This is a genomic window from Nitrosomonas sp. JL21, assembly GCF_009833095.1.
Taxonomy (GTDB): Bacteria; Pseudomonadota; Gammaproteobacteria; order Burkholderiales; family Nitrosomonadaceae; genus Nitrosomonas.
Genome location: NZ_QRCB01000022.1, coordinates 1 through 57,671 on the forward strand (window position 1 = coordinate 1; position 57,671 = coordinate 57,671).

Consider the following 57,671-nt stretch of genomic DNA (forward strand, 5'->3'; position numbering starts at 1 on the left):
TGACAGACGTGATCTGGAATAATCAAAGCACGGAAATCCTCAACAATAGAATTGTTCCTTAATTTTAGTCGTCATAATCAGCACTTATCATCCTGCTATTGATTTCTCGATAGCAGGATAATTTTTGCAAGTTCACAATTTTTGTTATGCGCGCTTCTGTTAATTACAGGCTCAGGTGATGCTTCACTAGGCGGTTTTATGGAAAATATCTCGGGAACACTTCAGCATTGGGTTTCGGTTGATGTGCTGGTCGGCTTGACGATAGCATCCATCATCGGTTTTATTGGATCCTTGATTGCAATACCGTGGATCCTGGTTCGATTACCAAGCGATTACTTTGATTTGCGCGTGCCCCGTCATTGGATGAAAGATCATCATCCCGTGTTGCGTATGCTGGGCCTGATCATTAAAAATGCCGTGGGCGCGCTATTTGTGGCGGTAGGATTCCTGATGCTTTTTCTGCCGGGACAGGGACTGTTGACGATGCTGATTGGAATCTCCCTTCTGGATTTTCCTTATAAGCGAAGACTTGAAGCCAGGATTATCGGACAGCCCGCGATACTCAACGTGGTCAATTCGATGCGTTACAAATTTCATAAGCCGCCCCTTACGCTGTCATCAGAGTTCCATGGATAAATAAAGAACTCCGATTTTTTGTCATGTTGCATTGAAATGATGGCTCAACCGCGCGATGATCTCTGCTGTAAATTACATTGTTTACTTGATTTAACGTTTTCAGCCTCTGATTCGTTGTTTTAAGCGCTTTGCGCACAAGCTCAGTATCCTTCTTCTTTCTGATCCTCGATAGCTACACTGTCGTGCTGGTTAAATAATAGTTTTATTGAATGGCGTAATGTCTTGCGCTGCGACAATTTGTCACATTTTATTTATTCAGTTTTACAGGCAGAATTTGCCGTCAGTCAATACGTCAGTCAGTACATTAAATATATCTTAACTATAGTCACCAATGGGCCAATCATTTCAGTTCAACGTTCTTTTTGAATCTTGCTATCGCGAGCATCATAGCTGGCTGTATGCATGGCTCAGGAAAAATGGTCTGTCAGCGTTGTGCCGCCGATCTTTCGCAGGGTACTTTTGTGCGGTCGTTGTCTTTTTGATCAGCAGCAACGCTAGCAGGCAGGTTTCTTGGAAATTGGCGAGCAGGCCAGAATGCTTCGTTTCACAGGTGTTCTGCCGACTGATGATCCGGAAACTACGCTGCCCATTCGTGCCAAATACTCCAGTAAATGGTTCGTTTGGTTCGACATAGAAAAATGATGGTATTCATGGTTCATATATAACCTGTAACGAGTACTGTCAACGCAAAATAAAATCACTTTCTTCCCTCCGCTCACATCCATCGCGTTGCTGCCATACTTCGTGATGGATGTTTTTTTTATGAAGGGGCATTCAGAACTGCTGCGCTTGATCATGCTGTGTTGAGCTCAGGCTCCTTTTGCTGATGTACTCCATTGAGACTGCGCTCTTGGCTGGATTCTCAGTCTGGATTTTAAACGTGTTTCCATTGAGATTGCCTGGGTTTTCGATTGATGTGGTATAGAAAGTATTAGCGATCTACATTTGCGAGAGCTAACTGATTATAATGAATTACCTGGCAATAATGGGTTTTGGTGTAGGCTTGTCGTTTGTGTGGGCAAATTCAGCCTGGTTTTTGATGAATGAGTTATATGTCACTTTCTGTATTGCCTTTGGCACTTCCAGATGCGCGCGTTATTTCGGAGCTGGCCGAGACGATTTGGCGGCATCATTACGCTGATATCCTTTCGAAAGAGCAAATAGATTACATGCTGACGCAACGTTATTGTCCGGAGTTGATCACAGAGCAACTAGCAATGCCGGATATCTGGTGGAGAAAGTTGGTGCTTGATGACGAAATCATTGGGTTTTCCTGTTGCATGAGTATGAGGGCTTTGAATGAACTTAAAATTGACAAACTGTACATTCATTGCAATCATCATCGTAAAGGCTACGGTACCTTATTAATAGCCGATGCTATTGATATAATGCACAAAAATGAACTGGAATCGGCTATCTTGACCGTGAATAAACACAATGACACGGCGATTTCAGCATATCGGCATTATGGTTTTGAAATCACCAGGGATAGCGTTGTCGACATAGGAAATGGTTTTGTGATGGATGATTACTTGATGACGTTGATTGACGTCAGCCGTTGGGAAAAGCACTGATGAAATTGAAATTTACCAAAATGCAGGGGTTGGGTAATGATTTTGTCGTTCTGGACGGAATCAATCAATCCGTAGCGTTGAATCAGCAGCAAATTCGGAGGCTTGCAGACCGGCATTTCGGAATCGGTTGTGATCAGATATTGCTGGTCGAAAAAGCTGTTGGGCAAGCTGATTTCCGTTATCGGATTTTCAATGCCGATGGCGGTGAAGTGGAACAGTGTGGAAATGGCGCCCGCTGTTTTGTCCGCTATGTGCATGACCATGGCTTGACGGGGAAACGCGAGATTCGTATCGAAACGCTCAGCGGTGTCATCTCGCCCAAACTCGAAATGGATGGAAGCATCACGGTGAATATGGGAAAGCCCATCTTCGAGCCCGATAAAATTCCATTCATGGTGGAGAAACAGGCATTGACATATCAACTTGAATTACCGGCAGGGCCGGTGACGCTTTCGGCCTTGTCCATGGGTAATCCCCATGCCGTTCGGGTTGTGCCCGATATTGAAAGCGCTCCGGTCGAAACGGAAGGCCCGCTGATAGAAGCTCATTCCCGTTTCCCGAAGCATGTCAACGTCGGCTATGTGCAGGTGATTGATCGGAAACACATTAAATTGCGAGTCTATGAGCGGGGTGCAGGTGAGACCCTGGCGTGCGGAACCGGAGCCTGTGCCGCGGTGGTGGCGGGCATCAGTCTGGGATTATTGGATGATCGAACAGTGGTGAGTACGAAAGGAGGGGAGTTAAGCATCGGCTGGGGCGGAAATGATGAACCGGTCTGGATGACGGGGCCGGCAGCGACGGTATTTGAGGGCGAAATCAATTTGTAACCAACCAAGGAAAAATGATGAAACCGGAAGATGTTGCAAAATTTTTACATGAACACCCGCGGTTTTTTGATGAATATGCTGATTTGCTTGCGGACATTCAGCTTTCCCATCCTCAGGATGATAAAGTGATTTCTCTGAATGAACGCCAAGTCATCTCATTACGGGACAGGAACCGTGTGCTACAGGATAAATTGCTCGAACTGATCAGCTTCGGTGAAGAAAATGATGCCATCAGTGAAAAAATGCATCGGCTTGCCATTGCTCTTCTTTCCGTTTCCAATCTGGATGAATTGTTCAATGCATTGTATTTCAGCCTCAAAGAGGATTTTGCTGTGCCTTTGGTTGCCGTGAGGCTATGGAATATTTCTTATGACCAGAGCTCGCCGCATGAGGAATTTACCGCCACCAGCGAAGATGTGCATGTGATCGCAGAAAGTTTGTCACAGCCCTATTGTGGCAACCATGTTGCTGATGAAATCAAACATTGGTTCGGTGAGAGGGCTGAATATCTTCATTCGTTTGCGATGATTCCGCTCAACTCGACCAGGACGATCGGTTTGTTGGTGCTGGGAAGCCCGGATGCCGAGCGATTCTATCCTGAAATGGGAACCTTGCATCTGAAGCGGTTGGGAGAATTGGTGTGTACTACCATTACTCGCTATGACGTGGTTGAGGCCATCAACAATGACAAATTTGACGATCAGGCCTCCAATGAGCAGCAAACCTGAGTTATTGGCTAATGCATTTATCGATCATCTCACCTACGAGCGGCGATTGTCGCCGCTGACCTGCGCCAGTTATGCGCGTGATATTCGGATTTTGCTCAACTATCTCAGCAACGGTGATTTGGAACAGGTTCAGGTGGCGAACATTCGTCAGATGATCGCTCAGTCGCATGGAAAAGGGCTGTCGCCGAAAAGCCTGACCAGAATGTTATCGGCGTGGCGTGGTTTCTATCATTATCTGATTCGAGATCATCACTTTCGGCTTAATCCCTGTACTGGTGTGCGGGTGCCGAAATCGGCGCAGAAATTGCCTCACGTGCTTTCGCCGGATGAAACTGCTCAATTGCTCAATTTTGCACCGAATGATGCTCTCGCAGCACGCGATAGCGCGATGTTCGAATTGTTTTACTCGTCGGGGTTGCGATTGGCTGAGCTTACACAGCTTAAGCCGGTTGATGTCAATTTCGAAGAAGGAACGGTCAGGGTGCTGGGAAAAGGAGGAAAAACGCGTATTGTTCCAGTGGGTGAGCAAGCACTTCAAGCTCTGAAATTATGGCTTGAACAGCGAACCTATCTGCTTCAACCCGGGGTAACGGCGCTCTTTCTATCGCATCGAGGCGTAGCGATCAGTGGCAGAACCATTGCTTATCGCTTGAAACAGCGGGGGAAGTTGCAGGGGCTGCATCAGAATGTTCATCCGCACATTTTGCGTCATTCATTTGCTTCCCACGTATTGCAATCCAGTGGTGATTTGCGCGCTGTTCAGGAAATGCTGGGGCATGCGCAAATTACATCTACCCAAGTTTATACCCATCTGGATTTTCAGCATCTTGCCAAGGTTTACGATTCTGCACATCCACGAGCTAAACGAAAAGCTGAATCTTAGAGAAACGCTGAGTCATTGATTGCACGAATGAATTGCTTGTTGTGCGGTACTTATTTCTTCGCTTAACGTGCTGAGTTGTCTCAGTTGCTGCGTTCCGTGCCGTGCGCCTATTACTTCAGCTCTTTCGCCGAGCTGATCAGCGTTTCATAGGAGGAAAGGCCTCAGACTGACTGCACTTGTTCATTCATCCTCCGTAATTTGCATTTTTCATACCATTTTGCTTGCCGGTCAGTCACTCATGGCTTTTTCAGAGCTTCTGTAAATTTTGCGACACAGCCAGTTGTGTTTTATACGTTATAATGCCATTTTGCAACACATTCAGAAAATGTAATGACAACAATTGTTTCAGTGAGACGCGGCCGGCAGGTTGCATTGGGTGGTGATGGTCAAGTAACACTGGGAGCGGTTGTCGCCAAATCCAGTGCACGTAAAGTTCGACGTCTATATCATGGCAAAATTTTAGCCGGGTTTGCAGGAGGTACGGCGGATGCTTTCACGCTGTTTGAGCGATTTGAAGCTAAGCTGGAAGCGCATCAAGGGCACATCATGCGGGCTGCCGTCGAATTGGCTAAGGATTGGCGCACCGATCGGATTTTACGCAGACTGGAAGCGATGTTAGTGGTAGCCAATGAAGATGCGACATTGATCATCACGGGGGCGGGCGATGTGATAGAACCGGAGCTGGGTCTTGCAGCGATAGGAAGCGGCGGTTCATATGCTTTGGCAGCAGCGAGAGCGTTATTGGAGAACACTGAGTTGTCTCCACAGGATATTGTCACAAAAGCACTCACGATCGCTGGCGATATCTGTATTTATACAAACCAGGATCATGTGATTGAAACGATCGGTTAGAATTTTCTGCACGATTCAACGATTCACTTATCTTCCTTGTCTTTATCAATCAGTTAATTGATGCGCTTGATAATTTGACACTTTTTCAGATCTCATAGAATTTTATATATGTCTCAAATGACCCCCCAGGAAATTGTCCACGAATTGGATAAACATATTATCGGTCAGAATTCAGCCAAGAGAGCTGTCGCTATTGCCTTGAGAAACCGCTGGCGCAGACAGCAGATTGCTGAGCCGTTGCGTCAGGAAATCACTCCGAAGAATATTTTGATGATCGGTCCGACGGGGGTAGGTAAGACTGAGATTGCGCGGCGTCTGGCAAAATTGGCAAATGCGCCGTTCATTAAAATTGAAGCGACCAAATTTACCGAAGTGGGCTATGTCGGCCGAGATGTCGACTCGATTATCAGAGATCTCATTGAAACCGCAATCAAAGAGCTGCGCGAAAGAGAAACGCGTAAAAAGCAGCCGCTTGCTGAAGATCGTGCGGAAGATCGTATTCTGGATGCTTTACTGCCGACTGCGAGGGATTTTGACTCGCAACCGACTGCAGAAGAGCGAGAAAACTCAACACGGCAGAAGTTTCGCAAGAAATTGCGTGAAGGCGAACTCGACGACAAGGAAATAGACATCGATATAGCCGCTCCTCGAGCCAATATGGAGATCTTTGCCCCGCCCGGCATGGAAGATTTAACGTCACAGATACAAGGCATGTTCCAGAACATGACGGGAGACAAAAAGAAAACCCGCAAATTGACGATACGTGAAGCAAAAAAGATTCTTCTCGAAGAAGAAGCCGCAAAAATGGTGAATGATGAAGAGCTGAAACTCACCGCAATCCAGAGTGTTGAGCAGAATGGCATCGTGTTTCTGGATGAAATCGATAAAATCGCCAGTCGTAGCGGAAATACCGGTGGCGATGTGTCACGCCAGGGTGTTCAGCGGGATTTACTGCCGTTGGTGGAAGGCACGACGGTTTCCACCAAATATGGAATGATCAAAACCGATCATATTCTATTCATTGCCAGCGGTGCTTTTCATATGTCCAAACCCTCCGATCTGATTCCGGAATTACAGGGCCGTTTTCCTATCCGGGTCGAATTGGCGAGTTTGAGTGTCAGTGATTTTGAGCAAATTCTGATCAATACCGACGCCTGTCTTACGCGTCAGTATGAAGCATTACTTGCAACGGAAGGGATACAACTGCAGTTTGGTGGCGATGCCATCAAGCGATTGGCTGAAATTGCGTTTTCAGTGAATAGTAAAACGGAGAATATCGGGGCACGACGCTTACACACCGTAATGGAAAAACTACTCGAAGAAATTTCCTATAATGCGCCCAAGCGTAGCGGGGAATCGATCATGATCGATGCTGCCTACGTTGATGAGCGTCTCAAGAATCTTTCTCAGAGCGAAGATCTGGCTCGCTATGTTCTATAGAGCATTAGTTTGAAAGATGCTGACAACGGCTCGTCAATAATCTCTGCGTACCTACGCTGTAATCATGCTTTGAACAAGCGGATGCTGATTAAATGATGAGTCTATTGGCTTGAATGCAGATAGAGAAGTTACTCTTGAAGGGGTATGTACTTAGCCAAGCTGATGGTAGGTGCACCTTTATTGTTCTCTGAACAAAATAGAAATTCCATTCAGCTTGGCCAGATACAGATTAGTTTGCTTCTTGCTCTTGCTCGTTTTTTAATTTTATTAACTTAACAATGCAATAGATTGTTTTATTAATAAGATGATCCTGCTGCTGGTCCACCCGTTCTTGGGTTTTTGATTTTAGCTGGACAGGTTACCATTTCGCCATCTGTGCGATCTCTGATTTTTTCACCAGCTTTTTTTCCTTCACAGGCGATTTTATTGAGTAAGTCTTGAGCAGATACGGGTGGTAATGCAGATTCTTTATTTCCACTTGCAAAAGTAGCGGTTGAGCCGAGTAAAAAGACTGAAGCGATTGCACCCATAAGAATTTTGTTCATTTGAACTCTCCTATATTAAATTTACAAACAAGCCAATGTTAATGCACCTGACTTTCTTTCCAAACATGAATTTATCACAATCATAAATACCATGGCCATTTCTTTTTGAAATCTTGCGATTTGAGCCGCTGAACTATAGCATAATTCAGGGTTAGTAATGAAGTTTTAAGCAATGCTTGTAGAGTGGGTTTTTCTTGAATTGGCGCTGTCATCGTCATTGTTTGCTGCCTTTTCAGCATTGCTTCGAAGTGAGGTTCAAGGTAGATAGCACGAACATCAGATAAATAAGGCGGCTGCTACTCGACGGCCTTCCTCTACCAGAATGTTATAGGTTCGACAGCACGCTCGAGTATCCATGATTTCAATGGCAATCCTCGATTGAGCTAATTGATGCAGCAAAGCTTGTGCGGGAAATCGATGTTTATCCCCCGTCCCCAGAATAATGATTTCCGGGGCATGCACCAGAACTTTTTCAAGGTGTTGAAATTCAAGTTGCGACACAGATGCTACCGCCCAATCCTCGATGAGAAGTTCGGGTAACACAATGAGGTTTTTTTCATAGCGTATCTGGTTAATCAATACATACCCGTCACCATATCCGGTGAAAATATTTTGATGATTAAAATTTGCCAAATGTAATTTCATGGCGAGCTCTCAATGGTAATGATTTGATGCTAATGATGATGCATCATGTTCGTCAAAATACAATTTGATGATCCGAGCTCCTATCATCGAACCAGATTTTCGTGAGCATGCAATCATAGGCTGGTCTTAAGGGCTACTTTCTTATCGATGAAGTTAATTAGCGTACCCAGTGTCTGGAAAGTTTGAGCACTGATTTCATCATCATGGATGGTAATTGAGAAATTTTTTTCCAATGCAACAATGATGGCAACCACGGCTACTGAATCAAGTTCGGGAATATTTCCGAGTAAAACGGTATCTTTAGACATTGAGTCGATTTGTGCATTCAACCCTAATACATCAGACAAGATTTTTTTTGTTTGGGTGGTGTTATCCATTCTTATGATTATTTTTAAAGGCGTAGCATTTTTATAAAAATCGTTGGCAGAATTTATTGGAAATAGGCGGCATGTTAATTGTTTTGTCTGTTAATGTTGGATTTCAACAATTGAATTGATGCGCGCGATTCCACTGATGATGCGACCAGACTTATTCCGTACTTGCACGACTTGTCCCTCCGCAGCATCCGTCAGGGCTTGTCCTTCTGAACTCACACTGAACCCTTTCCCCTGAACGACGAGATTGACTTTCTGACCGCGTAAGATGGCATATGGCGCACGTAGCATCTGCGAGCGCAGAGGTTGACCGGCAGAGATGTTAGTGGTCGCAACTTTACCAATGACTTTTGCGGTATCGGTGGTTATTCCATCCGGCATTTGAGTCACATTCATATTCTGAGGGGTAATGTCTTCATAGGTGAGTGTCTGTCCGGTGGAAATTGGCCGCGTGGCATGAAGAACATTGACCATGATGTTGACTTCAGCCTGAACATAGATAGTCCAGCTTGCGGATGGATTATTACAGCGAACACCGACCGAAGTTCTTCCCCACAAACGTCCTCCTGCTGGCATGAAAGGCTCCAGCTCCGGGCACTTGGCCAGATTAAGATGCCGATCGATATTGTCGACGTTCACGGTGATTTGTCCGGGCAATGTTGCGGTTTGGCTGTAAATAAAATTCTCAACCGCATTTTTTATCAATGAGGTTTCTTGGTATTGCGCAGCAGGTTTTTGTTCATCTGCCAGTGAACAGGGCGAAAAAAACGCCAGCACACTGAATATCCATAGTAAGTGTCGAGTCATGATTAATGGATCGATTGATAGTTTGCCGCTGCCGGCAATTATTGCCGTGAGCTTCGTGTTTTAACGAGAGATTTGCACTTTTATATTGAAAACAGAACTCATATTATGCTTTTATTGTTTATTAATCAGTATGTTAAATAATTATAAATACCTGGCATGCTAAATGCTTATAGTCGGTTAAGAAAAATTTTGATCAGGGTTAATACAATGATTAATAAATTGGATAAAGAACTCAATTTTCATCATCAGGCATTAAGCTTAAGAGTTGCGCGACAAGAATTGCTGTCAAGTAATGTCGCCAATGCCGATACTCCTAATTTTAAAGCGAAAGACATTGATTTCGCTAGTATGCTTCGTGAAAAGCTGGCTACTACTCCAGCTCAAGCCACCGTCAATCTCAATTCGACTTCCCCCATGCATTTTAATTCCGCCGCAGAAGGAATTTTCGGAGACAGCTTACTCTATCGCGTACCTTTGCAACCGAGTGCAGATGGTAACACAGTCGACATGGATCATGAGCGCACTCAATTCGCTGATAATTCAATCAAGTATGATGCCAGTATTTCTTTTATCAATAATGAGTTTAGAAACCTCATGTTAGCTATGCAGGAGAGATAATCATGTCCTTGTTCAATGTGTTCAATATTGCCAGCTCAGCGATGTCCGCCCAATCACAGCGGTTGAATGTGGTGGCCAGTAATCTTTCAAATGCAGACAGTGTGACCAGTTCAACTGGAGAACCCTACCGGGGGCGCCAAGTTGTGTTCAGCACATTGCAGGCCGCCGCAAATGGCGCAAGTGGCGTAAAAGTTGCCGGGGTCGTTCACGATCCTTCGCCAATGCGGCAAGTATTTGAACCCAAACATCCATTGGCTGATAAGAATGGCTATGTGACGATGCCGAATGTGAATGTGGTCGATGAAATGGTCAATATGATGTCGGCTTCGCGTTCCTACCAGAATAGCGTCGATATGATGAATACCACCAAATCACTGTTACAAAAAACATTGACCATTGGTCAATAAAGGAAATCATGATGAGTACTATCCAGCAAACCAATTCCGCAATCAACTCAGCAGTTACGACGGGAGTTTCCAGCAAGAAAACTGTTGAAAACCCACAGGATCGTTTTCTGAAGCTGTTGGTGACTCAGATGAAAAACCAGGATCCGCTCAAGCCAATGGACAATGCCGAAGTGACCAGTCAGATCGCTCAAATTAGTACGGTATCGGGCATCGATAAATTGAACACGACATTACAGGCATTGACCGATGATGTAGGTGAAAGCCTGTCGATGGAGGCCACCGGCATGATCGGGCATAGCGCATTCGTTGCCGGCAATTCAGTCGAATTGAACGGAGGCTCGGCAAAAATGGGTATTGAATTGGAGCAGCCGGTCGATCAAGTTCAAGTAACGATCAAGGACAGTGCGGGTATCACTATTCGTACGATGACTCTGGAGGCGTTCCCAACGGGTGTAAATACCATTTCGTGGGATGGCAAAACCGACAATAACACAACGGCCGCGGATGGAAGCTATACATTCGAAGTGAAAGCAACTCGAGGAGGAGAGGAAGTTAAGGCCACTCAACTCGCTCTGGGCGCTGTAAAGAGTGTTTCCCCTGCTGACGATGGCGCATTGCTGGATATGGGTAAATTAGGAATTGTCGGCCTGACCGACATCAAACAAGTATTTTAATGAGGAGAGCACCATGAGTTTTCAACAGGGTTTAAGCGGTCTGAGCGCTGCATCAACAAATTTGGATGTGATCGGAAATAATATCGCCAACGTGAACACGGCCGGATTTAAACAATCCAGAGCTCAGTTCACCGATATTCTGTCCAATTCAATTAACGGTGCCGGCGTATCTCAAGTTGGTATTGGCGCCAAAGTAGCCACCATCGGGCAATCCTTCAATCAAGGCAACATTTCGATGACCAACAATCCACTGGATATCGCAATTGATGGACAAGGGTTCTTCCGCATGAGCGACAACGGCGCCATAAGCTATAGCAGGAATGGTCAATTTCAGCTCGATGAGCAAGGATTCCTGACCGACGCAAAGGGATTGAATTTGACAGGTTACATGGCTGATGCAGAAGGGAATGTTGATTCCAGCAAAACAGTTAATCTGAAACTGAATACCGCAGATCTGCCGCCTAAAGTGACCTCGAAATTTGACTGGGCTTTTAATTTGGATTCAACAGAACCTCCAGCATCTGTGACTACCTTTGATGCGACCAATCTGGACAGCTTCAATTTCACGAAATCCGGAACCATCTATGACAGCTTGGGTAATTCGCATCAGTTGGCGATTTATTTCCAGAAAACGGCAACTCCAAATACCTGGAATACGTATGTCACTGTTGACGGCAAAGTGGATGATACAACGGGTGCTCCTGTAGGAATAAATCCTTCTTCTTCATCGCTCACTTTTGATGGGGCTGGAGTTTTAACTGGGATAGATGGCGCAGCCGCCGCACCCATTAGCGTATCGGTTAATTTGACTACGCTTGATGCGACGCTTGGAGCCATTTCACCGCTGGTTTTTGATCTGGATCTGACCGAAACCACGCAATTCGGATCAGCTTCGAGTGTCAAATCTAATTTCCAGGATGGTTATTCAGCCAGCCGTTTGGCGGGATTTTCAACCTCTCCGGAAGGGATCATACAAGGAAATTACAGCAATGGTGAAAGCCGACCCATTGCGCAAGTCGCGCTAGCCAACTTTATCAATCCGCAAGGATTGGCTGCCGTCGGTAATGGGCAGTGGATCGAGACACCAAGTTCCGGCCAGCCTCTGGTTGGAGCGCCGAAAACAGGCACGCTCGGTGTATTGCAAGCTTCCGCGATTGAAGATGCCAATGTCGATTTGACAACAGAGCTGGTAAAAATGATCACCGCGCAACGCATGTATCAAGCAAATGCCAAGTCGATAGAAACCCAGGACGCGGTATTGCAGACACTGGTTAATCTCTAATTATTTATTAACTTAGGTGCGATCTTATGGACCGACTTATTTACACCTCGATGACCGGCGCAAATCATACGCTGAATCAGCAGGCAACGGTTGCGCATAATCTGGCGAATGCATCAACCACGGGTTTTCGTGCCGAGAATAATGCATTCCGTGCGGTGCCGGTATTTGGCGATGGATTGCCCACGCGTGCTTTTGTTGTTGATTCAACCACGGCAGCGGATTTCTCGACGGGGCACTTAGAGACGACGGGACGGGATCTGGATGTGGCCGTCAAAGGTTCCGGCTGGATTACCGTGCAGCTCGATAATGGTGAAGAGGCCTATACCCGTAATGGAAGTCTGCAGGTGAGCCCGAATGGCGTATTGCTGACCCAGAATGGACTCAAAGTGAAAGGTGAGACAGGCATCATCGCAGTTCCGCCTGAGACTCGCATCACGATTGGGGTCGATGGAACGGTGTCCTCGGTTCCGATCAATCCGCAGCCCAATACCGTCGCTGCAGTAGGCCGCATCAAACTGGTCAATCCGCCCGAAGACAGCTTGGTTAAAGGCCCCGATGGCTTGTTTCGGTTAAAGGATGGCAAGACTGCGCCGGTGGACGGCAGAGTGCGGCTCATCGACGGTACATTGGAAGGCAGCAACGTGAATGTCGTGCATGAGATGGTCAGCATGATCGCACTGGCTCGTCAATTCGATATGCAAATGAAGATGTTGGATAGTGCTCAGCGAAATGCCGAGCAAGCGAGCGAAATAATGGTTCTAAGAGCCTAATTAAACGAAGAGGTTAACTGAAATGATACGTTCACTATGGATTTCCAAAACAGGTCTTGATGCGCAGCAAACCAAGATGGATGTCATCGCCAACAACTTGGCAAACACTAGCACGAATGGATTCAAGCGCGCACGCGCAGTATTTGAAGATTTGCTGTATCAGACACTGCGTCAACCGGGTGCGCAATCCTCTCAACAAACGCAATTACCATCCGGACTGCAACTCGGCACAGGCGTCAAGCCCGTTGCGACCGAAAGTATTTTTACTCAGGGCGGGCTTCAGCAGACTGACAACCAGAAAGATGTGGCGATTCGCGGTGTGGGTTTTTTCCAAGTGCTCTTGCCTGATGGCACGACTGCCTATACTCGGGACGGAGCATTTCAATCGGATATCAATGGTCAGGTAGTGACTTCCAGCGGTTATCCCGTTCAGCCAGCGATCACGGTACCGCCCAACGCTACCGCGATTACGGTTGCGCGGGATGGGACAGTATCGGCCACGGTACCTGGCTCTACCGCACCGCTTCAAGTTGGGAATATTCAATTGGCCAGCTTTATCAATCCGGCTGGCTTGCAAAAAATGGGCGAGAATTTGTATATGGAAACCGCATCCAGCGGAACACCCAATCAAAATGCGCCCGGAACCAATGGCTTGGGATTGCTCGAACAGAATTTCGTGGAAACTTCCAATGTCAATGTCGTGGAAGAATTGGTCAACATGATTCAAACCCAGCGTGCGTACGAAATGAATTCCAAGTCGATCGAAACTTCCGATCAAATGTTGCAACGGTTATCTCAATTGTAATCAAAATCGCCATGTGGAGTGATGTGATGTTTGAACTCAGCCAGCTAAAGAAAAGCCAGTGTCGCCATATTCTTGGCCTGGGTGTGATATTGCTCTCGGGTTGCGCCATGACACCTTCAACGACGACGCATCAACCCAATACTCAACGGCCTTTCCAGGCGGGTACGGTAGCCGTTCAGCCTACCGGAGCGATTTTCCAGAATGTCAACAGCGCAGTTAACGCTGTTCGATATACCCCATTGTTCGAAGATCGGCGGGCACGAAGCGTGGGTGACACCATTATCGTCGCTCTGAATGAAACGATGAATGCCAGTAAAAGCTCCGGCAGCAATGTCGATCGTTCCGGCGAGCTCGGATTCTCGGTGCCGAATTTTTTTGGCATTCCGTTGAGTTTGCTGCAAAAGAATGCAACGGCTGAAGCCAAGGCGACCAATAAGTTCGATGGCGGTGGCGAAAGTTCCAGTAAGAATAATTTCAAGGGAACAATCACGGTGACTGTGATCGAAGCGTTGCCGAATGGGAATCTGGTGGTGAGCGGAGAAAAGCAATTTGGCATAAATCAGGGTCAGGAATTCGTGCGCTTGTCGGGTGTGGTAAATCCTATCCATATCATCGGCAATACGATTTCTTCCACGCACGTGGCGGATGCGCGCATAGAGTACCGCGCCAATGGCTATCTGGACGAAGCGCAGACGATGGGATGGTTGTCGCGATTCTTCCTGACGATTTCTCCGTTTTAATGGCATGAATGTGAAGAAAGGCTGACAAGCGAGATGAAGATGACGATAAAAAACAAACGGGTTAAATATTACTTTCTTATTCTGTTCTTATGGGGTTTGCTGCCAGGCTTGAGTCATGCGGATCGTATCAAGGATCTCGCATCCATTCAGGGCGTGCGCAGCAATCAATTGATAGGCTATGGATTGGTGGTAGGTTTGGATGGCAGCGGTGACATGACGACTCAGACGCCGTTTACCGTCCAAAGTATCATCAGCATGTTAGGTCAATTGGGTATTAACTTGCCACCCGGCACCAATCTGCAATTACGCAATGTTGCCGCGGTCATGGTGACAGCTTCGCTGCCGGCATTTTCCAAGCCTGGTCAGCAGATCGATGTTACGGTCTCTTCGATGGGTAATGCTAAAAGTTTACGCGGAGGCACATTATTGATGACTCCTCTGAAAGGCGTCGATAATCAAGTGTATGCAATGGCGCAGGGCAATGTCCTGGTGGGAGGAATAGGCGCAGCGGCAGGCGGCAGCAGTGTGCAGATCAATCATCTCGGTGTCGGGCGTATTTCAGGAGGCGGTATTGTTGAGCGGGAGATTCCCACAACGGTTGGGCAGGGCGAGTATGTCAACCTGGAACTGAATACCACAGATTTTTCCACCGTTCATCGCATCGTCGACGCCATTAACGGAATTTATCCATCTGCTGCTACCGCCGTGGATGGCCGTGTAGTGCAGGTGAGAGCGCCTGCCGATAACAGCCAGCGGATCATGTTTATTTCTCGAATCGAGAGCTTGGATATCACGCCGGCCAGGGCACCTGCGAAAGTGATCGTTAATTCACGCACCGGTTCGGTGGTAATGAATCAGGCGGTCACCCTTGAAAGTAGTGCGGTAGCACACGGTAACTTATCGATCATCATCAATACCGAGCCTGTCATCAGTCAGCCTGGCCCTTTTGCACAGCGGGGTGAAACAGTGGTAACTCAACGGTCTCAGGTTGAAATTCGCACCGATGAGGGAAATTTAATGCTCCTACCCAACGGCGCCGATCTGGGTGCGGTCGTGAAAGCGCTGACAGCCATTGGTGCTACCACACAAGATCTGCTTGCCATACTGCAGGCCTTGAAAGCGGCGGGTTCTTTGCGTGCCGAGTTAGAAATCATTTAATCATACGGGTAGATTGCAACATGATCATTTCAGCAGATATTTCCAGTAAGCTCGCGGTTGATTCCAAAAGTATCGATGATTTGCATGCGATGGCTAGGCATAAGCCTGATGAGGCTCTGCAGAAGGTTGCTCAGCAATTTGAAGCATTATTCACGCATATGCTACTCAAGAGTATGCGTGAAGCTACGCCTAAAGATGGGCTATTCGATAGCCAGCAAACTCAGTTTTTTACGCAAATGTATGACCAGCAATTGGCTCAGCATATTTCGACCAAAGGAATCGGGATTGCTGATTTAATGGTACAGCAGTTGAGCCGAACCAATCAACGCAGCGAACCCCAGACTTCGATCAGCCAAACTGATGCTATCTTGTCTTCGATTCATGCAGCGTCAATGGCGAACAAGCAGGGGCATCCGAATGATCGAGCAGAACAGCTATGGTCAGCTGCTAATCGTGATGGTCATAAGGTTGTACCGGCAGAAAGAGCCAATTCCTCGGCGGAGCCATTTGCTCAACCAGTTCAATCAGAGTCATCGTTGAGAAAGCAGCCCAATTCTTCAGTAAATTTCTTCGATAAACTGTTACCTCATGCAAAAATCACCTCTGAGGCAACAGGAATTCCTCCTCATTTCATGCTGGCCCAGGCTGCGCTTGAAAGTGGTTGGGGCAAGCATGAGATTCGTCGAGCTGATAACAGCCCAAGCTACAATCTGTTTGGAATCAAGGCTGGTGCAAGTTGGAAGGGAGATACCGTTGAAAAGGTGACTACCGAATATATCAATGGTGCGCCTCAGAAAGTCGTGGAAAAATTCCGTGCTTATAAATCGTATGCTGAAGGATTCAACGACTACGCCAGATTACTTTCAGACAATCCCCGTTATGCAAAAGTCCTGAATTCAACCGATGCGACCTCATTCGCACATGGTTTGCAACGTGCTGGATACGCAACGGATCCGCAGTATGCCGAAAAATTGATACGAATACTGAAGAGCGAATCGTTGCAGAATCGGGGGGTAATTTAATGTTAAAAACTCATTAATTCTTTTGTAGATTTGCCGATATAAATTATAACCTTTTAATATTAATCATTTAATTTAATAATATGGGAAATAGTATTCTTGACATTGGAGTGACGGGTTTATTAACTGCACAAAGTCAGTTGCAGACAACCAGCCATAACATCAGTAATGCGAGCACACCAGGATATAACCGGCAGCGGGTGGTCGTCGAGTCAAATTTTGCTCAATCCACAACGGCTGGATTTATCGGGCGAGGCGTGCATACATCGACGGTGCAGCGTATTTATAGCCAATTTTTGGTGAGTCAGTCATTGCAGGTTCAAACGCAAAGCCAGTCGCTTGCGAGTAATTACACTGAAATAAAGCAGTTGGATAATATGTTTGCCGAGCCGACCTCCGGTCTTTCGCCAACATTGCAGAAATTTTTTAGCGCCGTCCAGGATGTCATCAGTAATCCCTCGGTGACGCCATCTCGTCAAGCGCTGCTGAGTGGTGCTGAAGCATTGGTATCACGGTTTCAAGATATGGATCAGCGTATCTCTCAAATCAGGGATGGCGTAGATTCACAAATTACCAGCAGCATTGATGAAATCAATTCGTTATCCAGCCAAATTGCTGAAGTCAATCAGCAGATTTTGATGGTGGAAGGGGCTGCTGGCGGGCAGCCGGCCAATGATATGCTGGATCAGCGCGATGAGTTGATTAGCCAATTGAGTCAATTGATCAATATAGACGTCGTACGGCAAAGTGATGGCAGACTGAATGTGTTTGCGGGAAGTAGCGTTGCCCTGGTCGTCGGATCGCAAGCCACGTCATTGCAAGCAATTCCAAACCCCGATGACCCAAGCATGCTGACGGTTGGGATTAAGAGCGGAGACCGTACGATTCGGTTACCAGAAAGCCATATTACAGGTGGAACATTGGGCGGTATTTTATCTTTCCGAAGCGTTACGCTGGATAGTGTCCAAAACGGACTGGGAAGAATTGCATTAACGCTGGCGCAAACATTCAATGAACAACACCAAGCAGGGATGGATTTGAATGGCGATATGGGGGAAGAGTTTTTCTCTGTTTCATCGCCGAAAGTGGTTTCTGCATTGAGCAACGATCCTGCATCCACTGTCACTGCTGAGATTACCGATGTCAAGGCATTGACCACGAGTAACTACCGTTTTTCATATGATGGTACAAATTACACGCTGACGAGGTTATCCGATAACAGTTCAGTGAGTACTGCAGCTACACCCACAAATGCTGCTCCATTGACGATGGATGGTGTCTCGATCACGGCTGCAACGATCAATGCTAACGAACGGTTTTTAATTCAACCCACGGCGAATGGCGCCAGAGATATCGAAGTCAATATCAAAGACACGACTAAAATTGCCGCGGCTGGGCCCAATCGCACGAGCGCTGCTGTGTCGAATACCGGAACCGGTACGATTAGCGCAGGAACTGTCGATTCTTTACCATTGGATCCTAATCTTCAACAACCGTTGACCATTACCTTTCATACACCTTACGACGGACAATTCGATGTCGCTGGAACGGGCGCCGGATTACCTGCTACTAATCAGGTATATACTGCCGGGGCTGATATTAGCTTCAATGGTTTTACTGTTCAAATCGACGGGAATCCAGCAGGGGGGGATGTTTTCACCATCAACCCGAATAACAGCGGTTCTTCCGATAACCGCAATATGCTGTTGCTGGGTGAACTGCAAACCACAAATGTCCTGGAGAATGATTCTGCATCGTTTCAGTCGGCGTATGCGCAAGTCGTTAGTCAAATCGGAAACAAGACTCGGGAACTGGAGGTGACAAGTAAAGCTCAGGCTAACCTACTTGCACAAACCAAAGAGTCGATACAGTCCATATCCGGCGTAAATTTGGATGAAGAAGCTGCAAACTTGTTGCGCTATCAACAAGCCTTTCAGGCCTCAAGCAAGATTATCGAAATAAGTAATACTTTGTTTGACTCAATTCTTCGAATTGGTTAGACGTAACGGGAGAATCTAACATGCGTCTCAGCTCGAATACAATTTATGAAGTAGGAACCAATTTGATGCTTCAGCAACAGGAAGCATTGATTAAAACTCAACAACAATTATCAACCGGGAAACGTATTGTAACACCCTCGGACGATCCGATTGCTGCGGCTCAGGCGTTGAATATTACACAGGCAGCCTCGTTGAATGAGCAATATGCTGTTAATCGGAAAAGCGCCGGTAGTTCTCTAATGCTAGAGGAAAACGTATTAAAAGAAATCACTTCGGTATTGCAGAATGTGCATCAAACCGTTGTGAGTGCAGGCAATGCCTCTTATTCTGACGCTGATAGGAAGGCTCGTGCCACGGAATTACGCAGTCAATTAGATTCTCTGGTGACCTTGGCTAATTCTACCGACGATAAAGGACAATTTCTGTTTTCTGGGTATCAAGCCAGCACTAAACCATTTGTCCAGACGGGATTGAATATTCAATATGCAGGTGACCAAGGACAGCGTCTGACGCAAGTGTCATCGTCTCGTCAACTAGCTATCAGTGACGCAGGAGCGGAGGTTTTTGAGCGGATTAAGAGCGGGAATGGTGTTTTCCAAACGGCTGCAGATCCTCTCAATACCGGAACCGGTATCATCGATATCGGATCGGTGATCGATCCGGTCAGTCTTACAGGCGATGAGTATGAAATAAATTTTACGGTAACCAATGGTGTAACCACGTTTGATGTTGTGAATACTACAACGGGAACCTCGGTTTCCGCAGGTAATTCCTATACGAATAACCACGCCATCAGTTTTGATGGTGTGCAACTGAATATCAAAGGAAACCCCGTGGATGGAGATAAGTTTACGGTATCTCCCAGTAATAATCAGAGTATTTTTGAGACGGTGTCGAAGGCCATTACCGCCTTAGAAACACCCTCGAGTGGTCAGCCAGGAAATACTCGGCTGACTAATGTTTTGGGAGCATCATTGCAAGATGTCGAAAACGACTTAGAACATGTACTTTCCAAGCAGACTGCCATAGGTGCCCGGTTGCAAGAAATTGATACGCTTGATAGCGTGGGAAGCGATCAGGATATTCAGTTTCAGCAATCACTAGCTGAATTGCAGGGAGTTGATTTTGCAAAAGCCATTTCTGATCTGCAACGTCAACAACTGTATCTGCAAGCCGCACAGCAATCCTATGTGAAAATTTCCGGCTTGACCTTATTCAACTTTATCTGATGATTTAAAAATCATCAGATAAGGTAACAGCGCAGTGAAGGACAATTATTTTTTTAAATGATTGATTGCTTGATACCCGATGTCCCGGCGGATGTGATAATCCTTAAAATGAATGTTCTCGATGAGCTTATAGGCATTTTGTTGAGCGATCTTGATGTTCTCACCCAACGCTGTTGCACATAATACCCGGCCTCCCGCAGTGACGAATTCTTTGTCTTCTAAACCGCCCATGCGGGTGCCGGAATGAAAAACATGAAAATCATGAGTATCTTTTTGCTGAGATATCAATTCAAATAATCCATGGATGGTGTCATCCTTCCTCGGATTATCAGGATAGCCACGAGCCGCCATCACCACACCCAAAGCGGTGCGTCGATCCCATTCGATATCAATAGAATCCAAAGCGCCATTCACAGCGTGATCGATTAATTCAAAGAGATCGCTCTTCAATCGCAGCATGATCGGTTGAGTTTCTGGATCTCCAAGCCGGCAATTGAATTCCAATACCTTTGCCTGATTATCGGGGGTGATCATTAATCCGGCATACAGGAAACCGGTGTAATTCATTCCATCCTGCTTCATTCCAGCTACCACAGGATAAATGATGTCTCGTAGGATTCTTGCATGTAAATCCGGGGAGACGAATGGTGCTGGCGAATAGGCGCCCATTCCGCCTGTGTTTGGTCCCAGATCTCCATCATTCAGACGCTTGTGATCCTGGCTGGTGGCTAAAGGCAAGATGCTACGGCCATCGGTCATGACAATGAAACTGACTTCAGTGCCCTGCAGAAATTCTTCGATGATGATCTCATTGCCGGCGGTACCGAGATGTCCTTCAACAAGGATGGCATTGACCGCTGTGTGAGCTTGCTCATGGGTTTGAGCAACCACCACGCCTTTTCCTGCCGCAAGACCATCTGCTTTGATGACCAGAGGAATAGCGCTGTGGTCTATATATTGGTGAGCAAGGACAGGATCGGTAAAACTGGCATAATCAGCAGTAGGGATCTGATGGCGGCGCATGAAGTCTTTGGCAAAAAGCTTGGACGTTTCAAGTTGCGCTGCTTGTTGAGTCGGACCGAAAATTCTTAGTCCAGCCGCATGAAAGGCGTCCACGATACCTTCTGCCAATGGAATTTCAGGGCCGACGATGGTGATTGTGACATGCTCTTTTTTGGCAAATTCGATTAAGTCAGGAATCGATGTAAGGGACACATTCTCGAGTCCAGGCTCATGTGCAGTTCCGGCATTACCTGGCGCGACAAATACTTTATGTACATGTGGCGATAGACTCAATTTCCATGCCAGCGCATGTTCTCTGCCACCGCTGCCTATTACCAGCAATTGTATATTGTTCGAAGCGATCATTTAGTGCCTGAAATGACGGATACCGGTAAAAACCATCGCAATGTTTTGTTCATTTGCCGCTTCGATCACTTCGTTATCCCGGATGCTGCCGCCGGGCTGGATCACGGCTGTGGCGCCTGCTTGAACGATCACATCCAATCCATCGCGAAATGGGAAAAATGCATCGGATGCCACAACCGAACCCGCAAGTGATAAGTTTGCTTGCTGCGCCTTGATGGCTGCGATGCGAGCGCTGTCGACACGACTCATCTGGCCGGCGCCGATACCCACGGTTTGACCATCACGGCAAAAGACGATGGCATTGGATTTGACGAATTTCGCAGCCCGCCATGCAAACAGCAGATCATCCATTTGTTGGCGAGTTGGTGCAATCTTGGTTACGACGCTGAGATCCGCTGCTGAAATATTGATGTTATCCGGTGTCTGAACAAGCAGGCCTCCACCGATGCGTTTCAGATCATAGCTGTGATGTTCGTTTTGCAGTGGCACCGTTAACACGCGAATATTGATTTTTTGAGAAAAAATATGCTGTGCCTCGGATGTGATTTCGGGGGCGATAACGACTTCAACGAATTGTTTGAGAATGGCCTCGGCAATCTCTTTATCAACCGTTCGGTTGAAGGCAATGATGCCGCCAAAAGCTGAAGCCGGGTCAGTGGAAAACGCCAGCTGATAGGCGCGAAAAGGTGTTTCTGCCGTGGCTATTCCGCATGGATTGGCATGCTTGACGATCACGCAGGCCGGTTGGTCGAAGGTTTTGACGCATTCCCACGCCGCATCGGTGTCGGCAATGTTGTTATATGATAATTCCTTGCCCTGTAATTGCCGGTAGTTTGCCAGACTGCCGGGAGTGACCGATTCATCACGGTAAAATGCCGCTTTCTGATGCGGATTTTCTCCATAGCGAAGGTGCTGGACAAGGCTGAAATTGAGATTAAGTGAATCGGGGAAATCTTTGCGTTGCTGATGGTCATCGATCGACGTCAGATAATTGCTGATAGCGCTGTCATAGGAGGCGGTATGGGTAAACGCTTTTTGCGCCAATTTAAAACGAGTGCTTACATGAGTTGTTCCGTTATGTTCTTCTAATTCTTTACAGAGCAATGAATAGTCTTCAGGATCGGTGATGACGGTGACTTTCTGGTAATTTTTTGCGGCTGCACGAACCATGGTGGGGCCGCCGATATCAATATTCTCGATTGCTTCAGTCAGGTCGCAATTCTGTTTCGCGATGGTCTCCCGGAAGGGATACAGATTAACGATGACCAATTCAATATTTGGAATAGAGGTTTGCTGCATCGTTTCCTGATGATCTGCTGAATCACCGCGTGCAAGTATTCCTGCATGAATTTTGGGGTGTAGCGTTTTAACCCGCCCATCGAGCATTTCAGGAAAACCGGTATAGTCGCTGACTTCGATGACCGGGATTTGATGTTGTTGCAGTAATTGGGCCGTACCACCGGTTGAAATGAGCGTGATTCCCCGTTGGGCCAGTTGATGTGCTAAATCAATAATGCCGGTTTTGTCAGAAACACTGATCAGGGCGTATTGGATAGTCATTTAATTTGATGTTGTTTCATTTTTTGTCGCAATGTATTTCGATTGATTCCCAGCAATTCTGCTGCTTTGGTCTGATTGCCGTTGGTATGCTGCATGACGATTTCGATTAATGGCCGTTCGACGCTATTGATGACCATGCCGTACATATTTCCTGGCTTTTCTCCATCCAGATCATTGAGATAACCACCGATAGCTTTACGGATACAAGTTGAAATCTCATTTTCCTTCATTGCATTCATGAACTAACGCCTCCCCGTCATTGATGTAACTCAATCTTTGATTTTTCTCCGCTAATCTTGAGAAGAAGTTATTGGTTTCAATAACTTGTTGCTCAGATGTCTGCAATTGGTTCATCGCGTGGCGAAAGCTCGCAGAACCCACTAAGCCTTTGGTGTACCAGGAAATGTGCTTGCGAGCGATGCGAACACCTGAATATTCACCATAGAATTCATATAAATCATGGAGATGATTTGTGAGCACCCGGTGTATTTCCGTGACTTCAGGCGCTGATAAATGCTGGCCAGTGGCGAGGTAGTGATCTATCTCGCGAAAAATCCACGGACGGCCTTGAGCAGCTCGGCCTATCATAATGGCGTCAGCCTGGGTATATGCAAGAATATGTCGTGCTTTTTCAGGCGTGGTGATATCGCCGTTTGCAATGATCGGAATCTTGCTGACTGCTTTCACAGCCGCAATCGTGTCATATTCGGCTTCGCCCAGATAAGCGCAAGCACGGGTACGGCCATGAATGGCCAACGCTTGAATGCCGGAATTTTCTGCAATGCGGGCGATCGATAAGGCATTCTTGTGCTGTTTATCCCAACCAGTGCGAATCTTGAGGGTCACGGGAATGTCAACGGCTTTTACGACAGTGTCAAGAATTTTGCTCACCAATTTTTCATTCTGCAATAACGCGGAACCAGCCATGACATTGCAGACTTTTTTTGCCGGGCAACCCATATTGATATCGATAATTTGAGCGCCCTGTTCCATATTGTAGCGTGCGGCGGCTGCCAGCATGTCCGGATCTGCGCCGGCAATTTGAACGGAAATGGGTGAAACTTCACCGTCGTGATTTGCTCTGCGTTGAGTTTTTTTTGAACCCCAGAGCAGGGAATTGCTGGACACCATTTCGGATACCGCCATGCCGGCTCCCATCAGCTTGCATAATTGCCGGAAGGGACGATCGGTAACCCCTGCCATTGGAGCAACGATCAGTCTATTTTTTAGAACCTGAGAGCCAATTTGCATAAAACGTCTATCAACTGATCTGGTGATGATGAGTGATTACTTTTAAATTCAATGATTTTTTGAGAAATCTGGACTGAGGTAGAAAGCGATCAAGAAATCGTGCCACATCCCTAGAGGGGTAATTATAACTTTTGTTAAGCCAGTTGGGGGGGAAACTCTTGCGTGAAATTATCCTCTCGCTCCAAATATCATGCGACGTGACACAAATCGTTTGAGAGGAGGGAGGCAATCTAATGTGCTTAGGCCAAATCCACAGGCTTGTTGAAGTAGGGTATTTTTATTGCTGAACAGTTTGACCAGAGAATCAGTAAAGAATCGACCAGCATTACTATCCATCTGCCTTTTTTGTTGATATCGGGACAGCATGGTGGAGGTGCCGATCTCGCTTCCGGCGGCGTAAGAGTGAATGATTTCATTGCTCAGTTCGTATGCATCCCTGAGTCCTAGATTAAATCCTTGTCCGGCTACGGGATGCAATGTTTGGGCAGCGTTGCCAATCAAAGCAACTCTGTGGGTGGTGATTGGCTTTGCAAATTTGAGCGTGAGAGGAAATGCGGAGCGCTTGCCTGCACTTCTGAATTTTCCAAGCCGGTCGCCGAAATGATGCTGCAAGCGCGACAGGAAATTCTCATCATTGAGTTGAATGATTTCTTCAGCAATTTCAGGAGCCACCGTCCAAACGAGTGCAAAATCCTGCTGATTGGGAAGTAACGCGACCGGCCCATCACTGGTAAAGCGTTCATAGGCTATGCCGGTTTGTTTTTTTTCGGCCTGGATGTTGGCAACGACAGCCCATTGTTGATAATCATGGGTTTGATACATGATTTCCGGGAGTTGTTTGGCAAGCTGACCGCCATCTGCCAGCACCAGTAATTGGGCGCTGACCTTTTTTTCTTCATTTTGATGGTTAAAGAATACAGTACCGCAATCTTCGGAAGTCTCCAGCTTGGTAACAGCCGCGCCGGCAAGATAATGAGTATCTCTGACCGTCAAATTTTTGTGCATCGCATGAAAAAGATCATGATAGTTCACCACAAAGCCTAACGCCGGAACACCGGCATCCTGGGTGGTGATGGTCGTTTTGCCGAAGTTGCCGCGGTTTGAAATATGAATCGTGGTGATGGGGGTATGCTGCGCAAGCTGGTTCCATGCACCCAGACGATGCAAAATCAAATGACTTCCATGCGATAACGCTAATGGGCGAGGATCATCGACTTTTTCCGGTATTTCTCGAGCTTCGAGTAACAAGCTGGAAACACCTGAGCCTTGAAGCGCGAGCGAAAGCGCCATTCCTACTGGCCCGCCGCCAATGATGATGATGTCATACTGATCAGAGGTCATGCTGTTCTGATTTTCTTGCATTAAATTGTTCGCATCGAAAGATGGTTGATTTTCTCATTGCTCAATCATCATAACGATGATGTGGCGGTATCGGCTGCTTGTCTGATTGGATTTTGCTCAAGCATAGCATACCGGTTGCGGGCAGGGAACGAGCCAGACTATAAATCTGTCATGATAGGCTGTAGAGAAGGTGGCATAATGATGCACCTTTATTTTTGATCAGCAGATATTTAATGATGTGGAAAAAGCGAGTGTATTGTTGGGACGTATGATGAGAGTATTGAGTAAGCAATTAATACGATTTGGACTGCCGTTTTGGATGCTTGTAGCCGCCAACGCGTGGTCGATGCAAGTTGATAGTGAGCTGGCCAAGGCGGCGGAAAAGGGGAATGTCGTTCTGGTGAAACAAATTCTCGACACTAAAGCTGTTGATCGAGAAACTTTAAATGCTGCATTCTGGGCAGCGATAAAAAAGGGCAATCCCGCCATCGTCGAGCGGTTTCTTCAAGCGGGAGCGAATGTTAATTTTAAAGCCGAAAATGGATTCACGCCCTTAATGCAAGCTGCGCGGGATGGTCGGGATCAAGTGGTGGAGATGCTGCTAGCAACTCAGGCTGATGTCAATGCGGTGTCTGAGGAACACGATACGGCGTTAATCTTGGCTGCTGAAAAGGATCGGAGGAAAGTCCTGCCGTTATTGTTAGCTGCGCATGCCGATGTGAATGCCAAAAGAAATAACGGTATGACAGCGCTAACATTGGCAGCTCAGGAGGGTTACCAGCACATCATTCAAATCCTTGTCAAAGCCAATGCGGATGTGAATTATCAATTGGAAAATGGAGCCACCGCATTGATGCTGGCTGCTCAGCATGGTCACCTGGCTGCGGTACACTCATTAATTGCAGCTAAGGCAGATCCCAATCTCAAAGCGAGTAATGGAGTGACAGCAATGATGCTGGCAAATCTGTACAGACATCGAGAAATCATCGATACACTGAAAAAAGCAGGGGCTAAGTAATCGCTGATGCCCATCGTTTGCGGACTTGGCACAAAGTTACATTAATTAGTGAAGGAAATTACCATGAATGCATATACTGCTGTATTACTTGCAGCCACATTATCATTACTCACCGCCTGTGGCGGTGAGTCGCCGAGTGATAAGTCAGAAGCCAATCACTCATCCACAGCCAAAGGTGAAATCACTAAGATGGGAGAAATTCCATCTCTCTTGAGCGAAGGATTGACACCCGAAGAGCAAGCCGAACTGAAGGATCAGATTTTGCCGTCAGGCGTGGTCGATAGTAAGGTTGCAGAAGAAAAATTCAAGAAATTGCTCGAGGATGCAAAAGCCGGCGATCCTGCTGCGCAGAATGGCTTGGGTGTCATGTATTATACCGGTGAAGCCATCTCAAAAAGCCCTTCTGGCCAAGTATTGAAAAATGATCCCGAAATGGCCGCAGGTTGGTTTTTCCGTGCAGCGGAGCAGGGTTTCGCAGACGCCCAGTTCAACTTGGGACTCATGTATGTTAATGGGGAAGGGGTTGAAAAAAATATGAAGCATGCCGTTGAGTTATTCAAGAAAGCCGCTGAACAGGGACATATCGATGCGCAAAATAATCTGGGTGCGATGTATTTTACCGGCGAGGGTGTGGAACGCGATACCAAGAAAGCGATAAGTTGGTTTGAAAAAGCTGCAGCCCAGGGAAATGCGGATGCAAAAGCTAACTTGGAAGCAATCAAAGCATCTGAAAAATAGCAGATTGCTTGAGATGTAATGCCAAAAAAGATTGAGAATGAATCGATCTGCTCAATGGCTTCGGGGCGCCGTGTGCCCATCGTAAGGGTTGCCGGGCAAACTGCGCATGCCGACCACCAGGCCTTCCTTGTGGGGTGTAGCCACCGTGACCTTGACACCGAATTCATACGGTTGGCGGATTTTTCCCTTCGATATGCATTCCACGTTCTGGAACGTGCAGACTGTAGAGCTTGTTCCTGTCTTTGGGCTTGGTTCCAGCAGTCGTTTGACGCGTTCGAGGATACTGGTCGCTTTGATGGCCTGAATTCATCCTGGCCATCTAGTTTGCGATCGATGACGCGCCAGACTCGCCCAACCAGGGTGCGCAAGGATTTCAGTGCACCCTTCTGAAAAAAGTTACCCGTCGAAGGGTGTTTATCCTTAGGTCTCATCAGAATCTCACCAGAATTTGCAAGAAATACTCTGCAATTGTCTCATTTCGGCAAGCTTCAATCTAACAATTAACAAAACACAGTTATCTAATCACGATGTTAGGTGTTATTCAGGACAGACTACTTCCTTGCGGTATCCCAGGTTGTGACCAGAATTGGCACCGATAGTGATTGATGATGGTTTGATGAAAATCAGTTTCTCCTTGCGCCCATCGCTTTGCCCAATATTCACTCTTGTAAAATCACGTAAATTTTTATTTCAATGTAATTCTGGGTTTGCTTGTAAGCGACTGGAAAATTTTTAGCTCTTTTTCTACAATTGAGCTAGGAATAATCCCTTTAAACCGGTCATTGCCGGTCAAGAGGGCGCAATATCCCTATGTTTACGTGATTACTAGGCGTTCGGCAAAGAGTCTAGGCAGTCTTTTCAAGTTATACGCCATAGCCAATAATATATGCACATGCATGTGCTAAGGCCAGACCACGGTAACGCAGCGTTTTGGCATTGAACCAACGTGCCTGGCCGCCGAAGGTGCGCTCTACGACATAGCGAGCTTTCGCAATGAGACTGTTGCGTTGCAGCTGCCGTCGCGTCAATGGGCCATTCTTTGCAGCCTTATCCTGAATGCCGTTTTTAACTTGCAATTCCCCGTGGTCTTGCCACGGAGAGCATTATAGTTTGTGTTTTTGAAGTCAGCGTAGCGCGCCGTTTTTGGTTTTCTGCGCCGTAATACCCCGCGGTCTTGCCGCGGGGATAGGTGCAGGGCGTGCGGAGCAAATTTATTCATATTGTTTTAAAATACAATTGTATCACTCGAGCCATCGCTCTGGGGTTATTGCCGTGCAATAATGGAATGGACGCCCACTACCCTAAACGGCATCAAAGTGCCAAAGTAATGGTGCAATAAAGCCCACTAAACAAGAGAGGAGCGTCCGACATGAAGATTACAACGATAGGCATTGATTTAGCAAAAGAAGTGTTTCAGATTCACGGTGTGGATGTGCAGGGCAAGGCTGTGCTACGCAAGCAGTTGCGCCGAAGTGAGATGGCAAAATTCTTTGCTAACCTCGAACCCTGTTTGATCGGCATGGAAGCCTGTGGTAGTGCACATCATTGGGCTAGGAAACTGGAGCTTTATGGTCACAGGGTGAAGCTCATGGCACCACAATTCGTCAAGCCATATGTCAAAACGAATAAAAATGACGTGGCAGATGCACAAGCCATCTGTGAAGCAGTAGGCCGGCCGACGATGCGTTTTGTCACCAAAAAGACCGTTGAGCAACAATCAATTCTGTCGGTACATAGAGCGAGGCAAGGTTTTGTGAAAGCTCGGACGGCGCAGGGAAATCAAATACGTGGCTTACTCGCTGAATTTGGCATTGTTTTACCCCATAGAATTTATACTATCACTGAGCGAATGCCGGACATACTAGAAGATGGTGAAAACGGCCTGACACAGATCATGCGGCAATTATTAGCACGCTTGACTGATCATCTCAAAGAGCTAGATAAGCAAGTCAATGAACTGGAAGTACAAATTCAGTGCTGGCATCAGGATAACGAAGTTAGTAGGAAGCTGGCAAAAATCCCTGGTCTTGGCCCTATTACCGCAAGTGCCATCGTAGCCACCATAGGTGACGCACGAGAGTTCAAGAATGGCAGGCAATTAGCGGCTTGGTTAGGCCTAGTCCCCAGGCAACACTCAAGCGGAGGTAAACAAGTCTTGCTCAGTATCAGCAAACGGGGTGATAGTTATTTGCGTACCTTGTTAATTCATGGTGCACGCGCCGTAATCCGATATGCCGATAACAAGGAAATATCTGACAACTGGCTTGGAAAAATATTGACCAGGCGCAATAAAAATATTGTGGCAGTCGCTTTGGCCAACAAAAATGCGCGTATTATTTGGTCACTCCTGACCAAAGGCACTTCATTTAAAGCTAACTTCGCACCAGCGTAACTGGTATCGGAATTTATTTGATTAACAATCTATAAAACAGACTGGTATTTTAAATAAGGACAATTTTTCACAGATTGCTAGGGCAATCATGACATGATGGCGAATCTGGTAAGACCGTAAATAGCTTACCTTAACGAGACCTGGCACTTCGAGTGCGCTGCAATGATCAGGGGCTATTTAGCGAATTCCATCAGGGATAGGAGAAACTTCTCCAACTATAATCCGAATGTATGGCTGCAATCTAAACCAATTCATCATCAACAATTGAATGCCTTGCAAATTGTGGGCGTCCATGTAAGGTCTCTCCTTGTGTGGATTGGCTACTGATCACCGATGTCCTCTATGGCCGCCATGGTGGTGGCCATGGCCTCCGCCAAAATGCCTGTGGCCGTGGTGACCGTGGTGACTGTGGCCGCCGCTCATGAAATGACGATGTCCATTCCCCAAATGAATATGCCCGCTCATGATTGGTTGCCGGTAGACGTAGCCAAAGTTGCCAAAATATGAAGGATAGCTTGTACCGTACACCGTTCTGCCAATATAGCCAGAGCTTCCATAATACGGCGTTGCAACGCATCCGCCAAGAAAAAGGCTGCCGATGACCATTGCATACACAAGAATTTTTTTTGTAGTCATGATGATTCTCCTCAATCGTTTCGTTAGCGAAATTAATGATGAGTTTTGGGATTCTCATCGTGTGCCTGTCATCGCAGCGGTTCGCGGACAGGCTCATGGTCGCTACTATGCAATCTCATGACTGAATGATGGCTGAATGCGAATGGAAACCCTCTGCTTCATTGTTTGGATGAGATCGGAGAGTCGTTGCTACGGGGGAGAATATGATTGGCGGTGTGATGGAGGAAAGTAATAATTGAGATGGGCAATGGCAGATTATAAGAGCAGTTTTTCACAAAATTTGATAGTTGTACCTAAGCGCTATTATTGGGAGCTATAACTGAATCTGGTGTTTGGGGAATTGAAAAATAGCGATGTATCTGGTTGATTAGTTGTTGCCATAGCACGGAACTGGTTTACTTTCGTAAGCGCATTGGTGCTGAAGGCGCAGACTTGATTTTTCAAATGAGCATTGGTCTGCATGGAGGCTTGGCGCAGGAAGATGCTATCCATGTGGATACGACGATCCAAGAAAAGAACATTACATACCCGCTTGCAATTAAGATCATCAATCGCCTGAACAAGATTGGCAAAGTGCATGGCGTTACACAACGGCGTACCTTCGTTAAGGAAGTCAAATCATTGCGGCTGGCGATCCGGCATTTGCGTTATGTGACCAAACGAGCGAAAGCCAAATGCGCCCTGAAGCGGCTTAGAACCATTGCTGGAATTTTGATGCGGGAGCTGAGGAGGCAATTGCCGCAACACTGTTTGTTCGAGTGCTACTAAAGGAATTTTGTCTTGTATGAACGGGTTTTAGCGCAACAACCGAAGGATACAACAAGATCTACTCGTTGCATGAACCGCAAGTGCACTGTGTGGCTAAGAGAAAAGATCACAAACAATACGAATATGGCAAGCATCGATAGCCAGTACCGCCAAAAGCAATTTGATCGTCGGCGTTGTCAGCCATGAACAAAACTTGCATGACAGTCATACGTTATCGGAAATATTGCGTCATGTGGAACAATCGCGCGGGAGAGCTGCCAAGCAAGCCGTATGCGATCGCGGTTACCGTGGCAAATGTGAAGTCAACGGTACGAGAATCGTTATGCCGGGGAAGCTGCTCAAACGAGATACGCTGCAAAGATTCACGTATATTAGCTGTAGCCATACTATCCGACCCTAGCCCTTATCTACCTCGGTGCTGCAGAACTCCTTACCTTCGCAGGATCAGGAAAACCTGTCGGTTCAGGATACATTATCAGAGTGCTTAACACGAGTCGTTATCTTCTCGCGCTTCCTCTTAGGGTACGGCTAATGGGACAACCGATTCTGTTCGTCTTTTTACGTCAGAACATTCAAGCAAGCGACTTTCCATGCCGCACGAAATTATTGACATCGATCAGTGCAATGGCGCGGTTCGCCATGATCAACCCAGTAAAATGACGTTGACATTTTTCTTGTTCAGGAATTTGAGCAGATAACGGTAAGTATCGCGATCAAAATGCGGATTGACGGATATTTCCTCCAATTCCCGATCATTCTGGACGGAACCCAGATAGCACCATTGATCAAAAACATGCACTTCTGCTTTGTGATTGTAAGGGTTATATTCCTTGATTCCGATACGTCCCTTAAATGGCCACGACAAAATCTTGTAATGACTTAATGCTGCTAATAGCCTTACATAATGAATTTCTGCCGGTTCACTACCGTCACATACGCCTCGGCAGCGCTTCAGTTGACGAGAAAAACATACCCCCGAGCCTTTTTCCAGTCCGAGGGCTTTATCGCATAGTCCATGCTCATCGGCCAGTTTGTTCAAGAGCTGCAATGCTTGACGCTTGGTTCGGAAAGTACCGAACACGTTTCCCACGTCGAGCTTCATATCACTCTCGTTAACCAGCGTAACCAATGGCCATCGATTTGGATCAGTGGATACTTGCCAAGCGCATAATTGTTTTTCGCGCCGGAGCTGCCGGTTATGAATCGGTTGATGATCCTTGATCAATTGAGATTCCAGCAGCAATGCGCCCAACTCTCCACTGGTTATTTGATATTCAATCCGCCTGACTTCTTGTGCGATGCGCATTTCTCTGGCGGAACGGTGGTCACTTTGAAAATGACTCAGCACGCGGGCTCGCAAAGAGATACTTTTTCCTACGTATAGCAAGGCACTGTCGCCATAAAACAAATAAACTCCGCAGGTATCCGGAATGGCGTGAATCTGGAGATAGTCCAAACCCGTCGGAATTGCTTGCTGCTTTAAAAGTAGCTGAGCCGTTTCTTGCACGGCAGACTCTCCCAATTCTTGGATGGCCGCATGGATAAACGCTGCCATCGTTTCGGTATCACCCATGGCCCGATGACGTTGTTCACACATCAGGTTGAATCTTTCAATAATGGCATCCAAACTATGGGATGGGTGCTGCGGATAGAGCTTTCGGGAAAGCTTGACGGTACACAGGAGTTTCTTTTGAAAAGAAATACCGATGCGCTTGAATTCATTCTTAAGAAAGCTATAATCAAACCGCACATTATGTGCGCACAGTACGGCGTCATTCAGCCAATCGAGCAGAATTTCACGAATTTCAGAAAACACCGGGGCAGTGCTCACCATCTCCGGTGTAATGCCGGTCAATCGCTGAATGAACGGTGGGATACTGACTTCGGGGTTGATCAGCGTATTCCAGCGTCCGACTTCAATGCCGTTCTCATACCGGATCAGGCCAATCTCAGTGATGCGATCTTGAGTTGGTGTAGCGCCGGTGGTTTCGAGATCGAGCAATACATAACAAGGCAGCAAGCTGCTCATTTGAATCGGCGGAATGACCCCGTTACGACCCCGAAAATTTCAAATTGCATATCTGGACGGATATAGATGGGCCGGTACGTACCGCTTGAATTGGCGGGCATGAGTCGTGGCATTTTATTTGCGCCATAATCGAAGATTTTGATCGTGAATTCTTGATTCACCACGGCCAAGACAATATCGCCGATGCTCGCGGTTTTGGATCGATCAACCACGACTTTATCACCGGGCAACAAACCTACATCAACCATTGACTGACCTTGGATGGTAACGAAGAAGGTGGTGTCATGATGATCGATCAAAAATTCACTGACATCCAGGTGTTGTTCAACATGATCATCTGCAGGACTGGGTAAGCCGGCTGCAACTTTGGTAGAGAACAGCGGCAGTTTGGGAGATTGCTGATTGATCACTGGGAGAAAAAATTCTTCCACGTTGGTAGATTCCATATTCAACTCCCTGTGTTGATAGGCGGCGAGAAATTCTTTGATGACCGGTGCTTGACTTGTCGGGATACGAACAACCGAAGTAGGTTCCTGGTACTTGCCTGTTCCTTTTTTGCGTCCGGCTCCCGGCGCATTTTTTCGGAGTGATGGTGGAGTTTTTGTTGGCATGAAATAATTGTAACAATAATTATTGCCTAAGAAAAGAGCTCTTCTTTAACCAGTTTTCTTAATATAGGGCATATGCAGAGAAAAACTGTTCGAATGCCCGTGACTTGAACTTATCAGCTTAACGATAGACGCCATGAATTCATAACGGGATAATGAATTTATACCCATACGTTTCATTTACATCAAGCTTGGCCTCTCACTGTGAGAAACATATACATTAGGATAAAAAAATATATTCAGCGTCATCGACATGCACCTACTGGACCGTGGCAGTGGTTTTTTGGTGCAAAGGATACCGCACAGTCGTTTCTGTCGCGCGCGTTCTTCGCGATGGATCGTTTATTGCTCATCTTTAAAAAAGATGAGGTGAGATTGTTGCATTGTGAAACCGATGCCATTGAATTTGAAGTCATGTGCATTAATTTGCTCCGCAGGCCGGACAAGAAACGCTTTATGGAAAAACAGTTTGACGGCACCGGCCTGAAGGTGCACATCTTTCCGGCAGTCGATGGCTTGGCTATCGATGTCCCCAAGTTGATCAACGACGGTGTTCTGGCAGAAGATAATTTTTGTCCAGCCACCGGCATGGCCCTCATCCCAGCTCAGATAGGCGCCTATCTTTCACATTATGAATTATGGAAAACCGCGCTGTCGTTGCCGAACGAGATCTCGCTCATTCTTGAGGATGACGCATTGTTAGTCTGCGACATTCCCCAATTGGAAGTGTACGCGCGCCATATTCCTGCAGATACCGACATATTTTTTCTCAATCGTAGGAAGAACAAAACGCGACCGGTTAGCCTCTATGCCTCAACGTTTACCAGCCGGTTTTGGGGATTGACGGCCTATTTCATTACCCGGAAGGGAGCCGAAAAGCTGGTAAGGCTGATGTTGCCTATCCACAAAAGCGCCGACGAAGCGATCAACGAGTTAAATAAGCTCGGAATGATCACTTGTTATTGCGCACGAAAAGAACTGGTGGTGGAGTGCAGTAACTCAAGGGATGAACGGAACTTCCGGTTTGAGAGCGATATCATTACTCGAACGAAGGAATAAATGGCTCATGTCATTCTTTCAAGGAAGAATTCTGCCGGCGAGTGAATGATGAAGTCTAAAAAAGCAGTAAAGGCGGTCAGGCAAGATGACCTCGAGCTCAACACGCGCAGTTCATGAATGGCAACTGAGTATGTCGGGCTTGAGACCAACACCGCCTGACCGGATACATATCAATTCTTCAGAGCTTTCTTAAAGGATAAAGTCAGCCGCATTGATGCCAACCGCTGCGGCACCATTGAGTTGAATTTCAAAATCGGCAGTCTGATTCCCATCGCCTTGCGTATCAAGTTGAACGATAACATCAGCCCCGGAAGTGAAAAATCTGACTTCACCCGCAGTTCCTGTAAAGGCGACATTGCCGATAAAAGTAAACGCTTGATTTCCAGCCACATTGAGATCGGCATCGAGCGACGAGAAATCTATGTCATCGCTATTATGAGCAAAGTCAGTAATGACGTCGCGGCTAGCTCCAACAGCGCTTTCCGTGATGGCATTGTAGTCGAAATCATCGCTTCCGCTACCACCAGTCATGGTATCTGTGCCTGTTCCACCGATAATAATATCGCCGCCCGCGCCTCCACTGATCGTGTCATTACCGCTCACGCCAGAAAGAAGATTACCGTTACTGTTACCGGTGATCACGTTGGCTGCACTGTTACCTGTGCCATTGAGCGCAGTCAGAAAACCTGCGGTATTGTCCAGCGTAAGATTTTCGAAATTGGTTTTCAGGGTTGTGCTGGCATTACGCGTAATGACCGTATCGGTACCCTGACCGGCGATTTCGCGGATATCATCGAGTATTGAATTGATCCTGTAAATATCATTGCCGGCGAATCCCATCATCAGGTCGTTGCCAAGCGACCAATTGGCATTCAGATCATCTGCTACAGCGGTTCCCAATAAAGGCAGGGCGGTATTTCCATCATCACTGAAGATTGTTCCATTGATTATTGCCATGATAAGTCTCCTTATACTGTTATTTGAAAGAAATAATCCAAATCAGTCTGAATGAACGATCATTCAGATCAAGAGTGAATACATGCAATGCATGCCAATGCGCGTGTGATAAGGGAGCGTTTCTTGATGAGTAACTTCACGCAAAATTACTTTTTTAATATATACATATTTGAAGAAGGGGCATAGGGTTTTTTTGCTTTTTTATGAGGTCTTTTTTGCATCTTTAGAGATTTGCAGAGGCTTCGACGAAGCTGGCTGTGCATCCATCAGGCGTGTTAATTTGATCTGGCAGCGTGTTTCTTCTGGTAGCTTGAGGGCGTCATGCCGTTATGGCGGCGAAATAATTTTGCAAAGCTCGAAGTATCGGTGAATCCGCTGAGTTGCGCCACATCGGTGATGGTGATCTGGGGATTGCGAAGAAATTCTTTGGCCTGCGTGATGCGGTAGCGGATCAGAAATTCCCGGAAAGTCATATGATGCTCAACGCGGAATTGCCTGCTGAAGGTAAACACGCTCATCCCGCACAGCGCAGCCATTTCTCTTGCGGTGATCTTTTCGTGAAAATGGGCTGCTACATAATTGACCGCTGAAAGCGTGCGTTGCGATAGCCGCGCCGGGGATATGAAGTGAAATTCCGGCGGAATCTGGTAATGCCGCATAAGGTTGATGCGTGGCTTGGAGAGCTTGGAATTGAACCGAGGAGCGGCCAGTTGAGCCATTTCTTTAAGCACGGCATCGATACTCAGCGGTTTTACCAGATAATTTCTGACTCCCGTTCGGAATGCCCAGACCGCCAGATTTTCGCTGTGCTGTACAGTCAGCATGATGACGGGAATGGTGGAGTAGGCGGAGCGGATTTGGCGAAGTAATTGCAGGTCGGGCAGATCGGGAAAATCAAAGTCGAGGCAAATGAGGTTTGGCTTGATATGCGTGATGACACCGGCCATCCGATGTTTATCGATAGCCTCATGTACTCGATAGATGGCGATATCTTCATTTGAAATATCAATATCCTGTGCATTGTTCTTGTTCTTGCAGAGAGTTATCCATGCTACCCTGGCTTCATCAGCCTTCATATGCAGTACCTCCCCCTGATCATTATTTTTCGAAGAACACTCTGAAAAAATGCTGCGATCGACCATGATGAGCAACGTATTCATTGGCCAGGTGTAAACGACGCTTTTGCTTAATTTCTCCCTGCCTGGCCATCGGTTTCCGTCTTTGTCAGAGCTTTCTAAAGTTGCATCACTCCTGAGAATTGAATTGTGGATTTTCCCAAATATACGCTTTTCATTGCCGTTGTTGATAAATACTGTACTGATTCAGATCAATGGGCGTGTTCCCCGGGAGGAGGCATCACCTCGCCTTCCTGATTGAGCTGCGTCAGCTGTAATGTCAGAGCACTGATATTTTGCCAGCCATATCCTTCAAATTGCGCAACCCAGCGGGCGCGCAAATAGCCGAACCGATCGGTAATGAACTCCATATGACCGGGAAACATGCCTTTGCCTGATAAATCCGGAACCGCCCTGACTCGCCGGTACAGCCAATAAGTATCTTTGATTTCGGGCCATCCCTCCGTGACGATCGGAAAAGGAACGATGTCAGCAATCTGCTGCAATTCCTCATCGGTTAGTGCACGGATGGGAACCGCCAGAATCTCGGTATTGAGATCCTTGATTCGCTCATAGGCTGCGGCAAGCTGGAAAAAGCGCTCCTTCGATTGTGGCCATGAAAATAACACCAGCAGCACATTTTTTTGCAAGCGGAAATCCTTCAGATTTCCACCGGAATGATCATGTGCGGAATAATTGAACACTGGCGCTGCGACAGCGGGCATTTCAGGAACGATCATGCTTCCCAGCAGGCGGGCATCGAAACCGCGCGATAACGCATGCAGGAAATTGACCAGATCCCAGCGATCTTCTTCCGATAACGAGGTGGAGAAACCCGGCATTTGAGTCCCAGGAATTCCGTCGGATATCCAATGAAAAATGTTTCCAACCGTGTGCCGCGCAGTGTGCGGTTCGGTCAAGAGATCAGTGGGATCTTTTTCCGTCGGATCAGTCACTACACCGGTGCCTTTGCCTTGCGGGCCATGACAATTGACACAATGTCCAGCAAATAATCGCGAACCATTCGATATCGACACGGCATCGAATGGAACGGTCGGTTTTTGATAGGTTTCAGGATATGCCTGAATGGTAATGGGCGGTAACACGATGGCTAGCGCGATGACTGCCAGGATGCCGGGAACCAGAACCCGTGTTTTCCGGCTCCAGTCGACGATCGCACCAACCCAGATTGTGCTGATAGCGACTGCCAGCAGCGCAACCCCGAGCCATACCAGTTCGGGTACATTCTTTTCGTCCCAGGTGGCGCCGATCGAGAAACGGAATGGATAGGGCCAATGCTCGATAATGGCATGCTTGGCCGGCAAGGTATTGGCTAGTAGGGTGGCGAGCAGCACCAATACTAACGCCATGAAGAATTCGATACGCACCCATTTGCGTAAATGAGCGATGACTTGCGGGGTCCGCGAATTGTCATTCTTCTGCGAAAAAACCGGCAACCATCGATAGCGTGCCTGATAGGCAATCCATAGAATCCCGGCAAGAACGGCCAGCTTGGCATTCAAGAGCCAGCCGTAAGCAGTCGCGACCAACGTATGGTATTGCGACGCGATCATGCGGTCGGCGGCAACGACACCGGTCAGCGCCAGCAGAAGCATGACCGGTAATGCAATGGTGGAAAACTGCTCAAGATAAGTGGCGTTCGCGCGTCGCATCGCCGGATCGGATTTTTGCCGATCCGTATGGATAATCAATAAAAAAGCCGGCAACGCGCCGAACCACATGCCGGCCAGCAGGATATGCAATGCGTAGGGCGTAATGGATTCGAAGGAAATTTCTTCGGCTCCGGAATGACTGACGAGTGACCCTGCAATCAGTGGCAGGGCTGCCACAGCCGCACCGATAGTGTAGTGCCAGCGCACCCGGGGTGAGTGGCGGATGATGAGCATATAGACCAGCAGCAGGATCGCCAGCAATTCTCGAGCTGCCCAGATGTGACCGATGCGAGTCTGTTGTACGATTTCCAGCCAGGCGCTGAAATTCCAGGCGTCGGAGGAAACTCCCGTTGCTGCGCTCGTGGTTGTGGCCAGAATGCCGAGTAACCCGACAATGACGATGGCGGCAAGCCACGGAAAAGCTTTTTCCAGGCGACCTACCCAATCCGCCGCAAATACCGATTTCTGGGCGCTGATTATGGCCAGAAACACACAGCTGCCGAACACGATGAGATTGGCAGTCAATTGCGACCAACGGGCAAATGTAGAAATGATTTCGATCATGATGATGTATTAGGGATGATAATAGTGATGCTTTGATAATATGTGCGCTGCAGCTTGTGCCAGCGATCCAGTTAAGGTGATGGATATGAACGGGGCGGCAGATGGAAAATAGATGGATTATTTTACAAGAATGTCACTGGCAAACCTACCCTGATATGGAATTCGGATGAGATTTCAGTCGTCATGAAGAAAAAACTCATGGAAAACAATCTGCATCTGAATGATGGTTTGAGCCAGTAGCCAACGAATGAGAAAAACACTGAACTTCGTACAGAAACAAGATAGAGGAAAAAATGAAAACAGTATTGATTACCGGGGCAAATCGAGGTATTGGATTGGAATTCGTGCGGCAATACGCCGCCGATGGTTGGCGTGTTTTTGCATGTTGCCGCGATCCTGAAGCAGCAAGTGTATTGAATGATGTGGCGGCTCGTCATGTTGATCAGGTGACAGTGTATCCGCTGGATGTCGCCAACCATAAACATATCGAGCAATTGTCGCAGGCACTGGCTGGAGAAGCGATTGATGTACTGATCAACAATGCCGGCGTATATCCACCGCAGCAGGGTGATGTTTTCGGGAAAACGGATTACGACGCATGGGCTTATGCCTTTGAAGTCAATACCATGGCGCCACTGAAAATGGTGGAAGCATTTATTCGGCAGGTTGCGCGAAGCCACCGCAAAGTGATCATTACGCTGACCAGCAAGATGGGCAGTATTGCCGATAATCGCGGCGGCGGCAGCTATATTTACCGTTCCAGCAAATCGGCAGTGAATAATGTCATGAAAAGTTTATCGATCGACTTGAGTTCAGAGCAAATCATCGCAGTGCTGTTGCATCCTGGCTGGGTCAGAACCGACATGGGCGGCCCGAATGGGTTGATTTCACCGGAGCAAAGCGTCGCGGGCATGCGGCAGGTGATCGATAAGTTGAAATTGAAGGATTCCGGACAATTTTATGCCTACGATGGGCAGATCGTTCCGTGGTAATAGCGGCTCGTTTATTGCCGGATTGCTGTCGATCGGCATCACCCTCTTTCTTCTGCGAAAGATAAGTCAAAGCTGGAAGGTTGCATTACACTATGCACTAGTTGCTGCTATATCAATTTAGCGCGGCAAACCGGACATTTTGTCACGTCATCATCAAGGGTCGAGTACTCTGATTGGATGAACATCAAAAATCAAAAAATGGTTAGACCTTCTCGCTCCGAGGGGTTAGCCGAAGTTAGCAATAAGGATTACACGCGTCATGACACATATACACCATCAAGTTTTGCCAGAAGGTACTCAAATTGGCGTCTACGAAATCAAGGGCATTGCAAAAATCACTGCCTTCGAAATCACGTACCGGGCCTGGAATCATCATCTCAAGGAACAGGTAAAAATACGGGAATATTTTCCGTATGATTTTGCCCAGCGCACAGCCGATCACCGCGGCGTGGAACCCAAGTCTCCCGAGGACAAGGAAAATTATGACTATGGATTGAAGGCTTTTTTGAATCAAGCCGAGGCGCTTACCCAGTTCGAGCACCCTCATATCGTGCCCTTGGAAAATATTCTGCCATTCAATGGAACAGCCTACATGATCATGGGATTCCGCGAAGGCATGCCGCTGTCGCGATTGGTGCAATCGCAAGCGTCTTTCGCCGAAGCAGAACTGAAATTCATTCTGGCATCGATTTTGAGTGCCCTGCAGGAATTGCATGAACATAAAATTGTGCATGGCGGTATTCAGCCGGCGACGATACTGATCGGCAAAGAAGGTTTGCCGTTATTGGTCAATGTCGCCAGTGCGAGACTGGCGATTGCCGCACGCACTACTCATTACGCTGAAGAATTGGCCACTGGTTATGCGCCGGCTGAGCAATATGAGCCTGCCAATGTCATCGGGCCTCCGACGGATTTTTATGCTTTGGGTGCCACGATCTATGCCTGTATGACGCATCGCCAACCGGTTGCCGCGCAGATCAGAAAAACGGCGTTGAGCCGCGATGAACCCGATCCGATGGTGTTGCCGCCGGAGTCTGCAGATGTTGCCTATAACCCGGAATTATTGGAAGCGCTCCAGTGGATGTTACGGCCCGATTATACGGACCGGCCGCAATCCGCTGCTGAGATTCTCGCTCTGTTGAAATCGGAACAGATCAGTGCTGTCTCAGATGCCGTACCGCATCGACAAGCCAGTCGGGATTACACGGACGGCCGTCCGGCCACTAAGAATACCGTATTGCTGGGTATCGTGATCGGAATCGCCGTGGCCGTCGGGGTGGGCGTATGGTTGAATGAGAAACCTGCCGAAGCGCCAGCTATTCAGTCGACTGCCATGGATGATCAAACTGCAGTACCCTCGACCCCTGCTGAAACGGCCATCGCAACAGAACCCATCATTGATCAACCGATCGCTCAAGCAGTTGAGCGGCCGGAACTTGCCAACCCGGTAGTAACCGCAGCAGAACCTGAAGATGCAGAGATCGCTCATACACGGAAGGATACTGCCCAGCAGTTCAGTGTTACGGAACAATCTCGATCCCAACAAATGGAATTACCCAAGCAATCGAGTGACGCGGACACCATCAACCGGCACTTAGCCGCTGCCGGAAGAGCCTTTAAAGAGGGTCGTCTGACCACGCCTGCAAAGGACAACGCCAACAAGTACTATCGAATGGTGCTGGATATGGATCCCGATAATTCGCAGGCACGCACAGGCCAACAGAAAATAGTCGGTCGGTATGTGCAATTCATTGACTCGGCCAAGGCCCGGGGCCAGCGGGATATTGCGAAGCGTTATTTGCAAAGAGCGGAATTTGTTCTACCCGATGATCCGCGGCTGGATCGGGTTCGGGCGCAATTGGCAGGGGCGCGGTGAAAATGATTCTTTCAGAATCATTCAATGCAGCATGGTCAAGCACAGCAGCTTGGTTTATCCGAACTTCTTCGGTTTGAGCTAAGCAGTTTCAGCGCTCTTACGCGCGGGTCTCGATAGGATGGCATTCAAATAACGTGCCACATGGGGGTAAGGTGAGAAATCGAACTCGCCACCGCGTGCATAGGATAGAACTCCGGCCATATTGATATCAGCCACGGTAAATCGATTAGCGATTAGCGCATCTTTGTCCGCAAGGTGATCATTCAAGACTTCGAGCGGTTTTGCCAATTTCCTCTCAGCCAGGTGGACCAGATCCGGGTTTCTCTCGCTCTGATCCAGAGCTTTTCGATGAAGAATGAGATCGACACAGGATGTTTCCATTTGCGTGACGGCAAAAAAAGCCCATTTATAGATTTGCGCTTCATCTTCCAGCCGGCTAACCCACAGTTTTTCTGCACCGTATTTCTTAGCAAGATAGAAGTTGATGGCCATTGCTTCGGTCAGTACTAGATCCCCATCCACCAGTGTCGGAACCTGCGCAAGCGGATTCAGCTTGAGATAATTGGAAGCATTCTTTTCCTCAGTAAAGGGATTGATTTTGACATGCTTGAAATCAAGGCCGAGCTCTGCCAATGTGAACAGCACATACTGTGCTCGTGACCATTCAATGCCATACAAGGTGATCATAGATTTTCTCCGCGGTGTTATTCATATATCAATCGATTCTAGCGTTTATCCAGCCTGCGATATTGAATTGCCTCGGCAATATGCTGAGCGCTGATTTTTTCAATGCTTGCCATATCCGCGATGGTTCGGGCCAGTTTGAGGATGCGATGATAGGCCCGGGCTGATAGGTTCAAGCGGCTGATGGCCTGCTGCAATAGATTTTCGCTGGCGGAATCCAGTGCGCAGAGTCGATCGATGTCGTTGACAGTCAGACGGCTGTTTGCTTTGCCTTGGCGATCGAGTTGCCGCTGGCGTGAATTCTCGACGCGTTGCCGGATGGTTATCGTGTTATCGCTGGCCATTTGCGGTCGCATCAGTTCTTCCTGGGGCACGGTCGGAACTTCAAAGTGCATATCGATACGATCCAATAATGGGCCTGAAATCCGTGCACGATAGCGGTTGATCTGGTCAGGCGTGCAGTGGCATTTGCCGTTGGGATGGCCGAGATAACCGCAGGGGCAGGGATTCATTGCTGCAATGAACTGAAACTGAGCCGGAAATTCTGCCTGGCGTGCCGCGCGCGAGATGGTGATTTTCCCGGACTCCAACGGTTCGCGCAGGACTTCGAGTACTTTACGGTCGAATTCCGCGAGTTCGTCGAGAAATAATACGCCATGCATGGCCAGTGAGATTTCTCCCGGCCGAGGCGGACTGCCGCCGCCCACCAGCGCAATGCCGGAGGCGGTGTGATGCGGGGAACGGAAAGGGCGGCGCTTCCAATGATCGATGTTGAAACTGCCATGACTGAGGGATTGAACAGCCGCGGATTCCAGTGCTTCGGTCTCGGTCATCGATGGCAGAATACCCGGGAAGCGGGTTGCGAGCATGGATTTTCCGGTACCGGGCGGGCCGACCATCAAAACGCTGTGCTCCCCGGCAGCAGCTATTTCCAAGGCGCGCTTGGCATGAGATTGTCCCTTGACGTCAGCAAAGTCGGGGTAGCGTGGATCATGACATTCGTCGCGGTCAGTGGATGCGTGCTGGCACAGGGGCAAGGATTCATGGCCCAGCAGATGGGCGCAGATCTGCAGCAGCGATGTGGCTGCATATACCGTGGCGTTCTTGACCAGTGCTGCTTCGGCGGCATTCTGCTGCGGTAGAACGAAGCTGCGGCCCGATTGTGAGGCATTGAACGTCATCGCAAGCGCGCCATGGACCGGACGTAACGCGCCAGTGAGCGCCAGTTCTCCGGCCCACTCATAGCGATCTAGTTGATCGCCAGGAATTTGGCCGGTGGCGGCCAGGATACCCAACGCGATCGGCAGATCGAAGCGCCCGCTTTCTTTGGGAAGATCGGCAGGCGCTAGGTTAATGGTAATACGCTGCGCCGGGATTTTGAATTGCGCATTTTGCAAGGCTGCCCGGACGCGATCCTTGCTCTCTTTGACTTCAGTGTCCGGAAGACCGACGATGGTGAAGCTGGGTAGACCATTCGAAATATGGGTTTCTACCGTCACCAGCGGTGCGTGCATTCCTGACAAAGCGCGGCTGTACAGCACGGCGAGCGGCATGAGCGCGCCTCAATCCCGTGAAGATGCGTAATCAACCACGATACCGATGAAAGATGGCGGAAATTGGAATCAGTGATGGCTCTTGTCTGATCCTTCGTGTACATGGTGCGATTCGGTTTTTGAGGGTTTTTGCATCGCATGGCTCAGTTTTGCTTCCAATTCGGAGACTTTCGCTTCCAGAATGATCAATTTCTCGCGGGTGCGTTGCAATACTTCCTGCTGAACGTCGAATTCATCTCGGGTCACTAAATCGAGCCGCGTAAAAGCGCCCGACAGCAACATCCGGACATTCTTTTCAATATCCTTGGCCGGACTGTTTTGCAGTATTTCGCTGACTTTGGCGTTGATTTCATCGATGACATGTTTATTGAGCATAGCTAGTTCTCCTGATTGTATTAACGCACGACTTGATCGGCTGATTGTGGCGACTGCGTGATAAAATGGCACCTGTCATTAGAGCTGACGTCAGGTGATTATCCACTGTTATTACCGAGGATGCCAGTTTTTACGGCTGCACGGCTATTGTGCCATGCAATTTACATCGGATGAAATAGGCTTATACCCTCATGAGTGAAGAACAGGACGACGTATGATGGGAAAGGTGAATGGATCGTAGGCAATTAGTTGAGCATTGGGTCAAGAGGCAATTTCCGCAACAGTCATTTACCATGCAACCGGCGTCGGCAGACGCTAGTTTCCGGCGTTATTTCCGGGTTTTCGTTGAGGATCGGACGTTCATTGTCATGGATGCGCCACCGCAACACGAGGATTGCGGGCCATTTCTGAGAATTGCCGGTATCCTTGCCGAAGCGGGGGTACATGTGCCTAGAATTCTGGCTTTCAACGCCGAACAAGGCTTCATGCTGTTATCCGATCTCGGCAGCAAGACCTTTCTGCAGGCGCTGACCGATCAACCAGAAATGGCTCAGGCTTTATACAGCGATGCGATGGATGCATTGATCAAGTTGCAGTTGTCGCAGCAAACGAAGAGCTTGCCGCCGTATGATCAAGCTTTGCTGTCGAGAGAACTCGATCTGTTTCCTGAGTGGTATATTGCCAAGCATGCGCAAAAGCGTCTGTCAGAGCGGCAACAGAAAATTCTGGATGATGTGTTTGAGCATATCCTGCGGAATAATCTGGCTCAGCCGAGGGTGCTGGTGCACCGCGATTATCATTCCCGCAATTTGATGGTGACGTCGCCCAATCCTGGCATCATCGATTTTCAGGATGCGGTGTATGGCCCGATTACGTATGATCTCGTATCCTTGTTCAAAGATGCTTATATCCGCTGGGATGAAGAACGCATTCTCGATTGGGTGATCCGCTATTGGGAAAAAGCGCGCGCTGCTGGATTGCCGGTAGGCGCTGATTTTGCATCGTTCTATCAGGATTTTGAATGGATGGGCGTGCAGCGCCATTTGAAAGTCCTGGGAATTTTTGCGCGCCTCCATTACCGTGACGGCAAATCCAGCTATTTGGATGACATGCCGGTGGTGATGGACTATCTGCGCAAAACCTGTGAACGCTATCGCGAACTGAGTTCGTTGCTGATTGTGCTGGATGAATTGGATTCCGCTGAGTCGAGCCAGAAAATTGGCTATACCTTTTAACGCTGTGCCTTTCAAAGCCATGATTCTCGCCGCCGGCCGCGGCGAGCGCATGCGTCCTCTGACCGATCACTCGCCCAAACCGCTGCTCAGGGCGGGCAGTCACTCTTTGATCGAATATCAACTGACCAATTTAGCGCGTGCCGGATTTGTCGAGATCGTCATCAATCATGCTTATCTAGGGTACATGATCGAGCATGCGCTCGGTACGGGTGAGCGCTATGGTGTTACCATTCGGTATTCGCCCGAGAAAGTCGTGCTGGAAACGGCTGGCGGCATAGCGAATGCATTGCCGTTACTGACGGATGAATCCCGGTCGTTGCCTTTTTTAGTTGTGAATGGGGATATCTATTGCGACATGGAGTATGCCGCGTTACTGCCGGTGATGCAGGCGATGCATTCCAACCGGGATAACTCCATTGCTCATTTAATATTAGTGGACAATCCGCTGCATCATGCAATGGGTGATTTTGCCCTGCAGGGAAACAAAGTGGCGCTGGCCGGGGTCAATAGCTGGACGTTCAGCGGTATCGGCGTATACCGACCGCAGTTGTTCGCTGACGTGAATCCTGGTTTACCGGCGAAATTGGCGCCGTTGCTACGAAAAGCGATAGAGTACGGCCAGGTTACCGGTGAGCGTTTTACGGGACAATGGGTTGATGTGGGAACGCCCGATCGGCTTGAGTCACTGGATCGACAACTCTCCCTGAGGCAATGCAGTACTTGAGATTATTGGTTTAATCAAACAATATAAATATTTATGACGCAATTTCAGCAATTCAAAAGTCGCCGGCAAATTTTTGCAGCCAGAATGGAGAGTGGCGTTGCGATTATTCCGACTGCGCCGGAACAACTGCGTAACCGCGATGCTCATTATCCGTACCGGTTCGATAGCTATTTTTATTATCTGACCGGCTTTCGTGAGCCCGAGGCTGTGCTGGTGATCATTGCGGCTAGCCGTGATACTGCAGCAAAGCATATTTTGTTTTGCCGTGAAAAAAACCAGGAACGGGAGATATGGGATGGTTTCCGCTACGGTCCTGATGCTGCCAAGGAGGTATTTGGTTTTGATGAAGCCTATCCGATCGCGCAATTGGATGAATTACTTCCAAAATTGCTGATCAATCAACCGGCTGTGTATGCGGCATTCGGTCATGATCAGTCGTGGAATCAACGGATCATCGGCTGGTTGAATCAGGTGCGGGAACAATCGCGCGCGGGTGCGGCGCCACCGGCAGAAATTCATGATTACCGCATCGTGCTCGATGACATGCGGTTGATCAAGACAAGCGATGAGCTTCAAATCATGCAGCGCGCGGCGGATATTTCGACCCAGGCGCATCAGCGCGCGATGCAGACGACTTGTCCTGGCATGCGCGAATATGAGATCGAAGCTGAGCTGCTGTATACCTTTTACCGGCATGGTGCACAAGCGCCGGCATATACATCGATTATAGCAGGGGGCGCCAATGCCTGCGTGCTGCATTATGTCGAGAATAATGCCGAACTGAAATCCGGAGATCTGCTGTTGATCGATGCCGGTTGTGAGCTGGATGGATATGCCTCCGATATCACCCGTACCTTTCCCATCAGTGGCCGGTTTACGCCGCAACAACGGGATATTTATCAATTGGTGCTGGCGGCGCAGATCGAGGCCATTGCTCAAGTAAAGCCAGGCAATCGATGGAATGATCCGCACCAGGCTGCTTTGCGGGTGCTGGCCCAGGGTTTTATCGACCTAGGATTATGCCAGGGCAGTGTCGATGCGATACTGGAAACTGAGGACTATAAACGTTTTTACATGCATAAAACCGGCCACTGGTTGGGCATGGATGTGCATGATGTCGGAGAATATAAGCAACAGGGTGACTGGCGCGAGTTTCAGCCCGGCATGGTGCTGACCGTTGAACCCGGTTGTTATATTCGTCCGGCGGATAATGTTCCGGAACATTTCTGGAATATCGGAATACGCATTGAGGATGATGTCTTGGTGACACACACCGGTCATGAAATTCTGACGACTGCGGCACCCAAGACGATTCCCGAGATAGAGGAGTTGATGCAATGAATGATGATGAGCAACGTAAAATTATTATTGACAGAGTTTCTGAATTTCACCGTGCCGGGGAGGATGAGCGACCCCACGTTCCCATATCGCCGCTGAATCGATGGGCTACTTACCTCATGCTGATTCCGATCGTGGTCGCGATGGTGCTGATAGGCATGTTCTTTTTTGCGGCTTTTCTTGCGCTGCTGGCTGTCGCCGTTGTCGTCATTGGCATACGATTCTGGTGGGTGCGCCGGCAATATGAGAAAGCCCGGCAGCAAGCCGATGATACCAATCCTCCGAAAGAAGGCGATGCTTCGATTATCATTGAGGATGCGCAGATCATCGAAGAAACCAATACCTATCGCAACAAATCACAGAAATGAACATCGGTTTCGAGCCGATTGGTCTGCCTTCGCAATCATTGGCTATAACGGCAAACATGTAGCCAGTCATTTTCTCCAGCAAGGATATTTTCTATGCTCATGTCATCCACTGACCCGGCATCGGGTGAGACGCTTCATACCTTTGCTACCTGGTCAATGGATCAGACGCATGCCGTCTTGAGGCAGGTCGAGCATGCTCATGCGGGCTGGGCGGGGCTTACCATCGAACAGCGATCGCATGCCATGCGGCAACTGGCGCAAGTGTTTCGTCGGCATCGGGAAGAGTATGCCAATCTGATTACCGAGGAGATGGGAAAGTTATCAAAAGAGGCTCGAGCGGAGGTGGATAAATGTGCGCTCGGCTGTGAATACTATGCTGATCATGCGCAATCGTACTTAAACGACGAGATCATGGCTTCTGACGCCAGCCGTAGCCTCGTGACCTATCAACCATTGGGCATCCTGCTCTGCATCATGCCGTGGAATTTCCCGTTCTGGCAATTGATTCGCGCTGCGGCGCCGGCAATGATGGCTGGTAATGCAGTGGTATTGAAGCATGCTTCGAATGTTCCACGTTGTGCGCTGGCATTGGAACAGGCATTTCAGCGGGCCGGGTTTCCTGCAGATGTTTTTCGGACGCTGATGATCACTGCCGATCAGACTGAATCGGTGGTGGCCGATCCGCGCATTGCCGCCGTCACATTGACCGGCAGCAGTCAGGCGGGGCGTAAAGTGGCGAGCATCGCGGGTCAGCATTTGAAGAAATGCGTGCTCGAATTGGGTGGCTCGGATCCCTTCATCGTGCTGGAGGATGCGGATCTGGAAACCACGGCGCAACAAGCGCTGTTTGCTCGTTTTCAGAATATGGGGCAGAGCTGTATTGCCGCCAAACGTTTTATCCTGATCGATTCTATTGCCGATACCTTCATTGAACACATCAAGACATTGGTTAACCAGATGCAGTGTGGAAATCCGAAGAATGAAGCCACCACGATAGCGCCGATGGCGCGTGATGATTTGCGCGCTGAACTGCAATCGCAAGTCGAGCGCAGCCTGGCGGCCGGCGCACAGCTTGTTGTCGGCGGCTTTGCTATTGAGATGCCGGGCTTTTATTACCAACCGACCATACTGGATCATGTTTGGCCCGGTATGCCTGCTTTTGACGAAGAATTATTTGGCCCGGTGGCTGCCATCACGCGGGCAAAGAATATCGAAGAAGCCGTTCAATTGGCAAATCGCACGCCATTTGGTCTTGGAGGAAGTGTATGGACCGGGGATATCGCGCGTGGCGAAGGATTGGCCCGGCAGATTCATGCCGGATGTACCTTCGTGAATGGCGTAGTAAAGAGTGATCCCCGCTTGCCATTCGGCGGCATCAAACATTCTGGCTATGGACGGGAATTATCTTATTTTGGTATTCGTGAGTTTGTGAACATTAAAACAATCTGGATCAAATAGTTCTCCACTGGATCGTCTTAATGCCGACTGGTCTTGTGGGTTACTTCTTGATCAGCTGTTATGGCGGCGCTTGTGAAAAATCGATCGACTGTTGAGTACATTCTTATGTCGCGCCTTGTGGAATACTTTGTAAAAAGAAGGTTCATTGGCTTGCGCCAATAATGTAAAAAGCTCCTGATTATTCGCGTTTCGTTTTAACTGCAGCAGCAGGGCGGTGAGACCGGAGACATGTGCCGTGGCGAGAGAATTTCCCGATACGAAATCATAAGTGCCGTTCGGTAGTGTCGTCAGGATGTCTTCTCCAGGTGCAGCCACCGAAAGAACGGAAGATCCATCGGTGGATTGCACCGTTAGGTTGGTTAAGCTGCGGACTCCGATGACACCCGGTTGCCGGGCGGGAAAACCGGATTTTTCATCTGTGGTGTCAGCCTGTGAAGCAATCACGATGATTCCTTCCTGAACAGCTTTATCGATGAGTCTGGCCAACAGCGGGTCATGCGGGCCAGTCAAGCTGAGGTTCAGGATGTCAATGTTCATTCCAATGGCTGTGCTGATCGCCAACGCCAACGTGAAGCTATTGCATGCTGCATCGAGGCTTCCTGCTTTTATTCCCCAGCAGGCTTTCAAGGAAATTACCGAACTGTCGGGAGCGATGCCGACAATGCCCCGACCATTGTTTGGTTTGGCTGCAATCACACCCGCAATCGCTGTACCATGGTTATCACCAAACGACCGGGATGATTTTTGGGCGACGAAATCCTTGCTTTCCTGGATTTGTCCTTTCAAATCGGGGTGATTGGTGTCTACACCGGTATCGATGATAGCAATGGTGACGTTCTTTCCGGTAGCTCGATCGTGGATATCAGCCAGATTCAACGACTTGATGTGCGTTTGCAGGCGGTAATAGGGATCGCTGTAGCGATTCTCAGCCATGACCTGGAAAGTATTCATCGCTTGTACGCTAGCGATGCGATTGTCTTTCGATAGCGCACCAATGACTTCTGCTATGGTTTGGCCTTCATTGATGAGATATACCACGCAATGTTCTCCGATTTCCTTGATGGGCCATTGCGATAGAATTTTTAATTGGTAATCCTTTTCAATATTGGAAGCAATCCGCTGACTCCAGGTCGAACTGCTGTAATGACCGCGCCGACGGTAGGATTGATTGACGACTCCAACCGGAATACGATCGATGTGCTTATCCACGTAGGTTACCAGAATGATCCGTTCCGCCTGTTGGATATCAACGATGTGCGGGTGTATGGGAATTTCCTGTTCCATGGCTATGACGGGTAGTGCCATTACCAGAATCGATAGCAGTAGGGGAACTGATAGCAGACAACTTGGCAACTTATTGAACATCGGAACTATTTCCTATCTGCCGAGGATAAACCATGTGCCAGCTCTGCAAAAATAACTCGGGTATCGTTATGTAAGTATGCAATCGCAGTCTGGATGTCTTGTGGATGTGTGAGTTGGTCACCGATCTGAACCAGATAAACGCCATTATCCGACGGGCCCTTAACGATTTGGGCAGAGACTGCGTTCAGAATGGCGCTGATTTGCTCCGGATCGGATTGATCAGAAAAGACAACTCGTAGCATATTCATGCTTTCTTCCCCTACGACCGTATTGGCCAGTGTTCTGTAATCGCTTCCGAGCTCGGTTCGGTCGATCAGCGAACCCAGCATGAACGGTAGCGACAGTAGCAGCAAGCTGGCCGCCAAGGCCGTGTACTGCACAAAACTAAGAAACTGCTGTGAGAAGAATTTTGAATCTTTTTTGGCTTCGTGAGGCTGGGTCAGTGTACCTACACTCGGTTGCTTCTCAATTTTCATTTTCAATTGTGCAAAAGAAACTTGGGAAACTTGTTCCAGAAGGTCAATTTGCTGCATTCTTTCAACCAATTGCTGCTGCTGATCCAATTCGATTCTGCACGTGATACAGAATTTGACGTGATGTCTTACGCTGGCTTGCTCGACTGGATCCAATGTATTATTGATATACCACGGCAGCAGATTCCATACTTTCTGATGCTCGCTGCGAGTGGATATTTCATCATTCGAAGAAAACATTATTGACTCCTGTCCTTAAGCTCTAGAAATAATTTAGCTAAAATTTTACGTGCATGAAACATTCTCGTTTTTACTGTATTTTCAGGGCACTGCATGATTTCTGCAATTTCATGATAATGCAAGCCCTGATAATAAGTCATTTCCACCACCGCTCGTTGTTCAGTAGACAACTTATTGAAAGCCATCTCCAGCCAGTTACTGACTTCCAATTCTTCGACCCACCGGCCTCCGCTTTCGGGAAGATAGTCCATCTCTTCATTAAACTCTGTCGATCGATCTTCTCGAACCGAGCTTTGTTCAGCGCTCTTCAGTGATTTTAAATAAGCTATTCCCAAAATCCATGTCGAAGGACGGCACACGTAGTTATAAGTGGACGCCTTTTCCCATACGACGTACATGACATCATTGATAATTTCTTCGATGCAATCATGGCGTTTAACGATATGGAATATAAATTGGTACAGCCGGTTAAAATAGAGCTGGTAAAGTTTCTCAAAAGCTTCGACATTCCCTGTTGCGGTTTCGGCAATCAAATCTCTTTCCTTAACCAGTTGTTCTTGGGAACTAAAGGTTATTCGCACGGTTGATGTGGGTAACTCATGCATGGTATTTCATTATCAAAGTGCCGGCGTTAAGATTCTCGCAAAGTGATGCGTTCATTCCTCACGATCGAAAAAAAGTTCATTGCGGTGAAAAAAAGCTCTTCAAGCAATGGAGAAGTGCTTTGAAAACAGTGTGTCTAGTCATTCTCGCCGTCTTTTCAAGATATCCTTAGAACCCAATTGTCATCGAAAATACTGCCCGATGATCGGCAACATGCGGGTAAAATTGCCAACCGGCGGCCATACCATGCGCCTGAGTGGATGTATGAATACCTCCGTAATAACGAACATCGATGCCGATATTCTTGGAAAAATGCAGGGTTAGGCCGGATGTCCAGTACAAATAATCATAATGTAGATTTTTTTTCTGCTTGTTATAGCCTAAAGTGCCGGATAGTTCGATAGAATCGCTGATTGGGTAGCGACCGGTTATTTCTGAGTTGAATGACATGTGGTTCTGGTTGTAACTATTTTCGGAAACATTGAAATTGAGCGATACGAGGTCACGAAAGTGGCTGTAAATGTAAAATTCATTATAGTCAGCATCTTGGCCAAATATCTTGCCATCATAGAGATAGCGGGTCCATGCGGTATTAAATCGCCAATCTTCCGATAACTGATAAGCAAAACCTAGATAAGGTCTGAATTCCAATGTTGAGCGATCATCATAGCCATGATCGGCAAAATTAATGGTTGAAGCAGACGAACCCAGGAAAATTCCTGATTTAAATTCATAATCGATATTGCCCTGTATGACAGGCTTGCCATTGCTCTTGGAATAACCACGCCAAATATAATCGGTGGCTCCGGTAATGCCGCCGCTTAATTTTCCATTGAATTCAGCTGTGCAATGAATCGAATAAAACATCGTCAGCAGCAGAAATAATAATTGATGATTCCTCCTCCGAGAGTGAACAGTCTTCTGTGGATTCGAATAAGGAAAAATCATTAAAAAGTTAAATACCAGAATAATTGAAATTGAAATCTTGGAAACAGGCTTTGCACTGCTGTGTCAAGAGTAACTGGATTCGATGGGTTGCTGTATTTAGATTACAAGGTATTTATCGTTGTATTTTGTGTATTGCGCAAATTGTGAAGGTAGAGGTTATTGGGTATTCTCGGGGAAAGCTCTGAATTTCGAGTTTCCTAAAGTATATGAACCTTTTTCAATGCTGACAGAATAAACGGCTTACAATAAAAAATTTCATTCCTGAATTTTGTAGATATCTAATTAGGAAAATAATGATGAAGAAGTTTCACAGGGAGATCATATCAATCATGGATTTGATTGTTTTATCGGTAATCATGTCGAGTGGGGTAGGGGGAACGGGTTGAATTCCCAATATACGAAATTTTCTCGATTGTATTGCTGTCTTTTCTTCTGCTGTTATCAGTTTTTACTCTTCCACGGTTTCAAACAATCTCAATAGCTCTTGATTTTCTAATATTTCACTCATTTCATCGAGCTTAGCTGTTCGAATTTTAAAGGTTGGATTGTACAAGGTAGAGACAATGCGTCCGTCGCATCATGCCATGAAGCCTTCTTGTCGTTCGCACGAGGATACCGAAAAACATCTGGAATTGAACCTTTTGTTCTGTACGCTGGATTAACAGCAGGAAACAGGAGCGAAAATGCGTAAAGGCGTGCTCCAAACCATTTTGATGACCAAATCTAATAAGAATAAAATCGAGGAAATGAATATTTCATCCATAAGCCAAGAACGCTTACTCAATGCCAAGCTAGGCTACACTTCACGTAATTTATCGATCGAATCCGTAACCACGTTATTACATGGGGATGGCATTATCCCGGGTTCAGGAGATATCGCGCTGGCGAGAGTCACCGCCATAGGTCAACAACATGAGCTCGAACTGGCTCATGGCCGGCCTTCCGCATTATCCATCGGCGATGAAATCATTGTTTGTTTTGGACATTCCATGAATCCATTTGAATTTCAAGTGCCTGAGGATTTGCAATCCTGCCATTTGGTGGCCCCCGGTGGCATTGCCGCTTTGGTAAATGTTTCGCTTGCTAGTGCCCAAACGTTCACTACCATTCAACTAGTTGGTTTGCTTGCTGACGGTAATCAACGGTGTATCAATTTGAAAGACACTGCTTTGCCAAGAGTAGTTAGTCTGTTTCCTCATCCATTCACGATCGCGATCGTCGGTTCATCGATGAATACAATGAAAACAACCCTTGATCTCATTTGCAGCTTGACGCAGGCAGGATATCGCGTTGGGGGTGGCAAAGTGACCGGTATTGGATCAGGGCAGAATACATGGCTACTGACGGATGCCGGAGCAAAAATTGCACTCGATTTTACTCATGCGGGTTTCCCGTCCACGGATCAGATTTTACCTGAGCAAGTCAATTTCATTCTCGAGACATTGATCACCCATTTGAGTGTGGCGAGAATGGATGTCATCGTACTGGAAATATCCGATGACTTAGTGTGTCAAGAAACCACCTCCGTGCTTGATTCTAAAATATTTGCAAAAATCGTTGACGGTATAGTTTTTACAGCCAGTGATATGATGTATGCCCTCGCAGGGGTAGAGCTATTAAAACAGCATGGACTATCCGCTACCGCAATTGGCGGACGATTTGCTGAATCTGAATCGGCGAGCGCCGAAACCGCATCCGCTATTGGATTGCCAGTTCTGGATAAGGCATTACTCAGTCCGGAAAGAGTAATCGATATATTCCAGATTCCCGTCCAGATACCTTGTCAAGAAAGTCAGTGCATGGGCAATGCATTAGGGAAACGCTGATTAATTGCGCGAGGGAATCGCTTCGTTGTGCGGTGCACACTGTATTTCCTGTCTTGTTGAGTTACCCGGGTTTTCGCATTCCGTGCGCCTACGCTTCATTTCGTTCACATAATCAATCAGCGTTTTTATAGTAACTCTGATGAAAGCAGCTATCGAAGGTTAGGCAAAGCGAAGGCGGGTGAAGATGCTCAGTCGACGTGGGTATACATTGATACGCCCTGTACTCATGCAAACTTCATTGGATGATGAACGCATGGCTGACGAATTGATCATCTTCCCATTCTGAACGCATGGTATTCCGATTCTTTAGAGAAATTGTCAAACACAAACAGTGGCTCAGGAATGGGAAAAGTGGGAATCCAAAACGTAACAAGATCGATTGCCCCGCTGGCGGTACGGCTGGCTGTGTGAACCAATCCCCACAGGATTCCCTCAGCAGTGCCTTCGAGAATATTTTCGTCCTTCTGATTCCATAAGCCGATATTTTTAGGCAATTCCATCCAACCGGTTGCAACGTTGACGACACCACTGAGGATTTTTGTCCCGGCTCGATGCATATAAATATTGGCCGTTATTTCTTCACTCGCATAAACCTGGGATGCAAAGGGATGTAAAATCAATAAAATTGATATTATTTTGATCAGTCTGTTCACGACTAATATCCTAAAAAATGGAGGGGCAGAGGCAAATAAACTATCCAACACTGGTTGAACTACATCACTCTTGCTTGCACTTGATGAATAAATTGCGAATCACCATCGAGCCGGATTGGGTCAAGAACCCTATTGAGCCTGTTGACGTGCCGGCGCTGAATTCACGAATTGCAGCCGAAAAAGGAACGATATTGCCTTGTTGATTGAGCAAATAATAGCCACGCGCCCCGCAAACTTCGCCGGCTTTTTCCAGGCAATTGCTATAGTTCATTCCAGAACCGCTGCAATTGATGTTATAACCTTTGGTTCCATCAGCCAAAAAGACCTCTCGGGACGACGGCGCCGCACATCCTTGAAGCACGGCAGCGCCAATAATAAAAATACAAAATATGCGGATCATATTGATTCCTTCTGGTTAAAATTTGCGCAATAGACATCGCAATCACAATACAGCCGTTTCTTCGTCAATTTTATACCATAGATGGGTGAAAGTGCTTCTGAGTCATCCTTTTTATCGCCACTTATCGATAATATCGTTTAGTGAAAAGACATTTCCTATTGCATTTTTCGGAGAGGAATAAATTTCTCCCACTATGGCGCAGCGCATGAGATTGATTCAAAATGCATCATGTTCGCCCGTATCCGCATTATGGCAGGTTGATTATTGATGGAATTTTTTCTTGTGAAATTCGTGTTGATCGGCATTGTCATGGCCTTTGCCAATATGTGTAATACGCTTTATTTCAGAAATGTCGCCAAGAAAAAGGCGCACACGGCTGCATTTTGGTCGGCTATGCTTATTCTGGTCAATGCAATCACCATTGTGCATTACGTCGAGGACCAGGTATATATACTGGCTGCATTGCTGGGGACCTACGGGGGTACCTTTTTCACGCTCAAGTGGGAACAGAAAAAGATGGAAAATTAAGTCCAAACGTAATTACAGTGTCAAATTCTCCATCAGAACTTTGGTCTAGGATGAGTAGGCTTTCAGAACAAAAGCTACTTAGCCTGATGAACTAAGATCAAGCTCAACATGTTTTTCTGCACCACCTAATAAGTCTTTTCCGATTCTTTTTCTGATCATCATTCACTCCCTTTTCCTACATATTTTTCCTACATATATCTAAGTACTTGCTCAGTTTTGCTAAGTAATTTCCTAGAAGAAAATAAGGATTTTGCCAATATTTATTTAGTTTTGGTAAATATATGATCTTAAGAGCTTCTAAGGGGAAATAAGTTATCAATTTGATATCAGTAATTTTGAAAAACAAATGACTGGGTTCAGTCATGGAATTGTTGGAAAAATTATTTTATATCTTTGATTCAGCCACTCTTTCCTCTGCGCTTATCACACTACCTACATCCGCATAGGTGGGGGCTATGACTACTCATAATAATAAGTAGCTCGAAAAAACAACAATGAGTTAATTACCAACGTGGTTCTTTTATTACGCGGTGGAGGGGTTTTTTCTAAAGGAAGGAGAAGAGAGATGAGTAAGAAGATCATAAATCCAGTCAGTTCTAGTCGACACGAAACAGCAGTGTCTAGATACATGCAAGAAGTAAGGGAGATCGTAGCGGCTGATCTCAGTCGCCGGGATTTGCTGAAGATGGGATTGACTGCCAGCGCAGGCGGATTGGTATCCGTGGGCGGTAGCGCATTTTTTCCAAATTTGGCAGTGGCAGCGGCTTCCAATATTCATATCAGTCCACCCTGTACTAAGCCATGGACTGATCCGTTGCCCATTCCAAAAGTATGTGTTCCCGTTGATGAATTCGAAGGCACAGATATCGATAAGGATGGCTGCAAGAGCGTCATCACCCGCTTTAATCCAGGATGGGATGAATTCTGCGATTTCAAAGAAGC

At 47.4% G+C, this 57,671-nt stretch carries 59 protein-coding genes and 1 pseudogene (1 of these 60 running past the window's edge); 33 read left to right on the forward strand and 27 right to left on the reverse strand.

The genetic code is table 11. From position 1 onward, the window contains the following. The first annotated feature begins 198 nt into the window (after window positions 1-198). The 7 genes from ABF87_RS07575 (at window position 199) to hslU (ending at window position 6,940) form a co-directional block, all read left to right on the forward strand. Window positions 199-636, forward strand: a complete 438-nt coding sequence (locus ABF87_RS07575) for a PGPGW domain-containing protein (protein WP_160828534.1) — start codon at window positions 199-201, stop codon at window positions 634-636. Window positions 637-1,679: 1,043 nt separating this feature from the next. Next, complete coding sequence (locus ABF87_RS07580; protein WP_160828535.1) at window positions 1,680-2,210, forward strand: GNAT family N-acetyltransferase; 531 nt, start codon at window positions 1,680-1,682, stop codon at window positions 2,208-2,210. Further along, window positions 2,210-3,037, forward strand: a complete 828-nt coding sequence (gene dapF / locus ABF87_RS07585) for a diaminopimelate epimerase (protein WP_160828536.1) — start codon at window positions 2,210-2,212, stop codon at window positions 3,035-3,037. The genes ABF87_RS07580 and dapF overlap by 1 nt, the downstream gene beginning before the upstream one ends. A gap of 14 nt (window positions 3,038-3,051) precedes the next feature. Next, complete coding sequence (locus ABF87_RS07590; RefSeq protein WP_240143587.1) at window positions 3,052-3,765, forward strand: DUF484 family protein; 714 nt, start codon at window positions 3,052-3,054, stop codon at window positions 3,763-3,765. Further along, window positions 3,749-4,648, forward strand: a complete 900-nt coding sequence (xerC, locus tag ABF87_RS07595) for a tyrosine recombinase XerC (RefSeq protein WP_160828537.1) — start codon at window positions 3,749-3,751, stop codon at window positions 4,646-4,648. The genes ABF87_RS07590 and xerC overlap by 17 nt, the downstream gene beginning before the upstream one ends. Window positions 4,649-4,978: 330 nt before the next feature. Then, a complete protein-coding gene (hslV, locus tag ABF87_RS07600; RefSeq protein ID WP_160828538.1) occupies window positions 4,979-5,500 on the forward strand; it encodes an ATP-dependent protease subunit HslV in 522 nt (173 codons plus the stop codon). 108 nt (window positions 5,501-5,608) lie between these two features. Next, window positions 5,609-6,940, forward strand: a complete 1,332-nt coding sequence (gene hslU, locus ABF87_RS07605; RefSeq protein ID WP_160828539.1) for an ATP-dependent protease ATPase subunit HslU — start codon at window positions 5,609-5,611, stop codon at window positions 6,938-6,940. A 296-nt stretch (window positions 6,941-7,236) separates the two neighbouring features. Here the strand turns inward: hslU and ABF87_RS07610 are convergent, their stop codons facing one another. The 4 genes from ABF87_RS07610 to flgA all read right to left on the reverse strand — a co-directional run bounded on the left by ABF87_RS07610 (window position 7,237) and on the right by flgA (window position 9,311). Then, on the reverse strand, window positions 7,237-7,485 hold the full coding sequence (locus tag ABF87_RS07610) for a hypothetical protein (RefSeq protein ID WP_160828540.1): 249 nt from the start codon (window positions 7,483-7,485) through the stop codon (window positions 7,237-7,239). Between the two features lie 276 nt (window positions 7,486-7,761). Beyond that, window positions 7,762-8,130: an Mth938-like domain-containing protein gene (locus ABF87_RS07615; RefSeq protein WP_160828541.1), complete on the reverse strand. Its 369-nt coding sequence runs from the start codon at window positions 8,128-8,130 to the stop codon at window positions 7,762-7,764. Between the two features lie 113 nt (window positions 8,131-8,243). Then, window positions 8,244-8,507 (reverse strand): acyl carrier protein, encoded by a 264-nt coding sequence (locus ABF87_RS07620; RefSeq protein WP_164503186.1) that lies wholly within the window; start codon window positions 8,505-8,507, stop codon window positions 8,244-8,246. A gap of 90 nt (window positions 8,508-8,597) precedes the next feature. Further along, window positions 8,598-9,311 carry a flagellar basal body P-ring formation chaperone FlgA gene (gene flgA, locus ABF87_RS07625; protein ID WP_160828542.1) on the reverse strand — a complete coding sequence of 238 codons (714 nt, stop codon included), beginning with the start codon at window positions 9,309-9,311 and terminating at the stop codon, window positions 8,598-8,600. A 207-nt stretch (window positions 9,312-9,518) separates the two neighbouring features. On the opposite strand from flgA, the gene flgB reads away from it, so the two are divergent. The 11 genes from flgB (at window position 9,519) to flgL (ending at window position 20,013) form a co-directional block, all read left to right on the forward strand. Then, a complete protein-coding gene (flgB, locus tag ABF87_RS07630; RefSeq protein WP_160828543.1) occupies window positions 9,519-9,929 on the forward strand; it encodes a flagellar basal body rod protein FlgB in 411 nt (136 codons plus the stop codon). Between the two features lie 2 nt (window positions 9,930-9,931). Beyond that, window positions 9,932-10,336 (forward strand): flagellar basal body rod protein FlgC, encoded by a 405-nt coding sequence (flgC, locus tag ABF87_RS07635; protein WP_160828544.1) that lies wholly within the window; start codon window positions 9,932-9,934, stop codon window positions 10,334-10,336. Window positions 10,337-10,344: 8 nt separating this feature from the next. Beyond that, window positions 10,345-11,010 (forward strand): flagellar hook assembly protein FlgD, encoded by a 666-nt coding sequence (locus tag ABF87_RS07640; RefSeq protein WP_345789893.1) that lies wholly within the window; start codon window positions 10,345-10,347, stop codon window positions 11,008-11,010. A 13-nt stretch (window positions 11,011-11,023) separates the two neighbouring features. Beyond that, window positions 11,024-12,292, forward strand: a complete 1,269-nt coding sequence (gene flgE, locus ABF87_RS07645) for a flagellar hook protein FlgE (protein ID WP_160828545.1) — start codon at window positions 11,024-11,026, stop codon at window positions 12,290-12,292. 26 nt (window positions 12,293-12,318) lie between these two features. Then, complete coding sequence (flgF, locus tag ABF87_RS07650) at window positions 12,319-13,062, forward strand: flagellar basal-body rod protein FlgF (RefSeq protein ID WP_160828546.1); 744 nt, start codon at window positions 12,319-12,321, stop codon at window positions 13,060-13,062. Between the two features lie 22 nt (window positions 13,063-13,084). Then, complete coding sequence (flgG, locus tag ABF87_RS07655) at window positions 13,085-13,867, forward strand: flagellar basal-body rod protein FlgG (protein WP_160828547.1); 783 nt, start codon at window positions 13,085-13,087, stop codon at window positions 13,865-13,867. 26 nt (window positions 13,868-13,893) lie between these two features. Continuing rightward, the gene (locus tag ABF87_RS07660; RefSeq protein ID WP_160828548.1) at window positions 13,894-14,607 is read left to right on the forward strand and encodes a flagellar basal body L-ring protein FlgH; all 714 of its coding nucleotides are present in this window, start codon (window positions 13,894-13,896) and stop codon (window positions 14,605-14,607) included. 39 nt (window positions 14,608-14,646) lie between these two features. Beyond that, window positions 14,647-15,765, forward strand: coding sequence for a flagellar basal body P-ring protein FlgI (locus ABF87_RS07665; RefSeq protein ID WP_160828549.1), 1,119 nt, complete (start codon window positions 14,647-14,649; stop codon window positions 15,763-15,765). 20 nt (window positions 15,766-15,785) lie between these two features. Continuing rightward, the gene (gene flgJ / locus ABF87_RS07670; RefSeq protein WP_160828550.1) at window positions 15,786-16,787 is read left to right on the forward strand and encodes a flagellar assembly peptidoglycan hydrolase FlgJ; all 1,002 of its coding nucleotides are present in this window, start codon (window positions 15,786-15,788) and stop codon (window positions 16,785-16,787) included. 80 nt (window positions 16,788-16,867) lie between these two features. Beyond that, window positions 16,868-18,784: a flagellar hook-associated protein FlgK gene (gene flgK / locus ABF87_RS07675; RefSeq protein WP_160828551.1), complete on the forward strand. Its 1,917-nt coding sequence runs from the start codon at window positions 16,868-16,870 to the stop codon at window positions 18,782-18,784. 20 nt (window positions 18,785-18,804) lie between these two features. Continuing rightward, a complete protein-coding gene (gene flgL / locus ABF87_RS07680) occupies window positions 18,805-20,013 on the forward strand; it encodes a flagellar hook-associated protein FlgL (protein ID WP_160828552.1) in 1,209 nt (402 codons plus the stop codon). Window positions 20,014-20,058: 45 nt separating this feature from the next. On the opposite strand, the gene purD is transcribed toward flgL, so the two are convergent. The 5 genes from purD to ABF87_RS07705 form a co-directional block, all read right to left on the reverse strand. Next, entirely contained in the window at window positions 20,059-21,363 is a 1,305-nt protein-coding gene (gene purD / locus ABF87_RS07685; protein WP_160828587.1) for a phosphoribosylamine--glycine ligase, read from the reverse strand. An 18-nt stretch (window positions 21,364-21,381) separates the two neighbouring features. Further along, a complete protein-coding gene (gene purH / locus ABF87_RS07690) occupies window positions 21,382-22,941 on the reverse strand; it encodes a bifunctional phosphoribosylaminoimidazolecarboxamide formyltransferase/IMP cyclohydrolase (RefSeq protein ID WP_160828553.1) in 1,560 nt (519 codons plus the stop codon). Then, the gene (locus ABF87_RS07695; RefSeq protein ID WP_160828554.1) at window positions 22,938-23,180 is read right to left on the reverse strand and encodes a helix-turn-helix domain-containing protein; all 243 of its coding nucleotides are present in this window, start codon (window positions 23,178-23,180) and stop codon (window positions 22,938-22,940) included. Before ABF87_RS07695 ends, purH begins: the two co-directional genes overlap by 4 nt. Further along, window positions 23,158-24,192, reverse strand: coding sequence for a tRNA dihydrouridine synthase DusB (gene dusB, locus ABF87_RS07700; protein ID WP_160828555.1), 1,035 nt, complete (start codon window positions 24,190-24,192; stop codon window positions 23,158-23,160). The genes ABF87_RS07695 and dusB overlap by 23 nt, the downstream gene beginning before the upstream one ends. A gap of 168 nt (window positions 24,193-24,360) precedes the next feature. Beyond that, the gene (locus tag ABF87_RS07705) at window positions 24,361-25,533 is read right to left on the reverse strand and encodes an FAD-dependent monooxygenase (RefSeq protein WP_160828556.1); all 1,173 of its coding nucleotides are present in this window, start codon (window positions 25,531-25,533) and stop codon (window positions 24,361-24,363) included. Between the two features lie 238 nt (window positions 25,534-25,771). On the opposite strand from ABF87_RS07705, the gene ABF87_RS07710 reads away from it, so the two are divergent. Further along, complete coding sequence (locus tag ABF87_RS07710) at window positions 25,772-26,551, forward strand: ankyrin repeat domain-containing protein (RefSeq protein ID WP_345789894.1); 780 nt, start codon at window positions 25,772-25,774, stop codon at window positions 26,549-26,551. A 63-nt stretch (window positions 26,552-26,614) separates the two neighbouring features. Further along, window positions 26,615-27,289, forward strand: coding sequence for a tetratricopeptide repeat protein (locus tag ABF87_RS07715; RefSeq protein ID WP_160828557.1), 675 nt, complete (start codon window positions 26,615-26,617; stop codon window positions 27,287-27,289). A 44-nt stretch (window positions 27,290-27,333) separates the two neighbouring features. On the opposite strand, the pseudogene ABF87_RS14980 reads toward ABF87_RS07715, so the two are convergent. Then, window positions 27,334-27,666, reverse strand: a pseudogene (locus ABF87_RS14980) (IS5/IS1182 family transposase); the annotation flags it as partial. A 486-nt stretch (window positions 27,667-28,152) separates the two neighbouring features. Continuing rightward, window positions 28,153-28,365, reverse strand: coding sequence for a transposase (locus ABF87_RS07730; RefSeq protein WP_160828559.1), 213 nt, complete (start codon window positions 28,363-28,365; stop codon window positions 28,153-28,155). A 293-nt stretch (window positions 28,366-28,658) separates the two neighbouring features. On the opposite strand from ABF87_RS07730, the gene ABF87_RS07735 reads away from it, so the two are divergent. Continuing rightward, window positions 28,659-29,681, forward strand: coding sequence for an IS110 family transposase (locus ABF87_RS07735; protein ID WP_160828560.1), 1,023 nt, complete (start codon window positions 28,659-28,661; stop codon window positions 29,679-29,681). A 327-nt stretch (window positions 29,682-30,008) separates the two neighbouring features. Here the strand turns inward: ABF87_RS07735 and ABF87_RS14665 are convergent, their stop codons facing one another. Beyond that, window positions 30,009-30,317, reverse strand: coding sequence for a hypothetical protein (locus ABF87_RS14665; protein ID WP_164503185.1), 309 nt, complete (start codon window positions 30,315-30,317; stop codon window positions 30,009-30,011). 444 nt (window positions 30,318-30,761) lie between these two features. Between ABF87_RS14665 and ABF87_RS14985 the strand changes: the two genes are divergently transcribed. Then, a complete protein-coding gene (locus ABF87_RS14985) occupies window positions 30,762-31,085 on the forward strand; it encodes a hypothetical protein (protein ID WP_240143588.1) in 324 nt (107 codons plus the stop codon). Between the two features lie 211 nt (window positions 31,086-31,296). Here the strand turns inward: ABF87_RS14985 and ABF87_RS14990 are convergent, their stop codons facing one another. The 3 genes from ABF87_RS14990 to umuD form a co-directional block, all read right to left on the reverse strand. Further along, window positions 31,297-31,470, reverse strand: coding sequence for a hypothetical protein (locus tag ABF87_RS14990; RefSeq protein WP_240143589.1), 174 nt, complete (start codon window positions 31,468-31,470; stop codon window positions 31,297-31,299). Window positions 31,471-31,728: 258 nt separating this feature from the next. Next, window positions 31,729-33,114, reverse strand: a complete 1,386-nt coding sequence (locus ABF87_RS07745; RefSeq protein ID WP_160828561.1) for an exonuclease domain-containing protein — start codon at window positions 33,112-33,114, stop codon at window positions 31,729-31,731. Next, complete coding sequence (gene umuD / locus ABF87_RS07750) at window positions 33,111-33,725, reverse strand: translesion error-prone DNA polymerase V autoproteolytic subunit (protein ID WP_160828562.1); 615 nt, start codon at window positions 33,723-33,725, stop codon at window positions 33,111-33,113. The genes ABF87_RS07745 and umuD overlap by 4 nt, the downstream gene beginning before the upstream one ends. Window positions 33,726-33,926: 201 nt before the next feature. On the opposite strand from umuD, the gene ABF87_RS07755 reads away from it, so the two are divergent. After that, on the forward strand, window positions 33,927-34,781 hold the full coding sequence (locus tag ABF87_RS07755; protein ID WP_160828563.1) for a glycosyltransferase family 25 protein: 855 nt from the start codon (window positions 33,927-33,929) through the stop codon (window positions 34,779-34,781). Between the two features lie 189 nt (window positions 34,782-34,970). Here the strand turns inward: ABF87_RS07755 and ABF87_RS15270 are convergent, their stop codons facing one another. The 3 genes from ABF87_RS15270 to ABF87_RS07770 form a co-directional block, all read right to left on the reverse strand. Continuing rightward, window positions 34,971-35,738: a M10 family metallopeptidase C-terminal domain-containing protein gene (locus tag ABF87_RS15270; RefSeq protein WP_160828564.1), complete on the reverse strand. Its 768-nt coding sequence runs from the start codon at window positions 35,736-35,738 to the stop codon at window positions 34,971-34,973. A gap of 275 nt (window positions 35,739-36,013) precedes the next feature. Next, window positions 36,014-36,814: a response regulator transcription factor gene (locus ABF87_RS07765; protein WP_160828565.1), complete on the reverse strand. Its 801-nt coding sequence runs from the start codon at window positions 36,812-36,814 to the stop codon at window positions 36,014-36,016. Between the two features lie 251 nt (window positions 36,815-37,065). Continuing rightward, entirely contained in the window at window positions 37,066-39,090 is a 2,025-nt protein-coding gene (locus tag ABF87_RS07770) for a CopD family protein (RefSeq protein WP_160828566.1), read from the reverse strand. Window positions 39,091-39,383: 293 nt separating this feature from the next. Between ABF87_RS07770 and ABF87_RS07775 the strand changes: the two genes are divergently transcribed. Both ABF87_RS07775 and ABF87_RS07780 read left to right on the forward strand, forming a co-directional pair. Next, the gene (locus ABF87_RS07775) at window positions 39,384-40,082 is read left to right on the forward strand and encodes an SDR family oxidoreductase (RefSeq protein WP_160828567.1); all 699 of its coding nucleotides are present in this window, start codon (window positions 39,384-39,386) and stop codon (window positions 40,080-40,082) included. A 259-nt stretch (window positions 40,083-40,341) separates the two neighbouring features. Next, the gene (locus ABF87_RS07780; RefSeq protein ID WP_160828568.1) at window positions 40,342-41,958 is read left to right on the forward strand and encodes a protein kinase; all 1,617 of its coding nucleotides are present in this window, start codon (window positions 40,342-40,344) and stop codon (window positions 41,956-41,958) included. 78 nt (window positions 41,959-42,036) lie between these two features. Here ABF87_RS07780 and ABF87_RS07785 read toward each other — a convergent pair whose 3' ends face one another. The 3 genes from ABF87_RS07785 to ABF87_RS07795 form a co-directional block, all read right to left on the reverse strand. Continuing rightward, window positions 42,037-42,645 carry a glutathione S-transferase family protein gene (locus ABF87_RS07785; protein WP_160828569.1) on the reverse strand — a complete coding sequence of 203 codons (609 nt, stop codon included), beginning with the start codon at window positions 42,643-42,645 and terminating at the stop codon, window positions 42,037-42,039. Between the two features lie 38 nt (window positions 42,646-42,683). Beyond that, window positions 42,684-44,195, reverse strand: coding sequence for a YifB family Mg chelatase-like AAA ATPase (locus tag ABF87_RS07790; RefSeq protein WP_160828570.1), 1,512 nt, complete (start codon window positions 44,193-44,195; stop codon window positions 42,684-42,686). A gap of 69 nt (window positions 44,196-44,264) precedes the next feature. Then, window positions 44,265-44,570 (reverse strand): accessory factor UbiK family protein, encoded by a 306-nt coding sequence (locus ABF87_RS07795; RefSeq protein ID WP_160828571.1) that lies wholly within the window; start codon window positions 44,568-44,570, stop codon window positions 44,265-44,267. 230 nt (window positions 44,571-44,800) lie between these two features. On the opposite strand from ABF87_RS07795, the gene ABF87_RS07800 reads away from it, so the two are divergent. From ABF87_RS07800 to ABF87_RS07820, 5 genes are all read left to right on the forward strand, one after another. After that, complete coding sequence (locus tag ABF87_RS07800; RefSeq protein WP_160828572.1) at window positions 44,801-45,805, forward strand: phosphotransferase; 1,005 nt, start codon at window positions 44,801-44,803, stop codon at window positions 45,803-45,805. Window positions 45,806-45,824: 19 nt separating this feature from the next. After that, complete coding sequence (murU, locus tag ABF87_RS07805) at window positions 45,825-46,529, forward strand: N-acetylmuramate alpha-1-phosphate uridylyltransferase MurU (protein WP_160828589.1); 705 nt, start codon at window positions 45,825-45,827, stop codon at window positions 46,527-46,529. A gap of 33 nt (window positions 46,530-46,562) precedes the next feature. Continuing rightward, window positions 46,563-47,870, forward strand: a complete 1,308-nt coding sequence (gene pepP, locus ABF87_RS07810; RefSeq protein WP_160828573.1) for a Xaa-Pro aminopeptidase — start codon at window positions 46,563-46,565, stop codon at window positions 47,868-47,870. Next, the gene (locus ABF87_RS07815) at window positions 47,867-48,235 is read left to right on the forward strand and encodes a hypothetical protein (RefSeq protein ID WP_160828574.1); all 369 of its coding nucleotides are present in this window, start codon (window positions 47,867-47,869) and stop codon (window positions 48,233-48,235) included. Before pepP ends, ABF87_RS07815 begins: the two co-directional genes overlap by 4 nt. A 99-nt stretch (window positions 48,236-48,334) precedes the next feature. After that, window positions 48,335-49,693 carry an NAD-dependent succinate-semialdehyde dehydrogenase gene (locus tag ABF87_RS07820; RefSeq protein WP_240143590.1) on the forward strand — a complete coding sequence of 453 codons (1,359 nt, stop codon included), beginning with the start codon at window positions 48,335-48,337 and terminating at the stop codon, window positions 49,691-49,693. A gap of 51 nt (window positions 49,694-49,744) precedes the next feature. Here ABF87_RS07820 and ABF87_RS07825 read toward each other — a convergent pair whose 3' ends face one another. The 4 genes from ABF87_RS07825 to ABF87_RS07840 form a co-directional block, all read right to left on the reverse strand. Further along, window positions 49,745-50,998: a S8 family serine peptidase gene (locus ABF87_RS07825; protein ID WP_240143591.1), complete on the reverse strand. Its 1,254-nt coding sequence runs from the start codon at window positions 50,996-50,998 to the stop codon at window positions 49,745-49,747. Between the two features lie 65 nt (window positions 50,999-51,063). Further along, window positions 51,064-51,771, reverse strand: a complete 708-nt coding sequence (locus ABF87_RS07830; RefSeq protein WP_160828577.1) for a zf-HC2 domain-containing protein — start codon at window positions 51,769-51,771, stop codon at window positions 51,064-51,066. Continuing rightward, window positions 51,771-52,376, reverse strand: a complete 606-nt coding sequence (locus ABF87_RS07835) for a sigma-70 family RNA polymerase sigma factor (RefSeq protein WP_160828578.1) — start codon at window positions 52,374-52,376, stop codon at window positions 51,771-51,773. The genes ABF87_RS07830 and ABF87_RS07835 overlap by 1 nt, the downstream gene beginning before the upstream one ends. Before the next feature lie 166 nt (window positions 52,377-52,542). Beyond that, on the reverse strand, window positions 52,543-53,241 hold the full coding sequence (locus ABF87_RS07840; RefSeq protein WP_160828579.1) for a TorF family putative porin: 699 nt from the start codon (window positions 53,239-53,241) through the stop codon (window positions 52,543-52,545). 764 nt (window positions 53,242-54,005) lie between these two features. Between ABF87_RS07840 and ABF87_RS07845 the strand changes: the two genes are divergently transcribed. After that, entirely contained in the window at window positions 54,006-55,148 is a 1,143-nt protein-coding gene (locus ABF87_RS07845) for a DUF1611 domain-containing protein (RefSeq protein WP_240143592.1), read from the forward strand. A gap of 269 nt (window positions 55,149-55,417) precedes the next feature. Here the strand turns inward: ABF87_RS07845 and ABF87_RS07850 are convergent, their stop codons facing one another. Further along, a complete protein-coding gene (locus ABF87_RS07850; RefSeq protein WP_345789895.1) occupies window positions 55,418-55,801 on the reverse strand; it encodes an exosortase system-associated protein, TIGR04073 family in 384 nt (127 codons plus the stop codon). Between the two features lie 64 nt (window positions 55,802-55,865). Continuing rightward, a complete protein-coding gene (locus ABF87_RS07855; RefSeq protein ID WP_160828580.1) occupies window positions 55,866-56,201 on the reverse strand; it encodes a hypothetical protein in 336 nt (111 codons plus the stop codon). A 267-nt stretch (window positions 56,202-56,468) separates the two neighbouring features. Here ABF87_RS07855 and ABF87_RS07860 point away from each other — a divergent pair, with 267 nt between their 5' ends. Both ABF87_RS07860 and ABF87_RS07865 read left to right on the forward strand, forming a co-directional pair. Next, window positions 56,469-56,729: a hypothetical protein gene (locus ABF87_RS07860; RefSeq protein WP_160828581.1), complete on the forward strand. Its 261-nt coding sequence runs from the start codon at window positions 56,469-56,471 to the stop codon at window positions 56,727-56,729. 628 nt (window positions 56,730-57,357) lie between these two features. Further along, a protein-coding gene (locus tag ABF87_RS07865; RefSeq protein WP_160828582.1) for a multicopper oxidase domain-containing protein crosses the window boundary here: on the forward strand, window positions 57,358-57,671 show its start. Its footprint extends 1,561 nt past the window's final position; only the first 314 of its 1,875 coding nucleotides appear in the window; the start codon lies at window positions 57,358-57,360; its stop codon lies beyond the right edge, outside the window.

Coding starts and splice junctions, on each gene's coding strand:
- ABF87_RS07575 (WP_160828534.1), top strand. CDS start 199: ATGGAAAATATCTCGGGAACACTTCAGCATTGGGTTTCGGTTGATGTG.
- ABF87_RS07580 (WP_160828535.1), top strand. CDS start 1,680: ATGAGTTATATGTCACTTTCTGTATTGCCTTTGGCACTTCCAGATGCG.
- dapF (WP_160828536.1), top strand. CDS start 2,210: ATGAAATTGAAATTTACCAAAATGCAGGGGTTGGGTAATGATTTTGTC.
- ABF87_RS07590 (WP_240143587.1), top strand. CDS start 3,052: ATGATGAAACCGGAAGATGTTGCAAAATTTTTACATGAACACCCGCGG.
- xerC (WP_160828537.1), top strand. CDS start 3,749: ATGAGCAGCAAACCTGAGTTATTGGCTAATGCATTTATCGATCATCTC.
- hslV (WP_160828538.1), top strand. CDS start 4,979: ATGACAACAATTGTTTCAGTGAGACGCGGCCGGCAGGTTGCATTGGGT.
- hslU (WP_160828539.1), top strand. CDS start 5,609: ATGTCTCAAATGACCCCCCAGGAAATTGTCCACGAATTGGATAAACAT.
- ABF87_RS07610 (WP_160828540.1), bottom strand. CDS start 7,485: ATGAACAAAATTCTTATGGGTGCAATCGCTTCAGTCTTTTTACTCGGC.
- ABF87_RS07615 (WP_160828541.1), bottom strand. CDS start 8,130: ATGAAATTACATTTGGCAAATTTTAATCATCAAAATATTTTCACCGGA.
- ABF87_RS07620 (WP_164503186.1), bottom strand. CDS start 8,507: ATGGATAACACCACCCAAACAAAAAAAATCTTGTCTGATGTATTAGGG.
- flgA (WP_160828542.1), bottom strand. CDS start 9,311: ATGACTCGACACTTACTATGGATATTCAGTGTGCTGGCGTTTTTTTCG.
- flgB (WP_160828543.1), top strand. CDS start 9,519: ATGATTAATAAATTGGATAAAGAACTCAATTTTCATCATCAGGCATTA.
- flgC (WP_160828544.1), top strand. CDS start 9,932: ATGTCCTTGTTCAATGTGTTCAATATTGCCAGCTCAGCGATGTCCGCC.
- ABF87_RS07640 (WP_345789893.1), top strand. CDS start 10,345: ATGATGAGTACTATCCAGCAAACCAATTCCGCAATCAACTCAGCAGTT.
- flgE (WP_160828545.1), top strand. CDS start 11,024: ATGAGTTTTCAACAGGGTTTAAGCGGTCTGAGCGCTGCATCAACAAAT.
- flgF (WP_160828546.1), top strand. CDS start 12,319: ATGGACCGACTTATTTACACCTCGATGACCGGCGCAAATCATACGCTG.
- flgG (WP_160828547.1), top strand. CDS start 13,085: ATGATACGTTCACTATGGATTTCCAAAACAGGTCTTGATGCGCAGCAA.
- ABF87_RS07660 (WP_160828548.1), top strand. CDS start 13,894: ATGTTTGAACTCAGCCAGCTAAAGAAAAGCCAGTGTCGCCATATTCTT.
- ABF87_RS07665 (WP_160828549.1), top strand. CDS start 14,647: ATGACGATAAAAAACAAACGGGTTAAATATTACTTTCTTATTCTGTTC.
- flgJ (WP_160828550.1), top strand. CDS start 15,786: ATGATCATTTCAGCAGATATTTCCAGTAAGCTCGCGGTTGATTCCAAA.
- flgK (WP_160828551.1), top strand. CDS start 16,868: ATGGGAAATAGTATTCTTGACATTGGAGTGACGGGTTTATTAACTGCA.
- flgL (WP_160828552.1), top strand. CDS start 18,805: ATGCGTCTCAGCTCGAATACAATTTATGAAGTAGGAACCAATTTGATG.
- purH (WP_160828553.1), bottom strand. CDS start 22,941: ATGACTATCCAATACGCCCTGATCAGTGTTTCTGACAAAACCGGCATT.
- ABF87_RS07695 (WP_160828554.1), bottom strand. CDS start 23,180: ATGAATGCAATGAAGGAAAATGAGATTTCAACTTGTATCCGTAAAGCT.
- dusB (WP_160828555.1), bottom strand. CDS start 24,192: ATGCAAATTGGCTCTCAGGTTCTAAAAAATAGACTGATCGTTGCTCCA.
- ABF87_RS07705 (WP_160828556.1), bottom strand. CDS start 25,533: ATGACCTCTGATCAGTATGACATCATCATCATTGGCGGCGGGCCAGTA.
- ABF87_RS07715 (WP_160828557.1), top strand. CDS start 26,615: ATGAATGCATATACTGCTGTATTACTTGCAGCCACATTATCATTACTC.
- ABF87_RS07735 (WP_160828560.1), top strand. CDS start 28,659: ATGAAGATTACAACGATAGGCATTGATTTAGCAAAAGAAGTGTTTCAG.
- ABF87_RS14665 (WP_164503185.1), bottom strand. CDS start 30,317: ATGACTACAAAAAAAATTCTTGTGTATGCAATGGTCATCGGCAGCCTT.
- ABF87_RS14985 (WP_240143588.1), top strand. CDS start 30,762: ATGAGCATTGGTCTGCATGGAGGCTTGGCGCAGGAAGATGCTATCCAT.
- ABF87_RS14990 (WP_240143589.1), bottom strand. CDS start 31,470: ATGGCTACAGCTAATATACGTGAATCTTTGCAGCGTATCTCGTTTGAG.
- ABF87_RS07745 (WP_160828561.1), bottom strand. CDS start 33,114: ATGAGCAGCTTGCTGCCTTGTTATGTATTGCTCGATCTCGAAACCACC.
- umuD (WP_160828562.1), bottom strand. CDS start 33,725: ATGCCAACAAAAACTCCACCATCACTCCGAAAAAATGCGCCGGGAGCC.
- ABF87_RS15270 (WP_160828564.1), bottom strand. CDS start 35,738: ATGGCAATAATCAATGGAACAATCTTCAGTGATGATGGAAATACCGCC.
- ABF87_RS07765 (WP_160828565.1), bottom strand. CDS start 36,814: ATGAAGGCTGATGAAGCCAGGGTAGCATGGATAACTCTCTGCAAGAAC.
- ABF87_RS07770 (WP_160828566.1), bottom strand. CDS start 39,090: ATGATCGAAATCATTTCTACATTTGCCCGTTGGTCGCAATTGACTGCC.
- ABF87_RS07775 (WP_160828567.1), top strand. CDS start 39,384: ATGAAAACAGTATTGATTACCGGGGCAAATCGAGGTATTGGATTGGAA.
- ABF87_RS07780 (WP_160828568.1), top strand. CDS start 40,342: ATGACACATATACACCATCAAGTTTTGCCAGAAGGTACTCAAATTGGC.
- ABF87_RS07785 (WP_160828569.1), bottom strand. CDS start 42,645: ATGATCACCTTGTATGGCATTGAATGGTCACGAGCACAGTATGTGCTG.
- ABF87_RS07790 (WP_160828570.1), bottom strand. CDS start 44,195: ATGCCGCTCGCCGTGCTGTACAGCCGCGCTTTGTCAGGAATGCACGCA.
- ABF87_RS07795 (WP_160828571.1), bottom strand. CDS start 44,570: ATGCTCAATAAACATGTCATCGATGAAATCAACGCCAAAGTCAGCGAA.
- ABF87_RS07800 (WP_160828572.1), top strand. CDS start 44,801: ATGGATCGTAGGCAATTAGTTGAGCATTGGGTCAAGAGGCAATTTCCG.
- murU (WP_160828589.1), top strand. CDS start 45,825: ATGATTCTCGCCGCCGGCCGCGGCGAGCGCATGCGTCCTCTGACCGAT.
- pepP (WP_160828573.1), top strand. CDS start 46,563: ATGACGCAATTTCAGCAATTCAAAAGTCGCCGGCAAATTTTTGCAGCC.
- ABF87_RS07815 (WP_160828574.1), top strand. CDS start 47,867: ATGAATGATGATGAGCAACGTAAAATTATTATTGACAGAGTTTCTGAA.
- ABF87_RS07820 (WP_240143590.1), top strand. CDS start 48,335: ATGTCATCCACTGACCCGGCATCGGGTGAGACGCTTCATACCTTTGCT.
- ABF87_RS07825 (WP_240143591.1), bottom strand. CDS start 50,998: ATGGCACTACCCGTCATAGCCATGGAACAGGAAATTCCCATACACCCG.
- ABF87_RS07830 (WP_160828577.1), bottom strand. CDS start 51,771: ATGTTTTCTTCGAATGATGAAATATCCACTCGCAGCGAGCATCAGAAA.
- ABF87_RS07835 (WP_160828578.1), bottom strand. CDS start 52,376: ATGCATGAGTTACCCACATCAACCGTGCGAATAACCTTTAGTTCCCAA.
- ABF87_RS07840 (WP_160828579.1), bottom strand. CDS start 53,241: ATGTTTTATTCGATTCATTGCACAGCTGAATTCAATGGAAAATTAAGC.
- ABF87_RS07845 (WP_240143592.1), top strand. CDS start 54,006: ATGCGTAAAGGCGTGCTCCAAACCATTTTGATGACCAAATCTAATAAG.
- ABF87_RS07855 (WP_160828580.1), bottom strand. CDS start 56,201: ATGATCCGCATATTTTGTATTTTTATTATTGGCGCTGCCGTGCTTCAA.
- ABF87_RS07860 (WP_160828581.1), top strand. CDS start 56,469: ATGGAATTTTTTCTTGTGAAATTCGTGTTGATCGGCATTGTCATGGCC.